Below are 57,671 nucleotides of genomic sequence, written 5' to 3'. Positions count from 1 at the left end.
GGGTAGGAAAAACTTCTTTAGCTCGTTCGATTGCACGTTCGCTAGACCGTAACTTCGTCCGGATGTCGCTTGGTGGTGTACGCGATGAAGCAGAAATCCGCGGTCACCGCCGGACATACGTCGGTGCCATGCCGGGGCGGGTCGTCCAGGGGATGCAAAAAGCAGGTTCGAAAAATCCAGTCTTTTTGTTAGATGAGATTGATAAAATGGCAAGTGATTTTCGTGGCGATCCGTCTTCAGCGATGCTTGAAGTGCTGGATCCAGAACAAAACCATCAGTTTAGTGATCATTTCTTAGAAGAACCGTACGATTTATCAAAAGTCATGTTTGTAACGACAGCAAATAACATCAGTACAATCCCTGAGCCCCTGCTCGATCGGATGGAGATCATTTCGATTGCGGGCTACACGGAAGTCGAAAAAAAAGAAATTGCAAAGACGTACTTGCTAAACCGGCAGATGAAAGATCACGGTTTAAACGGCCGGCAGCTGCAAGTCCAGGACGATGCGCTTTTAAAAATCATTCGTCATTATACAAAAGAAGCAGGGGTACGTAACTTAGAACGCCAGCTCGCAACCGTCTGCCGTAAAGCTGCAAGAATGATTGTTTCTAGTGAAAAAAAACGTGTGGTCGTAACGGTCAACACACTTGAGGATATGCTGGGGAGACCGAAGCACCGTTATGGACAAATCGAGGCTGAAGACCAAATTGGCGCTGCTACAGGCTTAGCTTATACAGCAGGCGGTGGTGATACACTCTCAATTGAAGTTTCACTTGCTAAAGGAGAGGGGAACTTAACCCTTACCGGTAAGCTTGGTGATGTAATGAAAGAATCAGCCAAGGCTGCTTTCAGCTACATTCGTTCGCGTTCAAGTGAGCTGAATATTGATCCACAGTTTCATGAAAACAATGATATTCATATCCATGTGCCAGAAGGAGCAACACCAAAAGATGGTCCGTCTGCAGGGATTACGATGGCTACAGCATTGATTTCTGCTTTAACTGAGCGGAAAGTTTATAGAGAAGTGGGCATGACCGGTGAAATCACCCTTCGTGGCCGGGTGCTTCCGGTCGGTGGAATTAAAGAAAAATCAATGAGTGCGCACCGGGCTGGATTATCTACAATCATCCTGCCAAAAGATAATGAAAAAGATTTAGAAGACGTACCAGAAAGTGTGCGTGAAGGATTAACCTTTCACTTTGTCAGTCATCTTGATGAAGTTTTAGAGTTAGCGCTGGGGGAATAAATCATGAAAGTAAAAAAGTCGGAGCTCTACATTAGTGCAGCAGGTCAAGATCAATATCCTGATGAAGGGAAGCCGGAAATTGCTTTAGCCGGACGTTCTAATGTTGGTAAATCATCGTTTATCAATAAACTTCTCGGGCGTAAAAATTTAGCGTACACTTCTGGCAAGCCAGGAAAAACACGCTTGTTAAACTTTTTTAACATTAACGATGCTTTTTATTTTGTCGACGTGCCGGGATATGGCTATGCGAAAGTTTCAAAAAGTGAGCGGGCAGCCTGGGGCAGGTTAATTGAAAACTACTTGCAAAACCGTGAAGAGCTGTGTGGTGTCGTATTAATTATTGATGTACGTCATGCACCGACCAAAGATGATATTGCGATGTATGATTGGTTAAAACACTTCGAAATTCCGGTTATTATCGCCGCCACAAAAGCGGATAAAGTGCCGAAAACGAAACGGCCTCGTCATCTAAAGCAAGTACGTGAAACCCTTGAACCGGAAGAGGAGGATGAATTAATTTTATTCTCATCAGAAACTGGAGAGGGTATGACTGAAGCGTGGCAGGCGATTGAACGTAAAATGCGCCGTGAGTAGAACGATAACCGGCAGAATGAAAATGAAAGAGCCGGAGAAGCTGCTTGCTCTCCGGCTGTTTCACGTTATTTGCGTCTAGAGAAAAAGATGAAGGCAAAGCCGCCGGCAATGAAAAGTAAAGGCCAGAAGCTTTCAACAGGCTCACGGTATGTACCGAGCCATTCTAGGATCTGATTTGAAAAGAAGACGCCGGCAGCTGCAAGAAAAAAGAAAATGCCGGCATTTCGTCCATCGCGTCGTGTAACTGCATAAACCATAAAAAAGGCGGCACCAATAACAAGTAAAAAGATCGCAGTGTGATGCGGCCATAGACCAAATTCGACAGCATGAAAGTGAATGCCTATAGCGGTAAATAAAGTTCCAGCAAAGATGCTTTCAGGTACTTTACCGGCAGTTGTACCTTGAATAAACAAAGCAATGCCGATCAGTAAGTAAAATGTGGGCCAGGTTAACAGCAGGTGAGCATCAAGAGTACCCCAGTCTGTAAGCAGGATCAACAAGCCACCCCCGATTAAAAGTAAACCGGGTAGTAGTCCGCGGGGATTCAAAGCATAAACACTCCTTTCGTAATAAAGCGCACAATCATTCAACATGAAGTAATAAATGTTATTGCTGATGGAAGGTGTACATAAAGAATCATCTTCTCTATTATAACGTGTCAGATTCTGTTCACAATTGGATTTTGGTCACGATGCACTGGACATGTTATAATAACTATTGTAAATAAGCGTAGAGATAAGTATAAAGTGACAAGCGTACAGCATTCAGTATTTTAATTCGTAGAACACGAAGTTTTCAACCTTGTTGGGGGTGGCAGGTTTGCATATTATTGTAGCAGGTTTAGATTATAAAAAAGCCCCCGTGGCACTCCGTGAAAATTTTGCATTTGATGAAGGAGATCAATCCCGGGCTTTACACACACTGCGGCAGATGAAAAGCGTACTTGAATGTACGATTATTTCAACATGTAACAGAACAGAAATATATGCTGTTGTGGACCAGCTGCACACCGGCCGCCATTTCACGAAGAAATTTCTTTCGGAATGGTTCGATGAGCCGGTGTCTTATTTTGAGTCTTCGCTTGCGATTCGAGAAAATGATGAAGCGGTACGCCATCTTTTGCGTGTGGCATCCGGTCTGGATTCAATGGTGCTTGGGGAGACACAGATTCTCGGACAGGTAAAAGAGGCTTTTCAGCGCGCTCAGGAAGAAGGAGCGACAGGAACGATTTTCAACGAACTGTTTAAGCAGGCTATAACCTTCGCGAAACGCGCGCATTCTGAGACGGCAATTAACGATAATGCTGTTTCTGTGAGCTACGCCGCAGTTGAGCTTGGCAAAACGATTCTCGGTTCGTTTCAAGACAAGCATGTTGCTGTACTCGGAGCAGGAAAGATGAGCGAGTTAACAGCTAAGCACCTGCAGTCAAGCGGTGCTGCAAAAATTAGTGTTCTTAACCGGACGTATGACCGGGCTGCAGAACTTGCAGAACGCTTTCTTGGTGAAGCAAAAAGCATGGACAAACTGTCTGACACATTACAGCAGGCTGATATTTTGATTTCATCAACAGGAGCCGATGCTTATGTGATTGATGAAACTACGATGGCACAAGCGAAAAAGAAACGTAAAGGCCGGCCGTTATTTATGGTCGATATCGCTGTGCCTCGTGATTTAGACCCTGCACTTGGGCAGTTGGATGATGTTTATTTGTACGATATTGATGATCTGCAAGGGATCGTTGAACAAAACTTGGAGGAGCGCAAAAAAGAAGCAGTAAAAATTGAAGAGATGATTGAAGTCGAGCTTAATGTCTTCAAAGATTGGGTGCAGACGCTCGGGGTCGTACCGGTCATCTCTGCTTTACGCTCTAAGGCGCTTAGTATTCAAGCAGAAACGATGGAAAGTATTGAACGAAAACTTCCGGATCTAAGTGATCGTGAAAAGAAAGTGCTGCAAAAGCATACGAAAAGTATTGTGAACCAAATGCTTCGCGAGCCGATTACCCGTGCGAAAGAGATCGCGGCTACAGAAGACGCCGCTGAATCGCTTGCGTTTTTCACGGAAGTCTTCGGGCTTGAAGAGGAAGTTGAAACCGCAAAGATGGCGGAAGCTGCCAAACTAAAAGCGGATGCAATTGAACAGGAAGAAAAATTGAATGAGTTAAAAGAAGCGAAGCAGCCTAATCAGAAAGGCGCCGTCTGGCTGCCGTATGCGTACGCAAAAGACGTCGCCATCCGTTCCTGAGGAAAGGAGCGGAGCTATGATGACAACTGCAGCGAACGTGATATATATATTAACGATCCTGCTTTACAGCATAAGTGTCCTTGGATACTTTATCGATTTTATTCAAAACAACCGGAAGGTGAACCGAATCGCCTTCTGGTTGCTTTCTATTGTATGGGTCTTGCAGACGTTGTTTTTTGTCATCCGCGCCATCGCGTTCGATAGAGTGCCGGTGATTACACCGTTTGAAGGATTGTTTTTATTTGCCTGGCTCGTTGTCACTTTGTCGCTTGTGCTGAACTTTTTCTTTCGGATTGATTTCTTAATTTTATTTACGAATATTATCGGTTTTATTATGCTCGCTTTCAGCTTGTTCGTACCAAGTGGCGATGTGCCTGAAGAACTGACAAACCTGCTCGTTTCAGAGCTGCTCATCATTCATATTACTTTTGTATTGTTGTCTTATGCAGGTTTCACTTTAGCATTTGCATTTTCAAGTATGTATGCGATTCAAAACCGGATGCTCAAACAAAAAGCCTGGAGCAGTCGTTTAACTCGGTTCGGAAGTTTGCCGCGGCTGGAAAAACTCGCATTCGCTTCGACAGTGCTCGCTTATCCATTTTTACTGCTTGGAGTGATTCTCGGGTTTGTTTGGGCATACATTCAATTGCCGGTGCTGCCATGGTTTGATGCGAAGGTGCTCGGTTCACTTTTGATTTTGATTGTTTACGGCATTTACATGTATGAGCGGGCTGTGCGAAACCGGCGGGGTTACAGTTTAGCGTTGTTGAATCTCGCTGGTTTTCTGCTTGTTCTGATTAATTATTTTTTATCGGATGAATTAACAGAGTTTCATTTTTGGTATTAACGCAAGGAGGCTGTGCCATGGATAAGATTGTTGTAGGAACACGAAAAAGTAATCTGGCGCTTAAGCAGGCGGAATGGGTGATTGAACGTTTGCAGGCGGCTGAACTTCCATATACGTTTGAGATGGAAAAAATCGTTACAAAAGGGGATCAAATTCTCGATGTGACGTTAAACAAAGTCGGCGGTAAAGGTTTGTTTGTTAAAGAAATTGAAAAAGCTTTAGAGGATGGCGTCATTGATATGGCGGTGCACAGTATGAAGGATGTGCCGTCTGCTCTTGAAGAGCCGTTTGAAATCGGAGCGATCACTGAGCGCGAAGATCCGCGGGATGTATTAATCTCAAACGGCCATGTGCCGTTTCACGAACTACCTGCAGGTGCCGTCGTTGGCACGAGCTCATTACGTCGTTCCGCTCAAATTCTTGCTGAACGTCCGGATGTAACAGTGCACTGGGTGCGTGGGAATATTGAAACACGTCTACGTAAGCTTCGCGAAGAAGGATTCGATGCGATTGTACTTGCAGCGGCCGGTTTGCAGCGTATGGGCTGGACAAATGATATCGTAACAGAGTTTCTCGATCCAGAGATGTGTATTCCTGCTGTCGGGCAGGGAGCCCTTGGTATTGAAATTCGTAAAGGTGATGAACGGATGCAGGACGTACTCAAGCATCTCCACCATGAAGAAGTAGCTAAACGTGTAACGGCTGAACGTGCTTTCCTTCATGCCGTAGAAGGTGGCTGCCAGGTACCGATTGGCGGCTTTGCTAATTTGGAGGCAGACGGTCAAGTAACATTAAATGCCGTTGTCGGTGAACCGGATGGTACAAAGCTGCTGAAAGAAACTGAAACCGGCTATGATGCTGAAGCTGTCGGTAAAGCAGTAGCTGAGCGGATTGCTGAAGCAGGAGGCACAGCCATCATTGAGCGAGTGAAAGCGGAGCTGAATGAAGGATGACGTTACCTCGAGTGCTCGTGACTCGAGCAGCGCATCAAAATGCTTCTCTTTCGGCACTGCTGCGTCAATGCGGGTATATACCGGCAGCAGTGCCGCTTATTCGTATGGAAGGGGTGCTAGATCGTTCGTCAAAAGCCCAGCTTTGGAAAAACATTCAAGCGAGCACTTGGGTTGTATTTACGAGCGTAAACACCGTCACTTTTTTTATGAAAGCAGGCGGAAGTGCAGCCAAGCTGATACATACGAGTGTCGCCGCTGTCGGAGAAAAAACAAAAAATGCTCTTGAGGCTGAAGGCATTCAAGTGGACCTTGTTCCTAAGCGTTACAATGCAGAGACGTTAGCTGACGCGTTAATTGCAGAAACAGCACCTGGTACAGAAATATTTCTGCCCAAAAGCCGTCAAGCACGGCCTGTGCTTTTTAATCGGCTCCATGCTGCCGGGCGGAGCGTACGCGAGCTCGCACTTTATGATACGGTGGTAAATGAGACATCTGCTCGGACACTGCAGCAGGAGTTAAGGCATCCTCATTTGTTTGCTGTTACATTTGCCAGCCCGTCAAGCGTTTCTGCTTTTACACAACTAGCAGAGGAAAAACCTGAAGAGCTGAAGTTACCAGTCGTATGCATTGGTCCGACAACGAGTGAGAAGGCAGTGCAAGCCGGTTTTCAGCATGTAAATACGGCTGAGCCGTATACTGCTGAAGGCCTTCTGCACCAGCTTGAACATATACGTAAGGGTGAGACATAATGACAGAAGGATTTGACCGCCATCGCAGGCTCCGTCGTACACGTGGTTTGCGCAATATGGTGCAGGAAACACAACTATCAGCGGACGATTTTATTGCACCGCTGTTTGTGGTTGAAGGAGAAAATATTAAAAACGAAGTTCCATCGATGCCGAATGTTTTTCAATATTCGTTAGATCGGGTAAATGAAGAATTGGACGCCATTGCAGCCCTAGGGATTCCATCTGTAATGGTATTTGGCGTCCCGGGATATAAAGATGCTTGTGGCAGCTCTGCTTATGCAGAGGATGGGATTGTGCAGCAGGCTGTACGGCATATTAAAGAGCGTCATCCAGAACTTGTCGTCTGTGCAGATACATGCCTCTGTCAGTTTAGTGATCATGGTCATTGTGGTGTTTTAGAAGATGGCTACGTTCAAAATGATGCATCACTTGAATTACTTGCGAAAACTGCAGTTTCTCAAGCAACAGCCGGGGCGGATGTGATCGCACCATCAAACATGATGGACGGTTTCGTTGTTTCAATCCGCGAAGCCCTTGATGATGCTGGTTTTGCGCATATTCCGATCATGTCTTATGCTGTGAAGTTTTCTTCCGCTTTTTACGGACCGTTTCGTGATGCAGCACATAGTTCTCCGTCGTTTGGTGACCGGAAAACGTATCAAATGAACCCGGCCAACCGGCTTGAAGCGCTGCGCGAAGCAGATTCTGATGAGCGTGAAGGTGCAGACTTCTTAATGGTTAAGCCGGCACTCTCTTATTTGGATATTATTCGTGATCTGCGCAACACCTCAAATCTGCCGGTGGTTGCTTACAACGTTTCCGGGGAATATGCCATGATGAAAGCAGCTGCCTTGCAAGGATGGATCAACGAACAGGAAACAGTTCTGGAGAAATTATTGAGTATGAAGCGGGCAGGGGCGGATTTAATTTTAACGTATCACGCCAAAGACGCTGCGCGCTGGTTGGCAGAAAGCTGATCTTGACCCACAAAATGAAAAGTTTTCATTAGGAGGAATCAAAATGGAAGGTTTTGAAAGATCCCGAGAAGCTTATCAAAAAGCAAAGCCATTAATGCCCGGCGGGGTGAGCAGTCCAGTACGGGGTTACAGTTCGGTTGGCCTCGATCACGGCCTCTACATGGAAAAAGGAAAGGGCGCCTACCTTTACGATCTTGACGGCAATGAATACATTGATTACGTCATGTCTTGGGGACCTCTTTTGCTTGGTCATTCCCACCCGCATGTTGTAGAGCGGTTAAAGCATATGACAGAGCTTGGGACAAGTTTTGGCACCTCGCATGAGATGGAGACGAAGCTTGCGGAGCTTGTCATCTCCCGGGTACCATCCATTGATGTTGTACGCATGGTAAACTCAGGTACCGAAGCGACAATGAGTGCGCTCCGCCTTGCCCGCGGTTTTACCGGTCGGAGCAAAATCTTGAAAATGGAAGGCTGCTATCATGGTCATGGTGATAGCCTGCTTATTAAAGCAGGTTCAGGTGTTGCAACACTTGGCTTACCTGACAGCCCCGGCGTACCGGAGTCGATAGCTTCAAACACGTTGACTGTACCTTACAACGACCTTGACAGCTTGCAGCTTGCTTTTGAAAAATACGGTGATGATATCGCAGCTGTTATCCTTGAGCCGGTTGCAGGTAACATGGGCGTTGTTCCGCCGCAGGAAGGTTTCCTTGAAGGCGTGCAGGACATTACAAAAACGCACGGCAGCCTGCTCATTTTTGATGAAGTGATGACAGGATTTCGTGTCGGTTTTGAATGTGCCCAAGGTGCATTAGGTGTTACACCTGATTTAACCTGCCTCGGGAAAGTTATCGGCGGCGGCCTGCCGGTCGGTGCATATGGCGGTCGTAAAGATATTATGGAGTATATTGCCCCGGACGGTCCGATTTATCAAGCAGGAACGCTTTCTGGCAATCCGCTCGCAATGACAGCTGGTTTCGAAACATTGAACCAGGTCACACCAAAAGATTACCGGGAGTTTGATCGTCTAGGTAAACGTTTGGCAGATAATTTAAGTGAAGCAGCAGAGCGTAACGGTATTCCGCACCATATTAACCGGGCGTGCTCCATGGTTGGTTTCTTCTTTACTGATCAAGAAGTTACCAACTTTGATACGGCTCGTTCTTCAGATCTTGATATGTTTGCGAAGTATTACCGCCACATGCTGCAGCAAGGTGTACATTTAGCACCGTCACAGTTTGAAGGAATGTTCTTGTCTACCGTGCATACGGATGATGAAATTGATCAAACGGTAGAAGCCGCTGACCGCGCATTTCAGCAAATCAAATCTTAAACGAATAAAAACAAGCCTGCTTCCGTCTTTGGAGGCAGGCTTTCATATATGTTATTGTTCTTGTTTCAACGGTGGTTTTGCAGCATATGCCAATATCATCGCTGTTGCTGTGAGTAAAATCATTAATAGAAGAATTTCATTGTAACTATTAAATACATCAAATGCATAACCAAACGGAAGTGGACCGAGTGCTGACCCGATGACAATGGCAGTTGTTGCAAGGCTCCGGAGCCGGCCTAAATGAGCTAAACCAAAATAATTCGGCCAAATAATATTGTTGCATATTTTTGTTGTTCCTTCGAATACACCCCATAAAATGACATATAATCCAACTGCCCAAAGTGCATCAGCAAAGACGAGCCATACAAGCAGCAGGCTTTTTAAAAGAAAAGCTGCCGCAAATAGTTTACGCGGTGCAACCCGCTCAACAATAAAGCCTGATACGAGTGTAAATGTAAATGCAGCAATTGGCATAAGGCTTAATAAAAATGCCGTGGCCGTGCGAGGGATCTCTCGTTCAGCCATAATTGAAAATAAATGAAACGTAATTCCAGTGTTTACAAGGGACGGAACAGCAGCACAAAATAAAATAAACCAGAAGGCTTTTGTATGCAGCGCATCTTGTAATGTAAAGGAAGCATCAAACTGTGCCTGCGCATGATTTTCAGCATCAGCGAGTTCTTTGCCTTCTTTACCGGCACCAGCATCATCCGGAAGTAGACCGACGTTCTGTGGTCGATTGCGGATGAAAAACCATGCTGCAGGGACGAACAACAATAGTAACATAATGCCCCAAAACATCCACGCACTCCGCCAGCCAAAACTATTAATCAAAAACAAATTCATCGGCGGCAATGCTGCTGCACTAACTAAGCCGCCCAAGGTCATAAAGCTGATGGCCCGACCGCGTAATTGATCAAACCATTGCGGAATTAACGTATTCGGGATCAACGTCATTGAGCCTTGACCAAACAAACGCAGCATAAAAAATCCGATAAACATCATGACTGGGCCAATAAGTATGGCATTCCAAAAACAGGCGAGTGCAAGCAACGTTCCTATTACAGCCGTCATCATTCTCTGGCCTTTTTTATCGACAAGTCGGCCAATTAAAAATAATGTAAACCCTGCGCCTAACGTTGCCACAGAGTACAGACTAGAAATTGTTGTACGCGACCAGCCGAGGTCATCGACATAGGCATCAATAAAGACAGAAATACTGTACGTTTGCCCCGGCCCAGAAAAGAAAACGGTTAAAGCAGCAACAGCTACAATGATCCAGCCATAAAAAAACGGTGGGTTTACCGGCAGCTTATCTGCTTCTGAGCGGTTTTGTGCCATACATATAGACTCCTAATTTGTAAGATTCATTTCAGTGTAAAGGCCGGTTATTGCTATGTTCGGTTGAAAATATTTAGTTGCTGCATAAGTCGTCTAATGTGTTCCTTTCTAAACTTATGCTAGCAGTCTTTGGAAACAAGCACAATTCTCTCGTTTCGTGAACATACAAGCTGAAGCCTCCGCATAGATTGAGAGTGAGATTAACTGCTTTCAATAAGCAGATGGTGAAAAGGAGGCCAATTATATGGCAAATGAAGAGCAATCCGGGTCTGCGCTTTCGTTTACTCTGCGGGAATCGGTGTGGCTTGAAGACGAAGCAGCGGTCCGGGCGTTACTTTCTTTAGAGCTGCAGCCGGATATTGCTGTAGAGGAGCATGAAAGTGATATCATCATTAGCGGGGGATTGCGGCTGACAGGCACATATGAAAAAGAAGAAGATTACACATCTGATGAAGAAGCTGTTTTTCCGCAAATGATAGAGCACTCGTACCGTAATGATGACGATACGTACAGTTTACAGCATTTCTTCCCTGTCGATATTACCATTCCTTTGCAGCGGATTGAGCGCCTTGAAGACGTTTATATTCAAATCGACAGTTTTGATTATGAACTTCCGGCCAACAATTGCATTCAAATGACTGCTGATGTAACAATTTCTGGTCTGCGAACTGAAGATCGCGGTACCGAAACTTTACAAGAGCCCCCTGCAATGACACCTGCAGAAGCTGAAGTAGTGCATAAAGAAACAGATGAAGAGTGGGTGCAAGCTGAAACTGAGCCAGAGCCAAAGCCAAAGCGTGAAGAAACGATAAGCAACGATAACGATTCAGCATCTGCAGAAAAAAATAAGGAAGCGATAGCAGCAGTTGATGAAACGGAACAAAATGAAGCAGGCCATGCAAATGAAGAAGTGCAGCCAACGGAAACATTTGAAGAGGGAGAAAGAGATAAAGATGAACTAGCTGATGAACCATCCAACAATCTTGAAGTGATCGATCTTGAACCAGCTGATGATGAAAAAAAAGCTGTACAATCGTCTGAACGCCAAGAAGACACAGCGGAAGAGGCAGAAGAAGATACCGTTGAAGCGGATCACTTAGAAGACGTTGACGATAACTCAGCAGCAGTCACAATTAGTAGTCAGCCGTTAAGTTTTCATGCATCTGAAACGCTCCCAGATCGCGCAGATCAATGGACAACAGAAGAAAATGAGCAGCTTGTGGCTGAATCAGAAGTGAGTGAATCTCCTGAGCCAAATAACGAAGAAGAGGAAGATGAGGATGAAGATCGCAGTGATTTAACAAAAATATTCGCAATGCAGGAAGAAGAAGAATCTTTTACGAGACTCTGCCTTTGTATTGTACAAGAAAATGAGACGCTCGAGCGGATTGCAGAGCGTTATAATATTAGTACAGCCCAGCTTCTTCGTTGGAATAAACTTAGTAGTGAACGTGTGACCGAAGGAGACCTGCTTTATATTCCACAAAAATCGCCACGTCTGACTGCTTCTTCGGTTTATGAAGAATGATTTAACAAGCCTGCTTGCTGGTGCTTATGGATGTCACGCAGCGTACGATGGAGCTTGCGGGCGAACTCATTTTTTTAAAGATGAAAACCGCCGTTATGCAGTGAAAAACACTTCATTTACACTTGTAGAGAAGCAGTCATTTCAGAAGCGGGTGCGTCAGTTGCAGCGTCATCGGATTCATGCTGCTGTGATACCGGAGTCCGGGAGAAATCATGAATGGCTGCATTTTGCGGCTGCGCCGGATCGCTACGTTTATGTCATGCCGGTAGTTGGTGACAGCCGGCAGGCGCAGCCTGATGCTGCTTTGGACATGCTAGGTCGTTTTCATAGGTATACGATGCGGCAAAACGCGCTAAGTGAAGGTGCAATTACGCGTTATGAAAGTGAACGTAAGGCGGCTGTAGCGGCATATAACCAGAAGCTTGAAAAGCTTTTATATGAAGAAGAGCGACAGCACTACATCCGCCCGTCCGGCTATGTCTTTTTAACGAATCATCCGTTGTTACAGGCTATGATGAAGCGGGGACGCGACGCTTTTCAAAGCTGGCTTTCTTACTTGCAGAGCAGAGGGTATCAACGTCGCGGCTGGATCCACGGCTATTATGAGCCTGATCATATATTAGTAGATCATAAAAATGTAGCGCGGCTGATTAATTGGGAGAAGTCGCGGTATGGGCATCCGTTGGAAGATTTAACGAGTTATTTACGTAGGATGGCAGAGTCTCCTGAGGCGGTTACAGCCGAAGGTGCCGGCTGGCTGGGTGCATACGAACAACGTTTTGAACTTCTGCGCGAAGAAAAAGAGTTGCTACGCGCGATGGTATTGAGCCCGACACCTGCTGTAGCGGAAGCGGAGAGGTTGTTAAGAAACCCTCGTATTGAAGAACATGAACGAACAAAGGCGCTGGAGCTGTTGTTTCTACGATGCCAACGAAGAATGCAGTGGATCGATCATGCACTGCCTGAGATGTATTAACCTGTAAAACAATATAAAAAGAACAAAATAAGCAGTCCGAGCAGAATGATATCAAACGTGGTTGGAAAGATTAATGTACGAAATAATTGGAAGCAGATCACTGGAATGAGCAGCTGGGCAAGCCATATTTTCCACCAGTAAAACCATGGCGGATAACGGTGTTTTTTTCGATGGCGTTTTTTACCTCCGTAATAGCCGCCGGGCCGTCCGAAACGTTTCATGTTGAAACCTCCGTTATAGAGCGTAGGGTATTATTCAAAATTTAATCCGGCATTATGCTTTGTCTTTGCTGGTTTTTAAATAAGTTGTGTTCTTATTGTATGAAAGATGATGTACAAAGTTGCCCGCCATTCGTCAAGATTTCCCGGGAAATCTTGACGTAATAAACGGTGCTGAGTAAAATAACTATAGAATGTTACATGTAATGCGTTGAAAAGGGAGGAGTACATTCCACCCGCTGGCAGAGAGGAAAGTCCGTGGCTGAAAGGCTTTTCGAGCAGGGAGAATGGAAGGTCGCCCTTGAGCTGTTTTTCTGAACGAATGTAGGAAAAACCGGCCCCCGCCGTTACCGGGTAAGTGTGTTTTACGCTTGGCGTATAGCAAACAAAGGTGGTACCGCGAACTCTCTTCGTCCTTTGATGGAGGGAGTTTTTTTATGTCTTTAACACCTTAACGACTTAAGGAGGAATGAATATGAATGAAGAGCACAACCTGCCGACAAAGTATGACCCGGCGGACACTGAAGCCAAATGGTATCCATTTTGGGTGAATGGGAAATTTTTTGAAGCAACAGATGATGAAACGAAAGACCCGTTTACCATTGTAATTCCGCCGCCGAATGTGACCGGACGGCTCCACCTTGGACATGCGTGGGATACAACCTTGCAGGATATTTTAATTCGTACGAAGCGGATGCAGGGTTATGATGCCCTCTGGCTCGCTGGTATGGATCACGCCGGCATTGCGACGCAGGCAAAAGTAGAAGGAAAGCTGAAAGAAAGCGGTTTGAGCCGCCATGACCTTGGTCGTGAGAAGTTTTTGGAGCAGTCTTGGGAATGGAAAGAAGAATATGCTGAGTTTATTCGCGAGCAGTGGGCCAAGCTCGGTTTGTCGCTGGACTATTCCCGTGAGCGGTTCACGCTTGATAACGGTTTAAGTGAAGCGGTACGTGAAGTGTTTGTCCGCTTGTACGAAAAAGGATATATTTACCGCGGAGAATATATTATTAACTGGGACCCGGAAACAAAAACAGCTCTTTCTGATATTGAAGTGGAGTATGAAGAAATTACCGGCGGTATGCACCATATGTCTTATCCGCTCATAAACGGTAAAGGTCAAATTGAAGTAGCCACCACCCGTCCGGAAACGATGCTTGGTGACACGTGTGTCGCAGTGCATCCGGATGATGAACGGTATCAGCATCTTATTGGGGAAAAGGTGAAACTGCCGATTGTAGGCCGTGAAATTCCGATTGTTGCAGATAGCTACGTTGATATGGAGTTTGGCTCCGGCGCGGTAAAAGTTACTCCGGCCCACGACCCAAATGACTTTGAAATTGGCAACCGGCACAATGTTGAGCGGATTTTAGTCATGGATGAAGGCGGCATCATGAATGAAAATGCCGGCAAGTATCAAGGGCTCGATCGGTTTGCGTGCCGAAAGCAGATCGTTGAAGATTTAAAAGCCGATGGTATGATGTTTAAAGTGGAAGAGCATGTGCACGCTGTTGGTCATTCAGAACGAAGTGGTGCGGTCGTTGAACCGTACTTGTCTACTCAGTGGTTTGTAAACATGGATCCACTTGCTGAAGCTGCCATTAAGCAGCAGCAGTCTGAAGATAAAGTACATTTTGTGCCGGATCGTTTTGAGAAAACGTATCTGCATTGGATGGAAAACATTAGAGACTGGTGCATCTCCAGGCAGCTTTGGTGGGGTCACCGCATTCCGGCCTGGTATCATAAAGAGACGGGCGAAATGTATGTTGGACGCGAAGCCCCGCAGGACGTTGAAAACTGGGAGCAGGATGAGGACGTGCTTGACACTTGGTTCAGCTCCGCGCTCTGGCCGTTTTCAACAATGGGCTGGCCGGATGAAGCAGCCTATGATTACAACCGGTATTATCCAACCGATGTGCTTGTGACCGGCTATGACATCATCTTTTTCTGGGTATCGCGCATGATTTTTCAAGGCATCGAATTCACCGAGCGCCGTCCATTTAAAGATGTACTAATCCACGGTTTGGTGCGTGATGCTGAAGGCCGTAAGATGAGTAAATCACTCGGCAACGGTGTAGATCCGATGGATGTCATCGACCGCTACGGGGCTGATGCGCTTCGTTTCTTCTTTGCTACAGGAACAACACCAGGAAATGATCTTCGCTTTCATTGGGAAAAAGTTGAGGCGAACTGGAATTTCGGTAATAAGATCTGGAACGCATCACGCTTTGCACTCATGAATATGAACGGTTTAACTTATGATGAGATAGACCTCTCCGGTGAGAAGACGATTGCCGATCGCTGGATATTAACGCGGCTGCAGGAGACGACAGCGCACGTTACCCAGTTAATGGAGCGTTATGAATTTGGTGAAGTCGGTCGTACCTTGTACAACTTCATTTGGGATGATGTATGTGACTGGTACATTGAAATGGCGAAGCTGCCGCTCTACGGCGAAGATGAAGCAGCCAAGCATACGACCCGTTCTGTACTCGCGCACGTCCTTGACGAAACGATGCGTCTGCTGCACCCGTTTATGCCGTTTATTACCGAGGAAATCTGGCAGCACCTGCCGACATCCGGTGAATCGATCAGCGTTGCCGCATGGCCGGTGGCTGATGAGGCGAAACAAGATGATGAAGCTGTCAAAGACATGGAGCTCTTAAAAGAAATTATCCGCTCTGTACGTAATACCCGCGCAGAAATGGATGTGCCGCCGAGCCGTCCGATTCAGTTAATGATTCAAGCAGCAGATGATGATGTGCTCGCTCGTTTACAGCGCGGCGAAGCTTACATTACAAAGTTTGGCAATCCGGAAAATCTCGTGCTCGGCACAACTGTGGATACACCAGAAAAAGCTGTGTCGCACGTCGTAACTGGTGCTGAACTATTTATGCCGCTTGAAGGCTTAATTGATATTGAAGAAGAAATTGCCCGGCTTGAAAAAGAAAAGCAGAATTTAGACAAAGAAGTAGAACGTGTACAAAAGAAGTTGAACAACGAAGGTTTCTTAAATAAAGCACCAGAAGCCGTTGTCGAAGAAGAAAAAGCAAAAGAACAAGATTATGTTGATAAACGGAACAAAGTCATTGCACGCATGAACGAACTGCGCTAAGTGCATTGTTACATTCCGGCGGCCACCGCACGGCTCTCTTTTTAGGAGACAGCGGTGGCTGTTTTTCAATTGACAAGAACGAAGCAGGAGGAATAACTTATGCAGACGTGTAAAGAGGCGATTGATTGGATCGAACAACAGGCACCTTACGGCATTAAACCAGGTCTGGAACGGATGGAGAAACTGCTTGAAAAACTCGGCAACAAACACCGGCGTTTAAAATCAATTCATGTTGCCGGGACAAACGGCAAAGGTTCCACAACCGAATTTTTACAAAAAGCGATGAGTGAAGCAGGTATTGAAGTTGGCACATTTACGTCTCCTTATGTCACTCATTTTCGCGAACGAATCGCAATGAATGGGCAGCCGGTAAGTGAAGAAGATTTTCTCGCCGCAGCAAACGAAGTTAAACCGTATGTAGACGAACTTGCTGAAGAAGCAGAAGGCCATCCAACATCATTTGAAATTGTGACCGCTGTAGCGGTGCAGTATTTTGCGACCCGGGCTTTTCCAGATGTCGTTGTTTTTGAAACCGGGCTCGGTGGACGGCTGGATGCAACCAATGTCGTGAAGCCGATGATTAGTTTAATTACAAATATCGGCGAGGATCATCAAGCCATCTTAGGCCATACAAAAGCAGAAATCGCTCGTGAAAAGGCAGGCATCGTAAAGTCAGGTGTTCCGCTTGCAACGACTGAAAAAGACCCGGAGATCCGCCGCTATTTTGATGAAGTTGCTACTTCTCTTCGAACCAAAACGTATCAGCTGGACCGTGACTTTTTTATTGAAGATTGGGAGGCGCTTTCGGCAGGACAGAAGTTTAAATTCCGCTCACCTTATCCATTTGGTACAAAAGAAGGAGTAGAGTTGAAAATGGAAGGGGCCCATCAAGCAGAAAATGCAGCGCTTGCGATGATGGCGCTTGATTACTTAAAAATGCTGTATGCGCTACCAATCGAAGAAGACAATATCCGCCGAGGTCTGCTTGAGGCGCATTGGCCAGGCCGGATTGAAAAAGTATCTGAAGCACCGGATGTTTATTTAGACGGAGCGCATAACCGGCAGGGTGTTGAGCAGCTTGCTGCCTTTGTTCAACAGCGTTATGCCGAAAAAAATGTTTATATTGTTGCTACGGTTACAGAAGAGAAAACACCTGAAGAACTATTTGCCCCGCTGATGGAACTGCAGCCGGCGAAAATGTACTTAGCTCCGTATACTGGCTATAAGGCGCTTCCGGAAGCTGAGCTCGTAAAGCATGCACACGCCATTGAGGCTGAACCGGCAAGTTCAATTTCTGCAGCGCTTGAAGCAGTTCAAGTAGACGCTGAGGCAGAAGATCTCGTCTTAATCACAGGTTCACTTTACTTTATTTCAGCTGTGCGCGAATTTCTTCATCAAACAAATTGGAAAATTTAATTTATAGGAAGGAAAAACCATCATTCATATACAATACTACTAAAGGCATGTTTCTTTGGTAGAATTCGTACGGCCATTAAGTAAATATGAGCGAAGGGAGGGTCTACTATTTCTACGAGGAAATACATTGTATTATGGATCAGTTCTATTATTGCAGTTAGTGTATATCTTACCGCTTTAATTATAGACCCGCGCCCTCTACTCAGCGTGGCCGGTTTGGATGTTTTTGTTTTCACCCTGCTTGCTGTAATGGCGGCTATGCTTCCAATTGTCATGAAAAGTGGACCGTCTATCGTGCTTTTTCAAGGTGTATCGCTTGCTGCTTTTGTACAATTTGGCCTCTTTGCAGAAATTTTGGTAAGCCAGGCGGCTGTCATTTTTTCTTTAATGTACTTACGGGTCGGCCGGCAGGACTTTTATCGTTATTTATTCAACAGTACAATGTTTTTTATCACGTCAGTTATCGCTGCCGCTGCGTATTGGGCTGCAGGCGGGCCCCTTACGCCGATGTATGGTCAGCAGGGAACCATCCCTTATATTCCAATTGTTGTGTATTTCATTGTCCATCTGCTTGTGAATCATATTTTAATTTACTTTTTCCGCAACTATTTTATCGGCCAGCGGGAACGTTTAATTACCCGCAGCTTAGTTTGGGAAGTTGCAGCTACCTCACTCAACGTACCGTTTGCTCTTATTTTAATCTTTTTGTATAACGAAATTGGGTTAGCTTCGGTGTTGTACGTGGGCATTCCATTTTTAAGTGTCGCTTTAGTTGTTCGCTTATATCATTCGGCTGAAGAAACGAAGTCTATGATGAAGAAAGTGAACAAAGCAGGGCATGAGTTGAATTCAACGTTGGATGAGGAAGCAATCATTCAAACCTTTTCGACGTGGATCCGTTCGATCGTACCGGTAGATTATATGTTTATTTACAGCTTGCATGATGGCAGGCTTGAACCTGAACATATTGACCGCTTTGACCGTCATTCAGCGGTGGCGCTTGATTATGGGGGTGGTGACCGGTGGAGTAAAAAGGTTGTACAAACCGGTGATCCGATACGGTTTATTAAGCAGAATGAATGGAAATCAAAAGATGATGATGCTTTCTTTCCTCATGCGGAATCTTTATTGTCTGTACCAATTTACCGCCAGGGAGCTATTGCCGGGGTATTAACGTTAGCAGTGAAAAAACAGCGCATGTATGGTAAAGAAGCCGTGAGCATCGTCGAATTTTTAAGCAGCTTTTTAATCGCAGCTATCGATAATGCGCGTTACTACAAACAGGCAAAGCAGAAGAGTGAACGGTGCGCGCTCACAAGACTTTATAACTACAGTTATTTTGAAATGATATTAGAAATGGAACATGAGCGTGCGGTTGAACAGCAGCTTCCGTTATCAGCCTTATTAATTGATCTGGACCATTTTAAACATGTGAATGATACATACGGTCACGAAGCAGGCAATCACGTATTAATTCAAGTGGCGGAGCTTTTGCAGGCACATGTACCGTATCCATCTGTTGTCGCCCGGTTCGGCGGAGAAGAGTTCGCAGTTCTTTTGATTGAGCGCTGCCAGGAGGAAGCAGCCTTGCTCGCTGAAGAACTGCGCCTTTTACTCGCCGACCATCCCTTTCAAATCCGCGAGTCGCTTCAACAAGATCAAGAACGCAGTGTAAATATTACCGCAAGCATTGGTGTCGCAGGGACTGTGCCTGAAGAAGAAGAAGAGTTTTTCTCGCTCGTACGAAAAGCAGACCGGGCGATGTATACCGGCGCCAAACAGGCAGGACGCAACAAAGTCGCAGCCTACGCATAAAAGAAGCACCCGGCTTTTAAAGCGCGGGTGCTTTTTTTATAAGGGGGTGAGTTGGTCAAAGTAAAAAGTGTTTTACTAACGAGGGTAGATCGCGTTTTGCAGTTGCTTGCCCCATTGATTGAGGTCGCCAAGCTGACGTTTTCATGAAGAGAAAAGAATTAACACCCACTAATCGCGGACGGTCGATAAAGTACAAAACCTAACATCAACTCACAACTTACTGCCCCAATCACCGCGGATCTATCGAGAGGAAAATACCGACTCGTGAACGTGACCAACACTACCGACGGACGCTTTCCCGAGGGCTTGACTTCAGCTAACTTGTTCGAATATAAACCATTCGAACAAGTGGATCTTCAGTCTGCGCTTGACCCTCTGGGAGTCGCCGTCGTTCGTTTCGGTCACTTTTATATTTGTTTTTAGTGGATGGTTCGCTTGATCGTTTATGAAAAATCATAACGAAACTGATTTATATAGATACTGCTTGATCAAAAGTACCTCTACCATTCATGACGATCAAATAATGCAAGGCTGATGAGTATCAAGAAAAGCGAGAGCCGGAAATCAAGCAGGCCGTGACTTTCTACCGAGGAAGCTTAGGCTGTGACGGGGGTTAAGAAGACACAGTGAGATCAATCGTCAGCGCAGATCAAACCAATGTCGCCCTTGTGCCCTCTTGGTGTAAGTGTCCGCTGAAAAGCGACATCAGCCTCGGTTTTTCTTGAAAGTTCGTCTACACGCTGGGATTAGCATCCACTAATTGTACCTTCAACAATGTCAGATAATTCCGTACCATCATCTATTTCAACGGTAGTTCCATTTTCACAAGTAGCGTCACCTTCAATGGTAAACAAATCCCCTAAATTATCTCTTGTACTTGAGGCTGTGAGGTCCGAGGTATCAAAGTTGATTACATTGGATTCATTTATAGCATTAAAAGTAACATCTCCAGTAATCAGGAATTCATTTGTATTTTTGTTTGCTTGCCCGGAAAAGTTGATGTCACTTCGAATTAAAGCTGAAGCTCCCTCAAGAATATGAATTTGCCCACCACGTGCGAAATTTATTTCATCGTGAAACTCTGAATCACCTAATATTTCCGCACAAACACCTTCAGGCTCGCTTGAACCGTTATTACAGTTCACCCCTCCGCTAGCACCAGGGTTATTTTCTAATGAAACGGAGTCTTCAAAAATCACCCCTTCTGGAAAGGTGTATTGGTCTTCATCTAAAAATTGGTCTTCTTCAAACGTACAGAACTCATCTATACCATCAAACTCATAGTCTTCAAGGTTACATGGGCCGGTTTCATCTTCGTCATCGTCCCCATTTTCAGGTTCTGATGGCGTGGTGCCACCGCTCATACTGCCGGCAATGCGCGGGGCAGCGGTAAAACGCCAATCGCCGTCTCCGGCAGCAGCCCGGTCCACATCCGCCCATTGCAGTTCGACAGTGTAGGCGCTGCCTCCGCTTTCAGTCAGTGCAAAGTGTTCTACACCTTGGAGCCAAGTGCTGCCGTTTCGTTCGACAGTTTGTTCTGCTTCATGAAACGAATACGTAATTTCATCGCCAGCTGACTTCTCTAGCGTATATATACCGTTGTCTGTTTCAATACTTCGGCTCCCTTGAATGTCTTCAGTAATTTCTTGAGACGCGATACGTGTATCTGTCCGTTCCTGTGTCGCTTCATCCTGGTCAGTGGAGACGAGCATCCCGGTGTTTAAAATGAGAAACGCCGTGCCGACGACGACAGAGAGCAAAGTGATCGTTGCTAAAACTTCGATTAAAGTAAAGCCTGACCGGTTATTTATCACCATAGTTAACGCTCCTTTTGTATTAACCACAGTCATCAGCTTCGTTATAGCCTTCAACATTACCACAAACAATGATTTGTGCTGTTTGATTGGCTAAAACTGATCCATGAAAGCTCGCATCTCCTTCAATGGTTAAAACGGTTTGCGGCCCAAGGTTAAGATCACCTGAAAATTCGGCATCTTTTTCAAGGGTGATGTTACTGTCCGCGCTAAAAGTAACATCATCATGAAAAACTGCTTCGCCCTGAATCGTTCCTTCGCTGTTGGAATTAACTGTAAGTTCGTCATGAAATACCGCGTCCTGATTGAATTGAATGTCTGCACCATGGCCTATTGAAACTAAATTATAAAATGAAGCTGTGGATTTTACCTCCATTTCAAGCCGGTCACCAGCGTCGAATTCGCCTATAAAATCAGCTGAACTTTCTAAGGTAAGGGAAGCATCATTTTGAATATTCACATCGTTTTCAAAGTTTGTCTGACCATCAACTGTAAGGTCAAAACGGTCTCCGGTTGTCAATTCACCTAAAAATATCGCATTGTCACCTGCATCAATTTTTGTGTCATTGTCTGCACTCAACTCATTTTCGAATGTTAGATCATCACCAATTGTAAGTTGCGATCGATCGCGCATTATCACAGTAGATTGAAACTCACTAAACCCTTCAACTTCAAAGTCTTCATCATGAGAAAGGGTAACCCAGTCTGTGAAAATGCAATTACCGGCAAAGTAGGATCCGCTTGTAGGATCGCATTCTTCAGCTGATGGAGGGGGAGGCTCATGGCCGCCATTTTCACCACCAGGGTCCACGCTATCTGAAACATTCTCACCAAACCCGCGATCTCGTTCCCAGCGGGTGAGTCCCCATTCGTCTAAATGGTACGTTGTTTGCTCATTAATTGTTCTAGATTCAATGTTCATAAACAATTCAACGCGTAAGTTGTACGTACTTTCGGCATCAGATGTGCCAGTGACAGCTGCGCTGCCTAAAAAATTCACCGCGAAAATTTCAGCGTCATTCTCGTTGTTCGTAAAGAAGAAATCTTCGGCACCTGCTAATTCCGCCTTGTCTTCAATCTCACTTATCACGTCATCTTCACTGTTTTCATTTTCAATGTTTTCTTGATCCAGCAGTGCGATCAACGTCTCTGCCTGCCCTTCAGCGTCGTACTGGGCTTCGATATCGGCGTACGTTTGCTGCTGCCCGGTTAAATCAGTGAGCAGTACAGCTGCTGTTGTTAAAAACACGAGGGAAAGGACAGCAAATACCATTAAAACTGTTGGGAGTGCCATGCCTTGCTGCTTCATTCGCTCTCGCCTCTTTCAGGTAGTTCATTGTACAGCTTTGTTTCTAAAGTGACGGAAACATCCGGGCGGTTGCTTTCAATTTTTTCAACGGTAACTTGGACATCATACAAGTTCGTAACTTCATTTGATGCATCAATCGCAAGTGTGAGTGAAGTGTTTTCATCAGTAGTAAAACAAAAGTCGGAGGCTATACTTGAGATTGATGTACCTTCTGCCCGTTCGCTTCGTATGTCTTCCATACAATCCTGGGCTGTGTATAAAGCATCAAGGCGTTCTTCGTTTTGTGCACCAGTTGTTGCACTAGAGGCCATCATCGTACCAAAGACAGCAAGGATGACGCCTAAAATGGTGAGAGCAGCAAGGACTTCAATGAGGGTAAGGCCGTGCTGACTGTTTGTATTTGAAAACACCGGGTTCCCTCCTGTTCAAGGTCATGAAAAAAGGTTGCAAGTGAGGTGCAGAAGGTGAAGCATCGCGCTTACAACCTTCCCAAGTTGTATGGAATGATATACAATTAAAAATAGATACATAGATTTGAAAAAGGTGGGCTGTTCGTGCCGGAAATTGTTTTTATCATTGCAGCGACGATCATTGCGTTTTTTGTGATCGTAATGCTTCCGTTAAATTTATCCAATCGTATGGTGCTAAAGCTTCTTGGCACAACAGCGCTTCTTACTATTTTAACGTATTTATTGTCAACACTATACCCTTTTTGGATAGCTGGCATAGCTTTGATTGTCGGGCTCGTCGTATTTTCTTACTTATTCGGAAGCCAATTTGCTTATGATGATGAGAGAAAAGCTTTGAATGAAGCGGAGACAGAGGCGCAGGAACCTCCTCCTTATGTACCAGCTGCTGCTGCGGCGGCGCAGGAGACGTCTAGTGAAAAAAGGCCGGCGGAAGAACCTCCGAAACCAGATGACACGTTTATTTTAGCTGAAACAAATGAAGCCTCTGTTAATGAAAAGAACAGTGAGGATCATGGTGAACCACTCCCGGCGGCAGGCGAGCCAAACCTAGAAGTGGAAACGCCAGACACTTCTTCTCAACCTAGCGAAGAAGACGCGATGGATATGGAGGAAATGATCGCCGGTACAGGTCGCCGCTTTGTTGTTGCTGAAGAAGAACCAGAGCCTTTAATTGATGCAGATGAGGAAGAAGGCTTGCCGCCTCGCTTGTCTGCATTAGAAGCGGAGCCTCAAGTTGAGGAAGAAACTGGGCCCGAACCCGTAAAGGATGAATTGACAGCGGAGGCGCGTTCAGTGCGGGCAAAAGATATCGAGGTTCCGGCTGCAGCTGAAACAGAGCCGAAAAGCCGGCAGGATGTTATGCGGGAGCTTGAAGATGATTTGTTTCACGACAGTCGTGACTCGAAAGGAGAAAAGTGATGAACCGTCGTTATTTTCTGCAGGCGCTTGCATTAAAAAGCGCAATCGTTTTGTTTATTTTAGGTTTTACATATGCAGGTACGGCGGCTTATGATCGGGTGCTTGTTCAAAGCAGCAATCTGCCTGAAAATGCCGAGATTGCTGGCATTGAATTAGGCGGTGCTTCTCTTGAAGAAGCAGAAGCAGAGCTTGAAGAGGCTGTTCATACGTGGCAGAGACAGGCGTTAGTTGATTTTGTTATGTATGATGAAGACGTTCAGCTTGAAACCGAGGTACTTGACTTTCAAATTGAAGAAGCATTTGAGGAAGCTTCAGCTACTGGCAGTGCTGAACTGCGTCCGCGAATCGCTGCGAACGCCTTGCAAAGCCATTTGGAAGAGTTGCCTTATCAAGAAGTGCCGGATCAAGTAGATATTGAGCGGCTGCAGGAGGCGGTTAGTGAACATGTCCGTTTGCGCGAACCGCATACCCGTTTTCGGGTGACAAATTATTTCAGCGAAGCTTATGCCTTAAGTGAGCAGGAACTGCGTAGTACAACGCTGCAATCGAATCAAGACACGCCTGCACTTGAAGAGTGGGCGGACGCGCTCGATGGCACCGAGATTGAGCCGCGCAGCTCATTTCACTTTAGCGACGCAATGGATGAAGCAGGGATTATGGCGTTTGAAAACATAGAGCTGCAAATGCTCGCTTCCGGCATTTTTCAAGTTTTAAGTGAAACAAATTTTGTTGTAACAGAGCGCCACATTCATAGAGAGCTCCCTGATTATGCTGCACTCGGAGAGGACGCCCGTGTCATCCCTGGTGAGAAAGAACTAATCATTTATAATCCGAATTATCAGCCGTATGAGCTGCAAGTTTCTTACACAGGTGGGGAGCTGTTTGTCGCTTTACGAGGCGAGCCTTTTTTATTTAATTATGAGCGCACAGTTCGTGACGAGGTGGAAGTTGAACCGCGAACTGTTGTGCATTATTCAGAAAGCCGGCTCCCTTATGAATCAGAGCTGATTGAAGAAGGAAGCAACGGAGCTTATGGCCGTGTTTATATTATTACGACCGATGATGCCGGAGCGACGCTTGAAGAAAACCAAATCGCTGAAGATTATTACCCGGCCGATCACCAAATTGAAGAGCGAGGGTTAAGTGCACCTGAAACAGAGGATGATCATGAAACAAATGATAACAATGATGCAGCACCGGAAAATAACGGAACAGATGACGGGCAAGGAAACGAGGTTTCTCAAGAAAATGGAACAGTTCCGGAAAACGGGGATGATGCTGCACCGTCTCAAGGTGACACACCAGATGCAGATGACGGCACAAGCGAAACGCCTGCCGAAGATGCTGGTCCGGATGGAGAAGGTGAGCTCGATAATGGTGAGTCAAATGGCAATAACGGCACAAGCACGACACCCGGCGGTGACTCTCTGACCCCGGGCATGCCTGCACCAGAAGAGCCGAACGCCTGGGAAGATAAGTAAGGAGGGAGCGCTACGTGGCAGAGCAGCGGAAGCGACTTGGTGACCTGCTCGTTGAGGCAGGGCTGTTAAGCGATGAACAGCTGCAGGAAGCGCTGCAGATTAAAGAAAGTGATCAAAAGCTTGGTGATGTGCTGTTGCAAAGAGGAGACATTACCGAGAAGCAGTTAATTGAAGTACTAGAGTATCAGCTCGGGATTCCACATATCAGCTTAAATCAGTACCCGGTTGAAGAAGAAGCTCTTGCGCTCGTTCCAAAAGAAACTGCCCGGCAGAAGCAGTTAATCCCACTCCGTCGCAATGGCAACGTGCTTCATGTGGCGATGGCGGACCCGCTTGATTACTTTGCACTTGATGATATCCGCCTTTCTACCGGGATGCGGATTGAATCAGCCATTGCAGCAAAAGATGACATTTCCCGGGCAATAAATCGGCACTACCGCGTGTTAGAAACCCGGCAGGAAGCTCCCTCTGACAGTGATATTGAGGCGCTTGCTGAAGGTGATGTAGAAGATGCGCCGGCTGTCCGCATCGTGAATGAGCTGATCGAAGAAGGGCTTGAGCAAGAAGCAAGTGATATTCATATTGACCCTCAAGAAACCCGGATACTTGTTCGTTACCGGGTGGATGGCATTTTAAAAACGGAACGGACGTACCCAAAAAGCGTGCAGAACGTTTTAACCGCCCGCGTTAAGATTATGGCCAACTTAAATATTACCGAATCCCGCCTGCCGCAGGACGGCCGGGTCAAAGTGAACTTAAGAAATGCCCCTGTCGATATGCGGATTGCCACACTTCCAACAGTGTTTGGTGAGAAGATTGTCATCCGTATTCTTGATTTAAGCAGTGCGCTCAATAAAATTAGTGAGCTCGGGTTTAATAAAATGAACTACCGGACGTTTATGAAAATGATTGAACAACCTTCGGGCATGGTGTTAATTACTGGTCCGACCGGAAGCGGTAAGTCATCAACGCTTTATGCCGCACTGAATCACTTAAATACAGATGAAGTAAACATTATGACAGTTGAAGACCCGGTGGAATACCAGCTTGATGGCATTAACCAAGTGCAGGTGAACACAAACGTCGGATTAACCTTTGCCACAGGGTTACGCTCAATGCTTAGACAGGACCCAAACATTGTGATGGTCGGAGAGATTCGTGATGCTGAAACGGCTGAGATTGCAATTCGTGCTTCACTAACCGGCCACCTCGTTTTCAGCACCCTGCACACAAACAGTGCAATTGCAACGATTCCCCGTTTAATCGATATGGGTGTAGAGCCGTATATGGTCGTATCTTCTTTAAGCGGTGTTGTTGCACAGCGACTCGTCCGCCGCATTTGCCCAAGCTGCCGGCAGGGCGCACCGCCGTCATCCATGGCTGCGGAAATGTTTAAGCGCCGCGGTATTAGTGCGCCTGATGTTGTGTATAGCGGCACCGGCTGCGATCGTTGCAGCGGCACCGGTTATAAAGGGCGAATGGCGATTCATGAAGTGCTTCAAGTCGATGATGATATTCGCAGTATGATGATGAATAACCAGTCCACCGGGGACATCCGGCAGTATGCAACAGAAAACGGTATGCTTTATTTAGTAGATGACGGCCTCTTAAAAGTAAGGCAGGGATTAACTACGCTAGAAGAAGTAATGCGGGTGGCACTTGATGAATAAATCGTGAAGGGGGGAGCTCACTTTGAAAGAACAGATTGAACAACTTATGCGCACAGCTTTTGAACAAAACGCCTCCGACCTTCATTTAACCGTCGGGGTGCCGCCGGTATTAAGAATTAACGGCGAACTATCCTATCACGGGGAAGAAGCTTTAAAACCTCGGGATACTGAAGGAATGGCCCGTGCGCTTGTGTCTGAACCTTTATGGAAGATGTTTGAAAAAAGAGGCGAGCTTGATTTTTCCCACGGCATTCGTGGCGTATCCCGTTTTCGGATTAACATGTATTTTCAACGGTCATGTGTGAGCCTTGCAATTCGTACCATTCCGACGGAAATCCCGAGTCTTGAATCGATCCATATGCCGAAAGTGCTTGAAGATATCGCTTCAAAACCACAAGGGCTCATTCTTGTAACCGGCCCGACCGGTAGCGGTAAATCAACAACCCTTGCTTCAATGATTGATTACATTAACCGCCATCATAACCGGCATATTATCACACTTGAAGACCCGATTGAATACTTACACACTCATAACAAATCAATCATTGATCAGCGTGAGATCGGCTTTGACACGCAAAACTTTGCCAATGGCCTCCGTTCCAGCCTCCGACAGGACCCGGATATTATTCTCGTCGGCGAGATGCGTGACTTAGAAACAATCTCGACTGCCATTACAGCTGCTGAAACTGGGCACCTTGTATTTGGCACATTGCATACGACAAATGCCCCGGCAACGATTGACCGGATCATTGATGTGTTTCCGGCGAGCCAGCAGCCGCAAGTGCGGATTCAACTTGCCGGCGTGTTAGGTGCTGTTGTGAGTCAACGGTTGTTTAAAACAGCAAGCGGCAGCGGGCGCCGGGCAGCGACAGAGATTTTAATTAACAATTCCGCTGTGAAAAATTTAATCCGTAATGAAAAAATCCATCAAGTGCCGACGGTTATGCAGACAAATAAAGCTGCAGGCATGCATACGCTTGAAATGGATGTTGAAGCGCTGTTAAATGAAGGGGTCATCTCGGAGGAAGCAGCCCAACCCTACATTCGGAATGAAGGTTCATAAGTGAAAAAAGGCAGGGATGAAGATGGCCCAGTACCGTTACCGCGGCCGCGACCGCCGCGGACGTAAAGTTTCCGGCCGTATGCAGGGAGAGGCCGAGCGCGACGTCCGTATGCAGTTGAAAGAGGACGGCATTCAAGTGACAGAACTACGTCCCTTAAACAGTATTTTGTATAAAGAAATTAACATTGGTAGCGGCGTGAAAAACAAAGAGTTTGTAATTTTTCTGCGGCAGTTCGCAACCATGCTTGGCGCCGGGATCTCTGTTGTCGATGCAACAAGCATTTTAGCAGGGCAGTCAAAAAATAAAGTGTTCCGCCGCGTTTTACAAGATGTAGAAGAAGATTTGCGCGCAGGACGGCCGTATTCGGAAGCTGCTGATCAACACCGGCGCGTCTTTCCGCCGTTGTTTGTGAATATGATGAAAGCAGGGGAAGCAGGCGGTAATCTTGATGAAATTTTGGAACGCCTGGCATCTTATTATGAGCGGCAGAATGAAACGCGGCAAAAAGTCGTTTCGGCTTTATCCTATCCGATTGTCATCGGCCTTGTGGCGTTTTTCGTTGTCTTGTTTTTGCTCTCGTTTGTTGTACCGACATTCATTGATATGTTTGAACAGTACGGCTCCGAGCTTCCGTGGATTACCCGCTTTGTTATGGCAGCCGGTGAAGCTGCCGGATCATTTTGGTGGCTTATCTTGCTTGGGCTGATCGGTGTAGTCGTGGCATATATACAGCTTCGGAAACGCTCAAGGCAGGCGCGTTATTACATTGACTATACATTGCTGCGCCTGCCGCTGTTTGGGCAGCTGCTTCGTAAAGCCGCCTTAGCTCGAATGACGCGGACGCTAAGTTCATTATTTGCAAGCTCTGTTCCTGTACTGCAGTCGGTTTCCATTGTTGAACGCGTCGTCGGTAATGAGGTAATCAGCCGCGTACTGCAGGCAGCGCGCACTTCACTTGAGCGCGGAGAGCGGATGAGTGCACCGATGGATCAACACTGGGCGTTTCCGCCGATGGTGGCGCAGATGGTCGCTGTGGGGGAGCAGACGGGTAACTTAGATGAAATGCTCGATAAAGTGGCTGACTTTTATGAAGCTGAAGTTGAAAGCGCAACTGATCAAATGAAATCGCTCATTGAACCGCTCATGATTTTAGTCTTAGCCGGCGTGGTCGGCGTGATTGTTGCAGCAATTGCCATTCCGATGTTTGAAGTATTTGGTGAAGTTCAATAACTCCCGTGTTTCATGAAACGAAAGTGCGGGTAAATAAGCACTAAGCTGGTTGCTTTGTACTTAATGAAATGTTGAACAAATCTTGTTTGATCACACTATTGACGCAGTTCATTTCTTCCGTATAATAGTCTTAGAGATGTAATGTTACACAATAGAACATAAATACGGAAGCGATGAACACCTTTCTCATGTGGGCACTTTGAAAGGCGGGAGCTAGTAGTGCAACCGGCCGTGATTGTTTAACAGTTTTTCTGTGGCAATGACGGTTTTTTTATGGATGGAACTTTCTACACGGCAGAAATGAATAATTTAATAGGAGTGGATTGAAAGATGAAAAGATTACTGAAAGACTCGCGCGGTTTAACACTTATTGAACTGCTTGCCGTTGTTGTGATTCTCGGTATTATTGCAGCCATTGCTGTCCCAGCCATCGCCAACATTATCGGTGACACGGAAGAAGACGCCCACGTTGCCAACGCAGAACAGATGATTAACGCAGCAAGAACGGCTTATGCGGCGGGAGAGGATTTTGACGCTGAAGATGACGGTTATACACTTGATGAGTTAGTGTCGGCCGGTTATATCGAGCAAACCCCATCAAATCCATTTGGTAGTGAAGAAGATTACAACGATGATAGCTTTGTGCGCGTAGACCCTGAAGCCGGTGAGGATGAAAACCGTTATGAAGTAACCTTGAATGACCCAGAAGATGATGGAAAACATATTGATGGTGCTAGTTTGGATGATTTACAAGGTGATCGTGACGAATTGTTTGAAGACGAGGACCCTTTCGGTGAGTAATAATTAAACCTCAATCCATTTGATTGAAATACCTCATTACAAATCAGCCTTCTCAGACAATGATTTATTTTCAGTGGAACCACAATAACCTATTTAACACGTCACCGTCCGGGATTAACCCCCGGGCGGTTTTTTCCGCACGAAAGGAGGGAAGTCCATGCCGCTTGGAACGTACCGCACCCGTTTTCCGCGTCCTGACCGGCCGAAAGCGCTCATTCTCTTAGTACTTCTAGGACTCATTGCTGCGTTCGGCTTGTATTACAGCAGTCAAGCTTTCGATGCTGCAGTACCGGCGGTGCATGCGTATCATGCGGCGGTTGTTGAAGATGCAGCACAAATTTATGCTGTACAAGAGCGTCCGGACGACGGGGCGGTTCGTACATTAACTGAGTTGAACGAGGCCGGCGTACTCGATGAAACGGACGGCTTATCGCTGTTTGTACACCCGGGGCTGCTGTTATACAGCCCTTCTTCATTTGTCACGTTTGAAAACGGTGCCCCGGCCTCGGTCGTTTTCTGCAATGAAGGAACAGCGTTGTGCACCATCGAGGAAGCTGTCTACATGGATGAAGTTGAATGACTGCGGCTTCTGTCACAACGCGCATAGTCATACGAAAGTTGCTGTGCTAGAATAGAAGAAAAGGTTGATCGATGGAATCGGAGAAAGGCGGCGGCAGCGGATGATGGAATGGATGGCACTGTATTGGCTCGTGGTCGGGCTGGTGATCGGTTCATTTTTAAATGTCGTCGGACTCCGGCTGCCGGCAGGGACGCCGTTTACGACGGACCGCTCCCGCTGTCCTGCCTGCGGCCGCACCATCCGCGCGTTGGAGTTAATTCCCGTTTTTTCATATATTGCTTTACGCGGCCGCTGTCGCGGGTGCGGTGAACAAATTTCAAAGTTATATCCGGTGATGGAGCTTGCAACGGGAAGCTTATTTGCGGTTACATATGTTGCGTTTGGTTACAGCCCTGAGTGGGCGGTCGCGCTTTTGTTTCTCATGATGCTGCACGTCATTGTCGTAAGTGATTTACGTTTTATGCTCATTCCTGACAAAGTGCTCCTTGCTTTTGGCTTACCGATATTACTGCTTCGTCTGACGGCCGCTCCACTTGATGTTTGGTGGTCACCACTTGCCGGAGCCCTGCTCGGTTTCAGTCTGCTGTTTGTTATTGCACTCGTAAGCCGAGGCGGCATGGGCGGTGGTGATGTAAAGCTGTTTGCGGTGCTCGGTGTGGTGCTCGGCTGGGAACTTGTGCTGCTTGCATTTTTCTTTTCAGTCTCGCTTGGGGCGGTGCTAGGCGGTATCGGTTTAATCACTGGACATGTCCGGCGAAAAGAACCGATGCCGTTCGGGCCATTTATAGCAGCTGGTGCACTTCTTGCTTACGGTTTTGGTGAAGCTGTGCTGCAATGGTATACAGGTTTTTGGCTGTAGCCGGAGAAATACATAGGAAAGGCGGACGTTGGATTGGCTTTGTTGCAAAAGAAGAAAAAGCACCGGGCGTGTTTCATCGTAAAAGACCATGTGATCCGGCTGGTCACTGCTGCAGAGGGTGAACTTTCGGCGGTGAACACGTGGGGAGAGCGTTACCTGCCGCCTGGTGTCATAGATGATGGACGCATCACAGATCATGAAACGTTTGCCCGTATTTTAGAAGAGTGTGTTGATACGTGGAACTTAAAGCGCAAACCCTTTGTATTTAATGTGCCTGATGCTTATGTTGCGGTACGGCAGGTAGAGGTACCTGCATCGCTTGAGCCGGACGAAATTGTCGGTCACATTTATCTTGAACTTGGGGAACGGATTCAACTTCCATTTGATGACCCGGTCATTGATTATCACCTGCTCGAAGAAGGAACAGAAACGAAGCAGGTACTTGTTGTTGCTTCCCCAAGAGATGTGATCAACGCATATGTAGAGCATTTCGAAGATGCAGGATTGAAGCCAAAAGCTGCCGATGCTGCACCGCTCAGCTTTTACCGGCTGCTCAGCAGCTTAGACCGTCTGCCCGGACGCGGTCATTTAATGCTCATTCATCACGACACCACGTCGGTACATATCAGCATTTTTCACCGGCATATTCCGGTGTTTATCCGTCAGTTTCAACCGTCAAATGAAGCCGGACACTGGCGTGTTGTGCATGATGAAGACGGTACCGAACGTTTGGAGCTTTTAGGAGATGAAACCGGCGCAGATGTGCAGGCACGTGAGACAGCAGAAGAAGCACTTCGGATTATGAACTTTTACCGCTACTCGTTTCAGCAGGGGGAAGCCGGGGTGGAGTACGTGTTCGTTGCAGGCGACCACCCGGGGCTTGCAGCATTTATTGCCCAGCTGAAACAAGCATCAAGTCTTCCGGTTGAAGAAATGACTGCAGGCGCCGGCGCTTTTACGGTCGACGAAGAACTGCCGTCGCGTTTTGTAGAGGCGGCCGGCTTAATTATTAAACAACGTCTACACAAGTAATGAAGGAGGCGGCGGCGTGTTTGTTGATGTAAATTTACTGCCTGAAAAAGTTAAGCGCGACTACAGCTTACTTGCCGTCGCCGGCATCGCACTTGCCGGGCTGCTTCTCGTGTTTGGCGGTTTCACCCTTTGGGAAAGCGGGCTGGAACAAGACCAGGCTGAAGTTCAAGAGGCACTTGAAGAGGAGCAGGTGCAGGCAGCTGCGCTTGAAGAAGACATTGAAGAAGCTGAAGAAGATGACACAGCACGTTACGAGGAGGCGGTCGCAGGTGTTGAAGGACGAACGCTCCCAGTTGCTGAGATGCTTGATGAACTTGTATCGCTCCTTCCTGAAAGCGGGTACTTTCTACAATTTGAGTTTGATTATGAGCTTGAAGAAGTGTTTTTAAGTGTGCAGTTTGATGACATCGAAGCTTCAGCATCATATCAGCATGAATTAAGTGAAGCTGATTTTATTGAAGAAGCCCATCTACATAGCCTAGATACAGTTGACCCGCTTCAGGAGGCAGAGGCAACCGGCGGGGCACGTCTGCCGCGTTACCATGTGTTCTACCGGCTTGATTGGAACCACGATGAGCTGCAGGCACTCGGTGAGGAGGAAAGCGAATGATTTCTTTCACCCGGTTTCATTACATACTGCTTGGTGCAGTCGGTGGACTGCTGCTCATTTTAAGCTTTGTCTACATGACCCAAGTCATTCAGCCGGAGCGGACAGCGTTATCACAACAGGAAGAAGCCCTCGAACATGCTGAGGAGCGTACAGAAGACCTGCAAGAGCAGCGTCAAGAAGCAGCAGTAGATGAAAGCGTACTTCCGGTGTCAGAGAAGCGCAAGCTGCCGGCTGACCCTGCCATTGACGACTTAATGATGGATATTGAACAGGCTCAGGGGATGTCGGGTGCTTACGTCTTATACGTTGATGTCGCCGAAGGGGCGCCGCTTGCCCCGGCAGATGGTGAAGTGCCGGAGGAAGAGAACGAAGCCCCTGTCGTTGACGAGGACGCTGTAGCACCACAAACGCCTGAAGAGGCTGATGAGGAAAACGATGAAGAACAGGGGTCCGAGCAAGGTGGGGTACCGGCAGGTGCAAGTGTCACAGAGGCTGAGTTGGTAGATGGTGTAGAAGCTTTAACGGTGGAGATGTCGGTGCGCTCTGCAGACTATTTCGGCTTATCGTCGTTTTTACATCAGCTCGATTCCTTGCAGCGGTTGTTAAACATTGAATATTTATATTTTGACGGGCAGGATGAACGAGTATCTATAGATGACGAAACAGATCCGCTGGAGTTTACGGTTGTTGCTTCCACCTATTATTTTCCTCAAGGTGCAGAAGTTGCAGAAGAAGCTCCTGTACATGACTTTCTGCCACCGGTAAATAAAGATAACCCTATCTTAGAAGAGGGCTCACGTTAAAGATAAAAATGATATTTAAGCTTTGAACAGGACGACAAATGTCTTGTTCTTTTTTGTATCAAGCGTGATAAAGTGAAAGTAGTGAAAGGAACCGATCAGGCGGAAGGAGGCCGTGCGGTGACGGGAAATGATACGAATCAAAAGGATGAGCCAAAGGGTCAAAGCAATGAGTCACCCCGTACAACCGAAAAGAATCGTGACGGTATCGTAGATTTTAATGCAAAAAAGCAACAACATGAAAAGCGCCGTGGCCCGTATTGGGATGATGGTAACAGGGAGCATAGTCCCGGCCTGCCATTTCACCGCAAAAAAAAGGCAGATCGTCCGGATGCAGCAGACGCCAAAAAGCGTGTATGGATCAAATTAAGCTTATTGATTGGTGCCGCGGTTGTGCTTGGTGTCGTGTTTGGGACACTGCTTTTGCAGCTACTAACCAGTCCAGAGCCTGCTGATCCAGCTTCGACAGCTTCGTTAAATAACGAGACACCTCCAGCGGCAGATACTGCCGCGACAGACTGGGAGGTCACACTTTTACAACTTGGCGCCTATGAGACAACAGCTAAAGCTGAAGAAGATCAAAGTCAAATTGCCGCGCGCGGCTGGCCGGCCTTAAAATACGACTCAGATGAAACGTACTTCATTGCAGCAGGCATCACGGATCAAAATGAAACGAAAACGATGTGGCAAGCGTGGGCTGAGGAAGAAGAACAGCCAATTTATATGAAAGAAGAGCGAATTGAGGTTGAAAGCAGTACAAAGGAAATTTTGCAGCCAGTGATCAATGCGACTGCTTCAGCTGTTACAGGAGAAAAGCTTGAGACAGAAACCATCAATGATTTACAAGCAGAGTTAAATGAACTTGCGGAACAAGGAGACGAAGCGGCTGCTGAATTGTGGCTTGAGCGTTTAGCGGACGAGCCATCAGCTGTTGAACTGCAGGAAGCAGCATTTGATGAACTTTTTCATTGACGAAAGGGTTTCGTTTGGTAAACTTATAGTACCCTTGTACAATGAAATCAATCATTGTTTTTGAAAGGGTGACCCTTCATGTCCCAACTTATTTTAGCCTCCGCTTCTCCGCGCCGAAAAGAACTGCTTGAGCAGGTCGGCTATGAATTCCGTATTGAACCAACAGATGCAGATGAAACGTTGCCGGTTAATATGACACTAGAAGACGGTGTTATTGAACTTGCAGCCCGAAAAGCAAAAACCTTAACCCCACAACCTGGCGAAGTGATTTTAGCGGCTGATACGCTCGTTACACAAGGCGGCTTAGCACTTGGAAAGCCGAAAAACAATGACGAAGCTTTTGAAATGCTTCGTCGTTTATCCGGAACGACACACGAAGTCATTACAGGTGTTGCGCTTTTTCACGCTGATGGCATGGAACGATTTTACGAAAAGACGATTGTAAGTTTTAATGAACTTGATGAAACGCTGATCGCGCGCTACATTGCTTCAAAAGAGCCGGTAGATAAAGCAGGCGCTTACGGCATTCAAGGTCTCGGCGCAGTGCTTGTGAAGCAGATTACCGGTGATTACAATAACGTGGTCGGTCTGCCTATCAGCCTGGTATATCACAAACTTAAAAGTTATGGCATCGATCCGTTAATTAAGGAGGATTAATTGAATTCATCAGAACCCTTTCTTATCCGCGATGTCCCGGCAAGTGAACGTCCTCGTGAACGCATGCTGAACGTTGGTGCTTCCAAGCTAACCAATGCAGAACTTGTCGCCCTTTTACTGCGCACCGGCAGCAAAAGCGAATCTGTGCTCCAGCTCGCTCAACGTGTGCTGCAAAAATTTAACGGGCTTGAATTGATCGGTGATGCAACGATTGAAGAACTACAGACAATTAGCGGTATCGGTCGGGCGAAAGCAGTGGAATTACAGGCTGCGATTGAGCTCGGCCGCCGCATTCAAAACTTTCAATCTCCTGCACCTTACTTTATTCGTACCCCGGATGACGCTGCCAGCCTCGTCATGGAGGATATGCGTTCCCTCCGACAAGAACATTTTGTTACCCTTTGCTTAAACACGAAAAACCAAGTGATTCATCGTGAAACGTTATTCGTTGGCGGGTTGAACACAAGCATCGTTCATCCTCGTGAAGTGTTTAAAGAAGCGCTCCGCCGCTCAGCAGCGTCGATCATCTGCCTGCATAACCATCCATCCGGTGATCCAGGCCCGAGCCGTGAGGATATCGAAGTTACCAATCGTCTCGTAAGCTGCGGACATCTTCTTGGCATAGAAGTCCTTGATCACTTAATTATTGGTAACCGCACATTTACAAGTTTGAAAGAAGAAGGTCATATGTAGCAGTGTCGGCACCGGCCATGTGCCTCGGTACCGGGGACATTTTGAGGAAATTTGTAAATCGGGCTGTACAGGCTATGTTTTTCGAACAATTTTACGTATAATGATGAACTGTCATAAACGTCTGTGCAGTTTCGTCTGCCGGAAGAGATAAAATGAGTAAGACCCCCGGCTGCTTTTAAGTAGCTTGAGGCTTTGGGACAATGAAGGGAGATTACATAGCATGTTTGGTGGATTCTCGAAAGATTTAGGTATTGATTTAGGAACAGCAAATACGCTCGTTTATGCGAAAGGGCGCGGTGTCATTGTACGTGAGCCGTCTGTTGTAGCAAAACGATCGGATAGCCATACAATTGAAGCCGTAGGAAATGACGCAAAAAATATGATCGGTCGTACACCAGGAAATATTACGGCGGTTCGTCCAATGAAAGATGGGGTCATTGCAGATTTTGATACAACGGCTACGATGTTAAAGTACTTTATTAAGCAGGCGCAACGTTCTAAATCGCTTTTTGGACGTAAGCCGAATGTCATGGTTTGTGTGCCTTCAGGGATTACATCTGTTGAAAAACGTGCTGTAGAGGATGCGACAAAACAGGCAGGTGCACGTGAAGCGTACACGATTGAAGAGCCGTTTGCGGCTGCAATTGGTGCAGATCTTCCGGTATGGGAACCAACAGGAAGTATGGTTGTAGATATCGGTGGAGGAACAACAGAAGTTGCCATTATTTCACTCGGCGGTATTGTCACGAGCGAGTCGATCCGCATTGCTGGTGATGAGATGGATCAAAACATTATTCAGTACATTAAGCGGACGTACAACTTAATGATCGGTGAAAGAACAGCAGAAGCATTAAAGATGGAAATTGGCTCAGCTGCTAAAGAAACAAAGCCGGATACAATGGAGATTCGCGGCCGTGATCTTGTAAGCGGACTGCCAAAAACAATTACAATCGAAGCTCAGGAAATAGCTTCTGCTTTGAGTGAAACTGTGCGCACGATTGTTGATACGGTGAAGTACACGTTAGAGCAGACACCGCCGGAGCTTGCAGCAGACATTATGGACCGCGGTATTGTGATTACTGGCGGTGGCGGCATGCTGCACGGCTTGGATCAAGTCCTCAGCGATGAAACACATATGCCCGTGTTAATTGCTGAAGAGCCGCTTGACTGCGTCGCACTTGGTACAGGGCGCGCGCTTGAAAACATTCATTTATTTCACTCTAAAGCTGGAATTACAGCGCGTTCTAACCGAAAAAGCTAAACTTTTTTTCAAGCGACCGGAAAGATATCGAATCTTTCCGGCTTCTGCTGTTTAAGTTTCACCCGGCGCGTTGTATCATTAAATGTAGGTGCCGCGTCTAGTGTGCATATTTTAACGAATACAGGTGTTCAATCATGCCTCATTTCTTTTCAAATAAACGTTTAATTATTTTAATGGTCAGCATTATTCTACTCGTTGCTGTGATCGGGTTTTCGACAAGAGAGCGCGAAGAGTTAACACTTCCGGAGCAGTTTGTACGCGATGCTGTCGGCGTTGGTCAAAACGTATTTCAACAGCCGGCAAACATGATTAACGGTGTTGTAGATACAATCCGTGATATCCGCTATGTTTACGAGGAAAACCAAGTGTTAAAAGACAGGCTTGATGAATACGCCATGGTCGCAAGTGAACGTGACACATTGAAACAAGAAAATGCGACACTTCAAGAGATGGCTGATGCTGAAGAAAGCCTAGGAGATTATGTAACCCGGCCTGCACTTGTCATTCACCGTTCGCCTGATCAATGGACGGAAACAATTGGTATTAATAAGGGAAGCCAGGATGGGATTGAAAGCGGTATGGCTGTGATAACACCGGAAGGGTTAATCGGACAAATTGACCGGACGTCGCAGTTCAGCTCGACTGTACAGCTGTTATCTGACGGTGATCCGTCAAACCGCGTCTCAGCTATGGTACATACCGAAGATGATCCAGTTTATGCGTTTGTTGAAGGCTGGGATGAAGAACGAGAAGGGCTGCTTCTACGTAAGATTGAGTCGGAAGCAGAAGTTGAAGAAGGTCAGCTTGTGAGTACTTCCGGACTTGGCGGTGTTTTCCCCCGCGGTTTAACCGTCGGAGAGATTCAAGAAGTCGGTCCGGATGAGTACGGTTTGACGCAAGATGCCTTGATCAAGCCGGTTGCAGACTTTTACAATATTGAGCATGTCCGCGTCATTGAACGTGAAGCACAAAACTTGGATGAACAGCTGCTGGATGAAGTAGAAATTGACGATGAGGAAGATGAAGAAGAGATTGAAGAAGTGCCGCTTGAAGAAGGGGCGGGCGATCCGTGATGCGTTACTTGCCATTTCTCATTGTGTTTACACTGTTTTTGATTGAGGGAACGTGGTATCAGATGGTTGTGCCCCATCCGTTGGAAAACGGATGGATGCTCATTCCTAGATTTACAATTGTCACTTTGATCATTTGTGCCATATTCCGAGGACCGGTGCTTGGCATGTTTTACGGATTAAGTATCGGTCTTTTATATGATTTTATTTATACGGATGTGCTCGGGATTTATATGTTTTCAGCCGCATTTACCGGTTATTTATTTGCTTTTAAGCTGCCGCAGGTACAGCGGAGCTTCGTTTGGATATTGATCGTTAGTATGCTCGGTTTTTCCGTGTTTGAATCTCTTGTATATGTCTTACACTTAAGCATTGGAACGATTCATTTAAGCGGAGAAGTGTTTTTTTATCATCGTCTTCTACCCTCTCTTGGATTAAATGCTTTATTAGCAATGCTATTAATTTATCCCATGCGTAAGTTGATGCGGTATTTAAAATTGCGTGAACAATCAAGAGACGAAGCTGTATAAAACCTTCATTTTGAGAGGCAGGATTTTATAAAGGCTTTGGCGAATAAGAACAGTATCGTCTGCTGTAGCTGCGAAAAAACAGCGGTCTAAAAGGGTAGGTGAATGGTGTGCTGCAAAGCCAGAGTAAGCAGAAAGTAACGATTAAAGGAAATAAAGACGGCTTAACGGTCCATTTAGATGACCGTTGTGCATTTGAAGAACTGATTGAAGAACTGCAGGAAAAAATGACTGAAGAAGGGCTTCCAACCGGAGAAGGACCTGAAATTCACGTTAATGTTGATGTAGGCTACCGCTACATTCCTCCGGAAGATGAGCACGCGGTGATTCAAACAATTGAACAGCATGGTCGCATCCATGTTGCGAATGTACATAGTCAGGTCATTTCAAAATATGAGGCTGAAGAGCAAAAGAAAGAAACTGAAATAGCGAAAGTTGCCCGGATTGTCCGCTCTGGTCAGGTCGTTCACACAAAAGGAGATCTTCTTCTTTTAGGAGATGTGAATCCTGGCGGCACTGTTGAAGCAACTGGGAGTATTTATGTCATGGGTACGCTGCAAGGTATGGCACGAGCAGGAATTGAAGGGCGCGGCGATGCCTATGTAGCAGCAGGGGTTATGAATCCAGCACAAATTATGATAAACGAATCCGTTTATATCGCAGCGGATGAAAATGTTGAAGAAAACGGACAAAGTACGAACGATGTGCAGGAGAGCCCGTGTTACGCGTATATTAATGGCAAGGATATTCAATTTGATAAAATGCGTGGATTCAGCACGAGGTAATGCCGTTTTTCAAGAGAAGGAGGAATCATGGTGGGAGAGGCAATAGTGATTACGTCTGGGAAAGGCGGCGTAGGAAAAACAACAACGACGGCGAATATAGGCACGGCGCTCGCTTTGCAGGGCAAGCACGTTTGCCTGCTCGATACAGATATTGGGCTTCGTAATCTTGACGTCATTATGGGGCTTGAAAACCGGATTATTTATGATTTAGTCGACGCAGCTGAAGGCCGGTGTAAGCCGCAGCAGGCGATTGTAAAGGATAAACGATTCGACTGCCTCCATTTGCTGCCGGCAGCACAGACGACAGATAAGTCCGCTGTGACGCCGGAACAGATGAAAAGTTTAGTTCAAGAGCTCCGGCCGCACTATGATTATTTATTAATTGACTGCCCGGCCGGCATTGAGCAAGGTTATAAAAATGCAGTGGCAGGTGCAGATCAAGCGATTGTTGTAACAACTCCGGACAACTCTGCAGTACGCGATGCAGACCGGATTATTGGTTTGTTAGAACAGGAAGACTTAGCAGCACCGAAACTTATTGTAAACCGTGTACCCATCGTGCGCTCTGATTATGAAGATGCGTTAGATGTAGATGATGTCGTTTCCACCCTTGCTATTGATCTTTTAGGTATGGTGGTTAACGATGAAAACGTACTGAAAGCTGCCCAGCAAGGGGAGCCTATTGCTATGAATCCATCGACAAAGCCCGGTCTTGCTTACCGTAACATTGCCCGGCGTATTCTCGGTGAGTCTGTACCGCTTATGTCTCTTGAGGAAAAAGAAGGTTTCATGAATAAGCTGAAGCGGATGTTTGGCGTCGGAAAAACATCTTAAATAAAAAGGCCGGAACCGTAATTACGGTTCCGGCTTTTTTCAATGATTATATCGGTTTATGAGCCACTGCAATGCCGAGCGGGTAGTGTTTTTTTCGTTTCGTTGATTCGATGAGTGGACCGCTTTGGTAGAACAGTTCAGCATGAAATGCCTTAAATAAGTTCAAAAACTCAGCTTCGGTCAATTGATGATAATGAAATGGTGAATTGGTCGGCTCCCCGCGGCCGTTTCCAAACGGTGTAGAAACGATGAGTGTGCCACCCGGTTTTAAGCATTGAGTTACTGCGGCGATAAAGGTTTCGTCGGATGGGACGTGTTCAATCGTTTCAAAGCTAACGATAGTATCAAACATCCCAAGGGATTCGAGCGCATTCGGTGCGTTCACATCAGCGTAAGAAAAGGTAGTGTTTGGATGGTGGTAATTCGCTCTTGCGTAAGTAAGAGAAGCTTCATCGATATCTGCACCGACAAGCGTAGTTCCTTGTTTTTTCGTTTTTTTCGCAAGCAGCTTCGTCCCATAGCCGGCACCGCAAGCAATATCAAGTGTTCGTCCGTGTACATAAGGTACAGCAAAATGATAGCGTGCTAAGTGTTCAATTAACATGCCGTTATCCCAAGACATATTTTCGGGTATAATTCGTTCTCCGGTATCTTTTAGCATAACATTCACCGCTTTATTCGTGTTTTCGCCATTGTAACATAGAGCTCTTACGCGTATTACGAAGTGCGAAAACGTTTCGGTACAATCAACCTTAAATCAGTTCTGTAAGAAAACTTAAATACTGTACGAACGCGGACAACTTGTGCTATCATACAAATAGATTGAATATTTTATGAACTTTAAACGTCCTGCTTGCTTAAGTGTCCTGATAACCTGCCACGGATCATGCCGTTCATGGATAGGAGGAATCAGAGATGATGAAAGAACGTTATTTAACGTCTGAAGAAGAAGCGAAGCAGAGGGAGCTGGAGACAAAAATCCGCAGCGCTGAGACAGAACAAGATTTTCGTCGCTATACAACAGAACTACGTCTCCTCCAAGAGAAAGCAAAAGTAAGAGCTGAGACAGAAACGATCCCTCAGTAAATCTGAGGGTTTTAGTATGTGAATGAATGTCATCATGCGTCATAAGAGGATAAAACCGAAGCCATCTTCACGCTAGACGGATGTTTTTTAATGGGGCTTTCTTCAGCCAGAAGGTGTCGCATATTTTGTTTTGATCCTGTTTACATCTAAGGTAAGTGAGCAGTAACCTGCGCGTGAATTAAAGGTCTATAGACCCGTGCCCTCCGGGTGCAAGCGTCCGCCGAAAAGCGACACCAGCCTTCATTTTTCTTAAAAGCTTGCCTACACGCTGGATCCCCTAGTAAATCTGGGGGTTTTTCTTTTGCTATGACCTTTTGCGATAAATAAAAAAGAGGCGGGATGATTTATGAAAATCAATGTGGATCACACACCGGTTTACGGATTGGATCTTGATGAAAAAAGTCGATGCCAGCATTATCATACAGCAGTTGATATTATTAGCAATGCCTGCGCTTGTTGTGACAGCTTTTATGCGTGTGCACGCTGCCATCAAGCTGTAATGAATCGGCCGTTTCAACCCTTTCCTGCTTCCAGGCGGAAGGAAGGCTGTGTCATGTGTGGAAACTGTGGTTATAAAATGACAAAAGAAGTTTATCAAACAGCAAACGACCAATGCCCGGAATGCGATCACCCATTTAACCCAAACTGTAAACAACATGCCAAATGGTATTTCTCTTGAATCATAACTTGTTGTACAACCTCATAGCATGAACTACATTCACTATTGTGGGTGAAAGCTCCATGCGGAGGGATGATTATGGATCGCCGAAGAGCACAAATTGCCCGAAAAATAAGGGCTCGCCAGCGGGATGTTGACGAAAAGAAGCGCGAGCCGCTGCCTTATACGTACCATCCGGGGCCCGAAGAGATGCAGCAGCATGAGCCGGAGTTTTACGCGTGGCAGCAAGCTTACAAAGATGAACCAAAACGTAAAAAGCAGCTGCAGCACCGCTTTCTCGTGCAATGGTTAAGTGCTTTGTTTTTGTTTTTAATCATCGGTATGTTGTTTCAAGCTGATAATCCAAGACTTGTGCCGGTACAGCAGGCCGTTGAGTCCTCTTTTCAGGACCATTTTCAATTTGCCGCTGCTGCTTCCTGGTATGAAGAAAACTTTGGTTCTCCACTGCCTTATATGCCGGAGATCGCTGGTAGTGATGAAACAGTGGAGGACCCTGCTGCTGAAGTTTCCTATGCGGCACCAGCTGTAGGTGTTATTGCTGAGCCTTTTTCTGAACATGGACGCGGCATTAGATTGGAAACCATTGAAAGTGGAACGGTGGAAGCAGCCCAAGGTGGTGTTGTGATTCATGCAGGCGCAAGTGAAACTTGGGGTGAAGCGGTGGCTGTACAGCATGAAAACGGGGATGAATCATGGTACGGCATGCTTGAAAACGTAGATGTCGGACTATATGAACACGTGAGCGCCGGTGATGTTATCGGACAAGCTGCAGTGCAGGAAGGGACAGACAAGCGTCAATTCAGTTTCGGTGTGAAAGAAGACGGAGAGTTTATTGACCCGTTGGATGTGATGACTTTTGAATAGACGGCTGCCCCCTGTGCGGATCCATCCGGTCTGCTGGTTGATTATCGGAACGGCTGTGCTGACTGGGCACTTTCGTGAGCTTCTCTTATTTTCGCTCATCATCTTCTTGCATGAATGCGGGCATACGGCGGCAGCGTTCTCCTTTGGTTGGACGATTCGCCGCATTGTTTTATTTCCGTTTGGCGGGGCTGCTGAGTTTGATCAAGGCCCGAACCGTCCGTTTCAAGAAGAAGTTACAGTAATATTGGCCGGCCCTGCTATGCACTTGCTGCTGGCGGCGGCTGCTTTTTTATTGGTTCAAACTCCGGTATTATCGATAGATACTTACAATACGTTGTTTCAAATGAATACTGCTTTGCTTTTACTCAATATTGTTCCTGTTCTCCCTTTGGATGGTGGTCGTTTGTTACAAGTATTGTCAGCGCAAGTTTTTTCGTTTCAAACGGCACAGCAGGCGGCTGCAGCTGTTTCCTGGGTGGTGTTTAGTGGTATACTTGCTGTACTGATTGCAGGCGAGGCTGGTCACTTGCAGTGGTGGGTGCTTGCAGCGTTTTTATTCATGCATCATTATCAATTTTATAAATCCCGTCCGTATGTGTATATGCGTTTTCTTCTTGAGAGACAGCAGTCGTTCAAGCATTTAGAAAAGCGAACACCACGCATCTGCAAGCTCCCGCCGGAAACACCGGTGAAAACTGCTCTTTCACAGTTACGTCTGCACCAAAGAACCGTATTTATTGTTCAGCCTGACGGAGAAGTTCTACATGAGAAAAAGTTGCTTGAAGAAAGTTTTCGCTCAAGCCGGTGGCAGGATCGGCTTGAAGATGTCATTGGTAATGAAAGCGAGGTGAAAAATGGTTGGAATTAATCATTGACCGTACTGAAGAAGCCGTTTGGTCGGCGGTTAGAGAAGAAAAGCAAATTGTAGAAGTAGATATGCGGCGTGCCGGTGCGCTTGCAGCTGGAACAATTGTTGATGGGGTTGTGACGGAATTAATGCCGAGCATGAATGCAGCGTTTGTGCATGTCGGACGCTCGAAGGCAGGGCTTTTGCACCTTGAAGATTTAGCAGCGTTTCGCGCTGATGCGTCAATAAAAGAAGGAGCAAAGATTCAAGACTGGCTGCGGCCAGGAGAGTGTGTTCGCGTTCAAGTTCGACGCGAAGAAGTAGAGTCAAAAGGTCCGAAGTTATCAACCATATTAAAATTTAACGGCAGAGGCATTGTATACATCGCAAATAGTGAAGAAATAGGCGTCTCGAAACGCTTAGCATCTGAATCCGGTCGGGCTGCCTGGCGCGAAACTTTAAAAACGTGGGCTGCGCCAGGCGAAGGTTTTATTTTGCGTACAGAAGCAGCTGCAATGACCGAAACTGAAGTGAAAAAAGAAGCGGACAGGCTTCGAAAAACAGCAGCTTATGTTCACGAGGATGCAAGAGCGGATGCGCCTGCCGTCGTTTCTCCTTCCGCTTCTTTCCTTGAACAAAAACTAACCGATACAGCTGTGAGTTTACTTAACCGTGTAATTGTGAATCACCCAGCCGATGCAGCTGCCGCTGAAGATTTTTTAAGCCGATTTGGTGCCAGGAACGTAACGGTTGAAATGATAAATCAAGGCTCAACATTTGCAGCTGAAAATGTATGCGCTGAACTTAAGCACGTTTTTACACCAAAGGTACCGCTTGCCGGTGGCGGTTCGATTATGATTGAATGTACGGAAGCTTTGACAGCCATTGATGTAAATATGGGTGGATTTAAAAAAGAAAACAGTCGCAAACAAGCAATACAAAAGGCAAATGAAACAGCCATTCTTGAAATTGCTCGTCAGCTGAGACTGCGAGATATCGGTGGTTTAATTGTCATCGATTTAATTGATATGGCAGATGAAGTTGATAAAGAAAATGTTTTACAATTGCTCAAAAAGAAACTTCAAGATGACCGTAAAAAAACGAATGTGGGAGGGATCACTCAATTTGGGCTAGTTGAGCTTACCCGCAAACGAACCGGCAGCAGCTGGCTAGAGGAAGCAAAGCAATTATGTTCATTGTGCAATGGAGAGGGAAACATCATTAAAGAGTCGATCATTCCAGGCTTTAAGTTCACCGATTGACACGTATGCGAGGCAATGGTAAAATTCTTTTGTTCGTTGTTTGGAGCACCCAAACTTCAACCGCTCACGAACAGGTTATAAAGTCCGCTTTGCGGCACCTGACATTGTGGCGAGTCTAAGTCCATAGGAGGTGCAGAGAATGTACGCAATTGTTGAAACCGGCGGTAAGCAGGTTAAAGTTGAAGAAGGTCAGGAAATTTACGTTGAGCGTCTTGACGCTGAAGCTGGCGACGAAGTAACGTTTGATAACGTTTTGTTTGTCGGCGGTGATGATGTAAAAGTCGGCGCACCATACATTGAAGGTGCAACGGTAAAAGGCAAAGTCGAGAAAAACGGCAAAGGCCGTAAAGTCCTTGTCTTCAAGTTTAAGCGTCGTAAACGCTATCAGAAGAAGCAGGGCCATCGTCAGCCGTACACAAAAGTCGTGATTGAAAAGATCGACGCGTAAACGGAGGATGGCATGATTAATGTTCACGTGGCACGCGAGCAGTCAGGCTGGATTACATCCTTTACAATGGATGGTCATGCCAACGCCGGGCCGCATGGGGAAGATCTTGTTTGTGCCGGTGCTTCAGCTGTAGCATTTGGTGCTGTTAATGCAGTTTACGAACTTGCAGATACAGCTCTGAATGTTGAACAGGGCGAAGACGGCGGTTATCTTTCCTGCACGGTACCGGAGCAGTTGGCTCGTTCAAATAGGGAGCAGGTTCAACTTCTAATTGAAGGTATGCTTGTTTCCCTGCAGACGATCGCTGCCTCATACAATGAATTTATAACAATTCACGATGTTAAAGGAGGTGAAGAACCATGATGCTGAATCTTGATCTTCAATTCTTCGCCCAGAAGAAAGGGGTCGGGAGCACGAAGAACGGTCGTGATTCGATCTCGAAACGTCTTGGTGCGAAGCGCGCAGATGGCCAGAACGTAACAAGCGGCTCCATCCTTGTACGTCAACGCGGCACGCGCGTCTACCCTGGCGAAAACGTAGGAATTGGTGGTGACGACACGCTGTTTGCAAAAAGCGACGGCGTGGTACGCTTTGAGCGCCGCGGTAAGCGCGGTAAAAAGGTAAGCGTATATCCACAGGAAGCGTAACTACCTGTAAAGAGCCCGGTTTCCATTTAGGAAGCCGGGTTTTTTCAAAAAGGAGTGGTCTAATGAATTTCACAGTTGTTGGGTATTGGCATGGTTATCCAGAAGCTGGCGAAGCAACTTCCGGCTATTTGCTCGAAGCGAACGGATATCGTGTGCTTATCGATTGCGGCAGCGGGGTCATTTCAAACCTTGCCCGCTACATATCGGTAAACGATGTAGATGCTGTTGTTTTGTCCCATCACCACCACGATCACGCAGCTGACGCTCAAGTACTGCACTATCATCGGATTTTGCGGCACTATAACGAAGGTGGTGAGCGGCCGCTTACGATTTACACACATGATGAAGATGAAGCGTTTGCCAACCAGTTGAGTGCACCGCCTTTTGTGGAGCGGGGCACTTATACGAGCGAGGCACCGCTTCAGCTTGGACCTTTTCAATTTACATTTACAAAAAGCGATCATCCTGTACCGACTTATGCAATGCGGGTTGAACATACTGATGGCACCTTGTTTTATACAGCCGACACTGGATACATGGCAGAGTTGGCTGAAGCCGGCAAAGATGCAGACTTATTTGTAGCAGAATGCAGTTTATATGCAGGGCAGGATGGGAGTCACATCGGCCATATCAACAGTGAAGAAGCCGCTAAGCTTGCCGAGCAAGCTAATGCAAAGCAGTTATTGTTAACACATTTACCTCATTTTGGTAATCATGAAGACTTGCAAACAGAGGCTTCTAAAGTTTTTTCCGGAACTGTCGATGTTGCTGTGAGCGGCTGGACGTTTTCGTTTACAAAATCGTAAGGAAAACAACCGGGCTTCAGGGTTTTACTTTCATACGTCCCGCGTTATAATGTAATCAGTTAATATGAAAAGGATGATTCGATGAACCCAATGAATATCGGTGTGCCTGGTTTAATTTTAATCCTCGTCCTTGCGCTTTTAATTTTTGGTCCAAGCAAACTGCCTCAAATCGGCCGGGCTTTTGGTGAAACATTAAAAGAGTTCAAATCATCCACAAAAGGTATGATGGATGACGATAAGAAAAGTGATGACACTGAAAAAAAATAATAAAAATAAGAGCGTACAAGCAGCATACCAGTAACTGTTAAGCGGATGCTGGAGCGTTTTGCAGCGGCGCTCTTTTTTTATTGATATCTTAACATGCCGCAGATCGTAACGATGTGTGACAAAAGCGTGTGAGGATATTCATGTGTGATTGTTTGTATTATAATGAAGTTACATTAAAAAAGAGAAAGGGGGAGGCTAACATGTATACTGTAATGGATATGATCCACCGAGCTGGATGGTTGATTCTCGTCATTTTATTTTTGGTTGCTTACATAAACTTGGCGAAGGGTAATCAAAAACCATACTTCATATTACATCAAATTGCCCGTCTGTTTTATATTGTTATGATTGTTACCGGCGTTTATATGTTGTTCGGTTTAGGTTTTCCTGTAGCTTACATCATTAAAGCAGTACTTGCGCTTTGGCTCATTTATATTATGGAAGCAATGCTTGGACGCACGAAACGTGGCGTCATGACAGACAGCATGAAAAAATATTACTGGCTTCAATTTGTCATTGCACTCATTGTTGTCGTTCTCATCGGTTTTGGTGTCATTTTATAACTTACAACTTTGCAAAAGACCTCAAAAGAGCTGTTCTGATACGTTTCAGAATAGCTCTTTTTCTACACAAACAGATGACTTAGAAAGCAGGTGCCAATTTTGTATATGTATGATTTGAACCACGACCAAGGCATGTTTTTACTTACCCCAGACAGTAAAATCTTAGATGCTTTTATACGACCTTCATCAATGCCTCAAGTGGTTGAGGGAGAACAAATAGGAAGTTATTTGACCCCGGCTGCAGCAGCTGCTTTACAAGAAGCAGTCCAAAAAGGTGAACAGACCATGCTAGACCTGCAGTTTCGAGAGATGAGCGGAACTTATACATATCAATTTATGAAATTTTCAAGCGGTCGAATAATATTAAGAGAAACTGAGCAAGCCGGCAGCACAAGTGTAAAATCTATGGCCCATTATTTTCAGCAATCGCCTCAACCGTTGCTGCTTACAAGTCGCGCTGGTGTGATCAAAGATATGAATGAAGCGTTTGAAGCCTTTGTTGGGGAACCGGCTCGTAAATATATTGGTGAACACCTTAACGCATTTTTTCCGGAGTTTACGTCAGATTGGGTTTATGACCGGCTTGAAGATCCTGAACATGAAGATGCCTTTCATCGTGCAGCTAACGTCAACCAAATTGGTGGCGAGATCGAACGGGTGCACTGCACCTTTGTGCCGGAGGAGGGCGGAGCGTATTACGTTATCGAAATGGTCACAGACAACACTTCACCGCTTGCTGGCTTTTCACGTTGGCATGAAGATGCCCTAACAGGTTTACCTAATCGGCTTGTCATGTCGCAAAAACTCCAGGATGCGCTGCTACAAGCTGAGCAGGATCGTACACAGTGTGCGGTATTGTTTATTGACATTGACCGCTTCCGGCTCATTAATGAAACGCTAGGTCATGTCGTTGGTGATCAAGTATTACAATTATTAGCTGCACGACTGCAAAGCAATGTTCGAAAAACCGACCTGCTTGTCCGCCTTGGTGGTGACGAATTTATGCTTTTAATCTCTCATGTGAAAGAAGCAGATGAAGTTGAATATGTAGCTGAACGTCTTTTAGCTTCGTTACACCCCCCTTTAGAGATCGATGGATTTGAATTTCATTTACGGGCAAGTATTGGTGCAGCTACGTATCCTGCACATGGGACAACGCCTGACATGTTAATTAAAGCTGCAGATGCTGCTATGTTCAAAGCAAAAAATGATCCTGTTGAAAATATTCGTGTATACAAATCACAAATGAGTCAGGATTTTGCAGAGTGGTTTTACGTAGAAAATGATTTACAAAAAGCATTGATGCAAAATGAATTTGAACTGCTTTATCAGCCTCAGTTTCATATTGATGGTGAAAAAGTGTGCGGAGTAGAAGTCTTGGTGCGCTGGAATCACCCACAACGTGGGATGCTCGCTCCTGGACAGTTTCTACCAGTTGCAGAGGATACAGGTTTGATCGTCGATTTAGGCCATCAAGTTTTGAAACAAGCGTGTCGACAGATGAAGGCGTGGCAACAAACGTATGACACAAAGATCCCGATATCAGTGAATGTGAGTATGAAACAATTCATGCAGAAAGACTTTGTGACCAAAGTGGAAAACATCATTTTAGAAACTGGTCTTGCGCCGACATGTTTGGAGCTAGAAGTCACTGAAACTGTAACGATGGATATTGAACGAACCTACAAAGTATTACAGCAGTTGAAAAAACTTGGTGTGAAAATTTCATTAGATGATTTCGGTACAGGGTACAGTTCTTTACAGCATTTAAATGAACTACCGTTTGATGTGTTCAAAGTGGATCAGTCGTTTGTGAAAAAGATGGTCCATCACGAGCGTGGACGGGCGATGGTTCATACGATGTTAAAGCTTGGCGAAATTTTTAATGTGAAGGTTGTTGTAGAAGGTGTAGAGACGGAATTTGAGTGGGAGACGATAAAAACTTATGGGAACCCTCTCTTGCAGGGATACAAATTCAGTCACCCCTTGACAGAAGATCAGTTTTCAAACTTACTACGTCAAACGCCGGCAGAAGATTAAGCCGGCGTTTTTATATGATTTATCATTGAATTCCATTTGGTAAAAGGTTACAATCTATACAGTTAAACTTGACTGAAGATTCATTCATTTCAACGGAAGGGGCTGTAGTTGGTGGCGATTAATGAAATTGCTAAGCGAAACAAGCTGGTTGTAAAACTCCTTTGGGCAGCATTTATCTTTGGTTTGTTCAGTAATGTTATTGCGGATGTTAGTTTGCAGGGGATCATTGCCTATACTTTAACAGGTGCAGCGGCTGTAAGTGCTGTAACATGGCTTGTTTGGCGCGGCGTAATGATACAACTAATTCCCTACGTCCTTGTGATTAGCTACACTGTGGTGGCTGTCGTCATGGCAGCAACTTCCCCCAAGTTGTCAAATTATTTAATGGTTTATGTGCTGCTTGTGTTTATGACGCTTTATCATATGTACCGCCCGATTATTGGAGGGGGTATTGCCGGTCTTTTTATGACGAACTGGTTTTTTCTTCAGTATCAGGAAACGATGTTTTTAGGGGCAGGCATGGATGTGTTAATCTCTTTAAATGTGTTTATGATCATTATTTGTGCTGTTTTAATTACGCAAGCAAAAATCGGTCAGGATATGCAGCACACTGTTGAAGAAAAACAAAAAGAAGCAACCTTAAAGCAGGAAGAGCTACAGCATGTGTTTGGCGAAGTGTCTGTAAATGCTTCTGAAGTACAACAGTTTTCTGAAGAGATGAATTCGTTTTTAAATGCGATGCATGAAGCTTCCGATGATGTATCGTCATCTTTTCAAACGGTAGCTGATGGCGCTGAAGAACAAAGTGAAACGATCTCTTCAATGAACAATGATGTAGATCTTTTAGGAGAGCGGATTCAAGAGGCTTCAAATCGTGCAGATGCACTCGAACAAACTGCGGGTCAAAATCGATCATCACTAGATGCCGGACAGCGTGAGATCGAGGAACTTAACGAATCCGTATTAAGCCTTGAAGATATGTTTAAACAAATTGAGAACAAAATGAACGCTTTACGTGACTCAGCTGCTTTAATTGAAGGTGTTGTAAATTCAATTGAAAATGTGAGTGAACAAACAAATCTACTTGCATTAAATGCATCAGTAGAAGCGGCCCGGGCAGGTGAGCACGGTAAAGGCTTTTCTGTTGTAGCAGACGAAGTGCGCAAACTTGCTAGTGACACACAAGCGTCGGTGCTTCAAGTTCAAAGTATTCTTGAAGGAATTGAAAATGAAACACAAGCTGCCGAGCATCGTGTTCATGTCGGAGGTGACATCCTTCAAAAAAGTATGAGTGCTTATCAACAGGTAACGCTGCGGCTGACAGAAATTATGACGAACACCAAGGAGATGCAGCAGTATGCAGGATGTGTAACTGAAGCAATGAAACAGGCGGAAAAAGGGAAAGAACAAGTGCGCCGTGGAATGACAGAGACAGTTGATGTGACGGAAACAACAAGTGCTGCGGCAGAAGAAGCGTTTGCTAGAGTAGAGCAGCAGAACAATTACTTGAATCAATTAAATCAGCAGTTTTCAGATTTAAATGCTAAGAACGAACATTTGGCCCTGCTTGTCGGAGTTAATCATAAACATGAAGAAGAGACGCCAGCAAAACAGAAGGAAATCAATGCTTCGAATGAAGAAAGTGAAATTCGTAAACCTGCATAAAAGAGATGGTTTATAAATATCAGCAATCCGAAGTGACTTGGCTAAAGTTTCTTTTCGAGCAAGTAATCACAGGAACGTGAAGTAAGTCATAGTTCTTATGTATGAAAAAAGGGGCCTCCTTTGTGGAAGAGCCCCTTTCTACTTAAGGTTCAATAGTTCGCATCCGATATGAATCGTAAATGTGAGTTAAATAATAATTTTCCTGTTCACTGTTGGATTGCAGACTGACGTGTTCGAGCTCTGGTACATCATAATGAATGTACGTTTTTCCGTTTTTCATTTTGACATACAAAGTGCGCGTACGCTTGTCATACTTCACTTCTTGAATTTGACTGCTCCCCATAGGCTCGTAATTTTGGTTCATGACACAGCCTCCTTTATACTTAAAATAAAAAGCGAGAACGGTATTAATGGTATATACCCAACATGCTTTTATGAAAAACTATGGTGCCAGCAGAGAAAATATAAGTGAGGGGTTGAAAGATTTCCCTTTATTGATTGTGTCTTAAGTTGTACAATGAAGGTACTAGAAAACAAGTGCAGTCAATTAACTTTCGTTTTAAAACTTCAAGCATATGTGCGCATATGTTTTCAAGAATACATAAGTGATATTGCGCTTATTGATTAGTAGGGGTGATTGTACGTTGAGTAACAGCGAATATTTGGACGTGTTTATTGAAGAGAGTCAAGAACATTTACAAACGGTAAACGACAGTCTTCTTCAGTTAGAGAAAGAACCTGATGATTTATCGCTTGTAAACGAAGTCTTTCGTTCGGCGCATACATTAAAAGGTATGGCTGCAACCATGGGATTTGAGGATTTAGCACATTTAACGCATACAATGGAAAATGTACTTGACCTTATTCGAAATGAAGAGCTTGAAGCATCATCTGAAATCCTTGATGTTGTGTTTGATTCTGTCGATGACCTAGAAGAAATGATTAACGACATTGCAGAGGGCGGAAGTGGTAAGCGCGATATTCAACAAATAGCCGATCAGCTTGAAGCGATTCAGCGCGGCGAGGCACCATCAGCCGCCGGAAGTGCCGAGGTAGCTGCAGCAAATGCACAAACCGAAGTAGGTGGAGGGGCGCAAAATTTAGGTGAGAGCTATGATGAATTTGAATTAACCGTGATCACCCAGTCAAAAGAGCAGGGCTTTAGTCCTTATCAAATTAGAATCACATTAGATGAGAATACGATGTTAAAAGCAGCCCGGGTTTACATGGTGTTTGAGATTCTTGAAGAAGCTGGTGAGGTAATTAAATCAACGCCGCCGGTTGATGAGCTTGAAGAAGAAAATTTTGATCATGAATTTATTGTGACCCTTGTAACAAAAGAATCTAAAGAAGATTTAAATGAGCGTATCAATCGCATTTCTGAGATTCAAAACATAGAAATTATCTTGATCGATCCAGAAGAATTAGGAGAAAACAGCGAGGCAGAATCAGAGCCAAAAACTGAAGCACAGGGACAAAGTAGTAAAGATTCTGCTAAAGCAGAATCTCCTGAAAGCTCACAGCCTGTACAACAGCTCGAACCTCAGCAACAGAAGAAAGATGACAAAGACGAGACGACTAAAAAGCCTAGTGAAGCCAATAAGACGATTCGAGTCAGTATCGAACGTTTAGATGTGCTTATGAACTTGTTTGAAGAGCTTGTTATTGATCGTGGACGTCTTGAGCAGATTTCAAGCGAACTTGACAATAATGAATTAAGTGAGACTGTTGAACGAATGTCAAGAATTTCAGGGGATTTGCAAGAAATCATTTTAAATATGCGCATGATGCCTGTGGATCAAGTATTTAATCGCTTTCCACGCATGGTAAGAAGTCTCTCAAAAGATTTAGGTAAAAAGGTAAATCTTGATATTTACGGCGCTGAAACCGAACTGGACCGTACAATTATTGATGAAATTGGCGATCCGCTCGTTCACTTAATCCGTAATTCAATCGACCATGGTATAGAAACGCCTGCCGAACGTTTGGACAAAGGAAAAAGTGAAGAAGGCACCCTTGTGCTGCGAGCTTACCATAGCGGTAATAACGTCTTTATTGAGATTGAAGATGACGGAGCCGGCATCAATCAACAAAAAGTAATTAATAAAGCATTGAGTAATGGGGTAGTAACGCAAGAAGAAATAGAGAAGATGAGTGATGAGCAAATTTTCGGCCTCTTATTTGAATCAGGTTTAAGCACGGCTGACCAAGTAACGGATGTCTCCGGCCGTGGGGTTGGTTTAGATGTAGTGAAAAATACGTTTGAATCGCTTGGCGGGGTCGTTACCGTTAATTCTGAACAAAATGTCGGCTCCATCTTCTCTATTCAGCTTCCGTTAACGTTGTCGATCATTGATGTAATGCTGGTAGAGCTGCAAAAAGAAAAATATGCGATTCCGCTTTCTTCAATTGTGGAAACAGCAATTGTAAATAAAGAAGATGTGTACAGCGCTCACAATCAAAAAGTCATTGATTTCAGGGGCAACGTTGTTCCGCTCGTTTTCTTGAAAAATGTATTTGAAGTACCGGAAGCTGGTATTGAAGACGAGTATTACTCTGTTGTTCTTGTAAGTAAGGGTGAAAAAATGGCCGGGCTTGTTGTTGACTCATTAGTCGGTCAACATGACGTTGTTTTAAAATCTCTCGGAAGCTACTTAACGAATGTGTTTGCAATTTCAGGAGCTACCATTCTTGGTGATGGGCAAGTTGCTTTAATCGTAGATACGAATGCATTAATTAAATAAACCGGGGAGGAGGAGGAAAATTGGCAGAAGAAGAGGGAAATAATAAAGACTTAAAAGTCATTGTCTTTCAGTTAAAAGATGAAGAATATGCAATAGAAGTTGACCATGTGCAGTCTATTGAACGGATGCAGACTGTAACACGTATCCCACGGGTTAGCGCACATATTATCGGGGTTATGAACCTTCGCGGTGTCATCACACCAGTTGTTGATTTAAGGCGCCGCTTTGGTTTAGAAGAAAAAGCATATGATGAGGCAACCCGTATTTTGGTACTTTCTAAAGATAATATTGAGCTAGGCTTGATTGTAGATGGGGCAAATGATGTGATTGATATTACCACAGGAGACATTGAGCCGACACCAGAAGTCGTCGGTGGCGTGGAAGAGGAATACCTTCGTGGTGTCGTGAAGCTTGAGGACAGGCTCTTCACACTGCTTAATCTTGATAAGGTACTGCATGACCGTTCAACAATTGGTGTATAAAATTCTAAAAAATTCCAGGTGTAAGTAAAAGAGGTGTCTAGATTGGCTTCAGTTTTAATTGTAGATGATGCTGCATTTATGCGGATGATGATTAAAGATATTCTTCAAAAAAACGATTTTGAAATTGCAGGCGAAGCAGCTAACGGAGAAGAGGCTGTTGAGATTTTTAAAGATCAACAACCGGACTTAGTGACAATGGATATTACGATGCCGGAAAAAGATGGTTTAGAAGCTTTAAAAGAGATTAAGGCGCTTGATTCAAACGCAACTGTAATTATGTGTTCGGCGATGGGGCAGCAATCGATGGTGATTGATGCAATCCAGGCAGGAGCTAAAGATTTCATTGTCAAGCCGTTTCAAGCTGACCGTGTAATGGAAGCCATTAATAAAGCCATGTAAATTTCCATCCGCCGCCTTCCTTTTTTTATGGTAAAGAGAGGGCGGTTGGTTTGGTCGCGAGAAAGGGCGTGAATGCCGTGGAGGCCACCCACGTAAATGCAATTACAAGAGCAGCAACGACGATCATGGACTCTCATCTTGGGGTGGGTGTAAATGTTGACCAACCATTTTTAGCAGATAAAACAATCCCATCAAGCCAGGTTTCTGTTATCTTAGGAGTGAACGGGGAACTCGAAGGACAGATCATTTGTTCAATGGATGAACCTACGGCTTGCTCCGTTGTCGGGTCAATGATGGGCGGGATGGAGATTTCCCAGATTGATGATATGGGCTGGAGTGCAATCCAGGAGTTTGGAAACTGGATTGCTGGTACAACAGCTACTGAGCTATCCAGAGAAGAAGTGAATATTGATGTGACACCACCAGTTATTAACGAAGGTGGCTCAACATTTCGCTCTCCAGAATCATTTATTACTTTACCGCTTAACAGCAGCATCGGTGAGTTGCTTGTGCACGTTTCAGTAAAAAGGCGGTAAAATTTGATCGATGACACGCTCGTTCTATAACGACAGGTGAATCCAGACTGTCGACAAAGTAGAAAACTTAACATTCACGCGCAGCTTACTGCTCCAATCTCCGTGAACCTCCTTATTAAGAGGTAAAAACCGAATCATGAACGTAACCTTCACTTTCAGACGGACGCTTTCCCGAGGGCTTGGCTTCAGCTAACTTGTTCGAATCCAAACCATTCGAACAAGTGGATCTTCAGCCTGCGCTTGACCCTCTGGGAGTCGCCGTCTTTCGTTTCGATCACTTTTCAATTTACAGATGATCGTCATTTCCAATGAATATGGTTCGTTTTGATCGCTCATGAAGCGTCACTATGAAATTGGTTCATGTAGCTGTTGCTTGATCGAAAAGATCTCTACCACTCATGACCATCAAATGACGCAAGGCTGACAAGCACCGGCGGCGGCGCCACCAGGAACAGCGCGAGCCGAAAATCCCGCAGGCAGAGAGTTTCTGCCGAGGAAGTTGGGTCGGTGACGGGGGCTAAGAAGACACGGTGACTTCAAGCGGCAGCGTAGATCAAACCGATGTCGCACTTGTGCCCTCCGGGTGCAAGCGTCCGCCGAAAAGCGACGTCAGCCTTCGCTTTTCTTGAAAGTTTGTCTACACGCTGAGGTGAATCGTCGTTTTAGGCAGTGAATGATTATAAGGTTTAATCAGCGATACATTTTATGAAGATCATAAGGATGTGATTGCAGGGTCTCCTTTTTGAGGTATGATCCTGCTTTTTCTGTAGCCTGGTGATTAACAACGTTTATAAGCAGTCATTAAGAGCAGTAAAGCTTTCGGCGGACATCATCAACATTATAAAAAGTTGTTGACGACAGAGATTGTGTCTAATATTGTGGTTTATCCGCTGAAGAGATCAGCTAAGTTCTTAGCGGAAAGCAACAACGTTGAAAAAAGTTGTTGACGACAAAACAAAGATCTACTATATTAGTCAATCCGCACCGAAAAAGGCGCGGCACACATCGAACTCAAAAAAACTTATAAAAGTTATTGACGACATGTTATTAAAGTGATAATATAGTAAATCCGCGCTGATGACAGCGCAAAAAAACAGCGAGCCGCTTCAAGCGAAGCAGCGCTGAGAAAATAGATTTCTTTAAGAAGTTGTTGACTTTTAAGTTGATAACTATTAAAATAGAAATCCGCGCCAATAAAGTGCGAACATGATTTGCCCTTTGAAAACTGAATGAAAGCAAGTGCGCCCGTCAATATAATTGACGTTAAACGAAACACATCAAATCCCTTCGATTTGATTGGATGGAAGGCCGGTTAAGTTCGCAATGTCCTGTTGCAACACCGGCACTCGAACATCCTGTTCATCGGAGAGTTTGATCCTGGCTCAGGACGAACGCTGGCGGTGTGCCTAATACATGCAAGTCGAGCGCGTGAAACCAGTTGATTCTCTTATGGGATGACGCTGGTGGATCGAGCGGCGGACGGGTGAGTAACACGTGGGCAACCTGCCCTGCAGATCGGGATAACCCCGGGAAACCGGGGCTAATA

The 57,671-nt window shown here is 45.5% G+C and carries 57 protein-coding genes, 1 rRNA gene, 1 riboswitch and 2 other annotated features (1 of these 61 running past the window's edge); of the genes, 50 read left to right on the top strand and 8 right to left on the bottom strand.

What is annotated here, in order from left to right:
- Positions 1–1,247: the 3' portion of an endopeptidase La gene (lon, locus tag B0H94_RS09915; RefSeq protein WP_106589107.1), read on the top strand. 1,072 nt of this gene lie to the left of the window's left edge; the window shows 1,247 of its 2,319 coding nt (coding positions 1,073–2,319); the start codon falls outside the window, past its left edge; the stop codon is at positions 1,245–1,247.
- A 3-nt stretch (positions 1,248–1,250) separates the two neighbouring features.
- Positions 1,251–1,841 (top strand): ribosome biogenesis GTP-binding protein YihA/YsxC, encoded by a 591-nt coding sequence (gene yihA, locus B0H94_RS09910; protein WP_106589106.1) that lies wholly within the window; start codon positions 1,251–1,253, stop codon positions 1,839–1,841.
- Between the two features lie 65 nt (positions 1,842–1,906).
- Here the strand turns inward: yihA and B0H94_RS09905 are convergent, their stop codons facing one another.
- The gene (locus tag B0H94_RS09905) at positions 1,907–2,389 is read right to left on the bottom strand and encodes a LiaF transmembrane domain-containing protein (protein WP_106589105.1); all 483 of its coding nucleotides are present in this window, start codon (positions 2,387–2,389) and stop codon (positions 1,907–1,909) included.
- A gap of 271 nt (positions 2,390–2,660) precedes the next feature.
- Between B0H94_RS09905 and hemA the strand changes: the two genes are divergently transcribed.
- From hemA to hemL, 6 genes are read left to right on the top strand one after another with little or no spacing between them, the layout of a single operon-like run.
- The gene (gene hemA, locus B0H94_RS09900; RefSeq protein WP_106589104.1) at positions 2,661–4,085 is read left to right on the top strand and encodes a glutamyl-tRNA reductase; all 1,425 of its coding nucleotides are present in this window, start codon (positions 2,661–2,663) and stop codon (positions 4,083–4,085) included.
- Between the two features lie 16 nt (positions 4,086–4,101).
- The gene (locus B0H94_RS09895; protein ID WP_345789042.1) at positions 4,102–4,932 is read left to right on the top strand and encodes a cytochrome C assembly family protein; all 831 of its coding nucleotides are present in this window, start codon (positions 4,102–4,104) and stop codon (positions 4,930–4,932) included.
- A 17-nt stretch (positions 4,933–4,949) separates the two neighbouring features.
- Positions 4,950–5,885 (top strand): hydroxymethylbilane synthase, encoded by a 936-nt coding sequence (gene hemC / locus B0H94_RS09890; RefSeq protein WP_106589103.1) that lies wholly within the window; start codon positions 4,950–4,952, stop codon positions 5,883–5,885.
- Positions 5,882–6,634 (top strand): uroporphyrinogen-III synthase, encoded by a 753-nt coding sequence (locus tag B0H94_RS09885; RefSeq protein ID WP_106589102.1) that lies wholly within the window; start codon positions 5,882–5,884, stop codon positions 6,632–6,634. Before hemC ends, B0H94_RS09885 begins: the two co-directional genes overlap by 4 nt.
- A complete protein-coding gene (gene hemB / locus B0H94_RS09880) occupies positions 6,634–7,611 on the top strand; it encodes a porphobilinogen synthase (protein ID WP_427909946.1) in 978 nt (325 codons plus the stop codon). Before B0H94_RS09885 ends, hemB begins: the two co-directional genes overlap by 1 nt.
- 43 nt (positions 7,612–7,654) lie before the next feature.
- Positions 7,655–8,947, top strand: coding sequence for a glutamate-1-semialdehyde 2,1-aminomutase (gene hemL / locus B0H94_RS09875; RefSeq protein ID WP_106589100.1), 1,293 nt, complete (start codon positions 7,655–7,657; stop codon positions 8,945–8,947).
- 51 nt (positions 8,948–8,998) lie between these two features.
- Here the strand turns inward: hemL and B0H94_RS09870 are convergent, their stop codons facing one another.
- On the bottom strand, positions 8,999–10,288 hold the full coding sequence (locus B0H94_RS09870) for an MFS transporter (RefSeq protein WP_106589099.1): 1,290 nt from the start codon (positions 10,286–10,288) through the stop codon (positions 8,999–9,001).
- Positions 10,289–10,532: 244 nt separating this feature from the next.
- Between B0H94_RS09870 and B0H94_RS09865 the strand changes: the two genes are divergently transcribed.
- Entirely contained in the window at positions 10,533–11,816 is a 1,284-nt protein-coding gene (locus B0H94_RS09865; protein WP_106589098.1) for a LysM peptidoglycan-binding domain-containing protein, read from the top strand.
- A complete protein-coding gene (locus tag B0H94_RS09860) occupies positions 11,806–12,792 on the top strand; it encodes a phosphotransferase (RefSeq protein ID WP_106589097.1) in 987 nt (328 codons plus the stop codon). The genes B0H94_RS09865 and B0H94_RS09860 overlap by 11 nt, the downstream gene beginning before the upstream one ends.
- Here the strand turns inward: B0H94_RS09860 and B0H94_RS09855 are convergent.
- Positions 12,789–13,013, bottom strand: a complete 225-nt coding sequence (locus B0H94_RS09855; RefSeq protein WP_106589096.1) for a hypothetical protein — start codon at positions 13,011–13,013, stop codon at positions 12,789–12,791. The two genes, B0H94_RS09860 and B0H94_RS09855, sit on opposite strands and share 4 nt — an antisense overlap.
- Positions 13,014–13,212: 199 nt before the next feature.
- Positions 13,213–13,431 (top strand) — a binding site (T-box leader).
- 54 nt (positions 13,432–13,485) lie between these two features.
- On the opposite strand from B0H94_RS09855, the gene B0H94_RS09850 reads away from it, so the two are divergent.
- The 3 genes from B0H94_RS09850 (at position 13,486) to B0H94_RS09840 (ending at position 19,353) form a co-directional block, all read left to right on the top strand.
- On the top strand, positions 13,486–16,122 hold the full coding sequence (locus B0H94_RS09850) for a valine--tRNA ligase (protein WP_106589095.1): 2,637 nt from the start codon (positions 13,486–13,488) through the stop codon (positions 16,120–16,122).
- A gap of 99 nt (positions 16,123–16,221) precedes the next feature.
- Positions 16,222–17,538, top strand: coding sequence for a bifunctional folylpolyglutamate synthase/dihydrofolate synthase (locus B0H94_RS09845; protein WP_106589094.1), 1,317 nt, complete (start codon positions 16,222–16,224; stop codon positions 17,536–17,538).
- Between the two features lie 216 nt (positions 17,539–17,754).
- Complete coding sequence (locus tag B0H94_RS09840) at positions 17,755–19,353, top strand: sensor domain-containing diguanylate cyclase (protein ID WP_106589093.1); 1,599 nt, start codon at positions 17,755–17,757, stop codon at positions 19,351–19,353.
- Positions 19,354–20,099: 746 nt separating this feature from the next.
- Here the strand turns inward: B0H94_RS09840 and B0H94_RS09835 are convergent.
- Genes B0H94_RS09835 through B0H94_RS09825 form a run of 3 tightly spaced genes read right to left on the bottom strand, consistent with a single transcriptional unit; the run spans position 20,100 to position 22,886 of the window.
- Positions 20,100–21,170: a type II secretion system protein gene (locus tag B0H94_RS09835; RefSeq protein WP_181315348.1), complete on the bottom strand. Its 1,071-nt coding sequence runs from the start codon at positions 21,168–21,170 to the stop codon at positions 20,100–20,102.
- 19 nt (positions 21,171–21,189) lie between these two features.
- Positions 21,190–22,476, bottom strand: coding sequence for a type IV pilus modification PilV family protein (locus B0H94_RS09830; RefSeq protein WP_106589091.1), 1,287 nt, complete (start codon positions 22,474–22,476; stop codon positions 21,190–21,192).
- A complete protein-coding gene (locus B0H94_RS09825; protein WP_106589090.1) occupies positions 22,473–22,886 on the bottom strand; it encodes a type IV pilus modification PilV family protein in 414 nt (137 codons plus the stop codon). Before B0H94_RS09825 ends, B0H94_RS09830 begins: the two co-directional genes overlap by 4 nt.
- Before the next feature lie 144 nt (positions 22,887–23,030).
- On the opposite strand from B0H94_RS09825, the gene B0H94_RS09820 reads away from it, so the two are divergent.
- The 19 genes from B0H94_RS09820 (at position 23,031) to minD (ending at position 40,790) form a co-directional block, all read left to right on the top strand.
- The gene (locus B0H94_RS09820) at positions 23,031–23,864 is read left to right on the top strand and encodes a hypothetical protein (protein WP_106589089.1); all 834 of its coding nucleotides are present in this window, start codon (positions 23,031–23,033) and stop codon (positions 23,862–23,864) included.
- Positions 23,864–25,345 (top strand): VanW family protein, encoded by a 1,482-nt coding sequence (locus B0H94_RS09815; protein WP_106589088.1) that lies wholly within the window; start codon positions 23,864–23,866, stop codon positions 25,343–25,345. Before B0H94_RS09820 ends, B0H94_RS09815 begins: the two co-directional genes overlap by 1 nt.
- 14 nt (positions 25,346–25,359) lie before the next feature.
- The gene (locus tag B0H94_RS09810) at positions 25,360–27,015 is read left to right on the top strand and encodes a GspE/PulE family protein (protein WP_106589087.1); all 1,656 of its coding nucleotides are present in this window, start codon (positions 25,360–25,362) and stop codon (positions 27,013–27,015) included.
- Positions 27,016–27,037: 22 nt separating this feature from the next.
- Entirely contained in the window at positions 27,038–28,078 is a 1,041-nt protein-coding gene (locus B0H94_RS09805; RefSeq protein WP_106589086.1) for a type IV pilus twitching motility protein PilT, read from the top strand.
- A gap of 22 nt (positions 28,079–28,100) precedes the next feature.
- Complete coding sequence (locus B0H94_RS09800; RefSeq protein WP_106589085.1) at positions 28,101–29,309, top strand: type II secretion system F family protein; 1,209 nt, start codon at positions 28,101–28,103, stop codon at positions 29,307–29,309.
- Positions 29,310–29,466: 157 nt separating this feature from the next.
- A riboswitch (cyclic di-GMP riboswitch) is annotated at positions 29,467–29,549 on the top strand.
- A 90-nt stretch (positions 29,550–29,639) separates the two neighbouring features.
- On the top strand, positions 29,640–30,110 hold the full coding sequence (locus tag B0H94_RS09795; RefSeq protein WP_106589084.1) for a prepilin-type N-terminal cleavage/methylation domain-containing protein: 471 nt from the start codon (positions 29,640–29,642) through the stop codon (positions 30,108–30,110).
- A gap of 157 nt (positions 30,111–30,267) precedes the next feature.
- Complete coding sequence (locus tag B0H94_RS09790) at positions 30,268–30,690, top strand: hypothetical protein (RefSeq protein ID WP_106589083.1); 423 nt, start codon at positions 30,268–30,270, stop codon at positions 30,688–30,690.
- Positions 30,691–30,790: 100 nt separating this feature from the next.
- Positions 30,791–31,549: a prepilin peptidase gene (locus tag B0H94_RS09785; protein WP_245893956.1), complete on the top strand. Its 759-nt coding sequence runs from the start codon at positions 30,791–30,793 to the stop codon at positions 31,547–31,549.
- Positions 31,550–31,582: 33 nt separating this feature from the next.
- Positions 31,583–32,581, top strand: coding sequence for a type IV pilus biogenesis protein PilM (gene pilM / locus B0H94_RS09780; RefSeq protein ID WP_181315347.1), 999 nt, complete (start codon positions 31,583–31,585; stop codon positions 32,579–32,581).
- A 16-nt stretch (positions 32,582–32,597) separates the two neighbouring features.
- Positions 32,598–33,191, top strand: coding sequence for a hypothetical protein (locus tag B0H94_RS09775; RefSeq protein ID WP_106589081.1), 594 nt, complete (start codon positions 32,598–32,600; stop codon positions 33,189–33,191).
- Positions 33,188–33,994, top strand: coding sequence for a hypothetical protein (locus tag B0H94_RS09770; RefSeq protein ID WP_106589080.1), 807 nt, complete (start codon positions 33,188–33,190; stop codon positions 33,992–33,994). Before B0H94_RS09775 ends, B0H94_RS09770 begins: the two co-directional genes overlap by 4 nt.
- 117 nt (positions 33,995–34,111) lie before the next feature.
- Positions 34,112–34,963: a hypothetical protein gene (locus B0H94_RS09765; RefSeq protein ID WP_106589079.1), complete on the top strand. Its 852-nt coding sequence runs from the start codon at positions 34,112–34,114 to the stop codon at positions 34,961–34,963.
- Positions 34,964–35,041: 78 nt separating this feature from the next.
- The gene (locus B0H94_RS09760) at positions 35,042–35,620 is read left to right on the top strand and encodes a Maf family protein (protein ID WP_106589078.1); all 579 of its coding nucleotides are present in this window, start codon (positions 35,042–35,044) and stop codon (positions 35,618–35,620) included.
- Positions 35,621–36,313, top strand: coding sequence for a RadC family protein (gene radC / locus B0H94_RS09755; RefSeq protein ID WP_282432542.1), 693 nt, complete (start codon positions 35,621–35,623; stop codon positions 36,311–36,313).
- A gap of 220 nt (positions 36,314–36,533) precedes the next feature.
- On the top strand, positions 36,534–37,574 hold the full coding sequence (locus B0H94_RS09750) for a rod shape-determining protein (RefSeq protein WP_106589077.1): 1,041 nt from the start codon (positions 36,534–36,536) through the stop codon (positions 37,572–37,574).
- A 134-nt stretch (positions 37,575–37,708) separates the two neighbouring features.
- A complete protein-coding gene (gene mreC / locus B0H94_RS09745; RefSeq protein WP_106589076.1) occupies positions 37,709–38,647 on the top strand; it encodes a rod shape-determining protein MreC in 939 nt (312 codons plus the stop codon).
- Positions 38,647–39,174, top strand: coding sequence for a rod shape-determining protein MreD (mreD, locus tag B0H94_RS09740; RefSeq protein ID WP_245893964.1), 528 nt, complete (start codon positions 38,647–38,649; stop codon positions 39,172–39,174). The genes mreC and mreD overlap by 1 nt, the downstream gene beginning before the upstream one ends.
- Positions 39,175–39,281: 107 nt before the next feature.
- The gene (gene minC / locus B0H94_RS09735) at positions 39,282–39,956 is read left to right on the top strand and encodes a septum site-determining protein MinC (RefSeq protein ID WP_181315346.1); all 675 of its coding nucleotides are present in this window, start codon (positions 39,282–39,284) and stop codon (positions 39,954–39,956) included.
- Between the two features lie 30 nt (positions 39,957–39,986).
- On the top strand, positions 39,987–40,790 hold the full coding sequence (gene minD, locus B0H94_RS09730) for a septum site-determining protein MinD (RefSeq protein WP_106589073.1): 804 nt from the start codon (positions 39,987–39,989) through the stop codon (positions 40,788–40,790).
- A gap of 46 nt (positions 40,791–40,836) precedes the next feature.
- Here the strand turns inward: minD and B0H94_RS09725 are convergent, their stop codons facing one another.
- Entirely contained in the window at positions 40,837–41,451 is a 615-nt protein-coding gene (locus tag B0H94_RS09725) for a class I SAM-dependent methyltransferase (protein ID WP_106589072.1), read from the bottom strand.
- Between the two features lie 254 nt (positions 41,452–41,705).
- On the opposite strand from B0H94_RS09725, the gene B0H94_RS15195 reads away from it, so the two are divergent.
- From B0H94_RS15195 to B0H94_RS09665, 13 genes are all read left to right on the top strand, one after another.
- Positions 41,706–41,876, top strand: a complete 171-nt coding sequence (locus tag B0H94_RS15195; RefSeq protein WP_181315345.1) for a hypothetical protein — start codon at positions 41,706–41,708, stop codon at positions 41,874–41,876.
- A gap of 346 nt (positions 41,877–42,222) precedes the next feature.
- On the top strand, positions 42,223–42,555 hold the full coding sequence (locus tag B0H94_RS09720; RefSeq protein ID WP_106589071.1) for a CHY zinc finger protein: 333 nt from the start codon (positions 42,223–42,225) through the stop codon (positions 42,553–42,555).
- A gap of 78 nt (positions 42,556–42,633) precedes the next feature.
- A complete protein-coding gene (locus B0H94_RS09715) occupies positions 42,634–43,419 on the top strand; it encodes a M23 family metallopeptidase (protein ID WP_181315344.1) in 786 nt (261 codons plus the stop codon).
- Entirely contained in the window at positions 43,412–44,287 is an 876-nt protein-coding gene (locus tag B0H94_RS09710; protein WP_146139942.1) for a site-2 protease family protein, read from the top strand. Before B0H94_RS09715 ends, B0H94_RS09710 begins: the two co-directional genes overlap by 8 nt.
- Positions 44,278–45,528: a ribonuclease E/G gene (locus B0H94_RS09705; protein WP_106589068.1), complete on the top strand. Its 1,251-nt coding sequence runs from the start codon at positions 44,278–44,280 to the stop codon at positions 45,526–45,528. The genes B0H94_RS09710 and B0H94_RS09705 overlap by 10 nt, the downstream gene beginning before the upstream one ends.
- A gap of 48 nt (positions 45,529–45,576) precedes the next feature.
- Positions 45,577–45,655, top strand: a sequence feature (ribosomal protein L21 leader region).
- Between the two features lie 12 nt (positions 45,656–45,667).
- On the top strand, positions 45,668–45,976 hold the full coding sequence (gene rplU / locus B0H94_RS09700; RefSeq protein WP_106589067.1) for a 50S ribosomal protein L21: 309 nt from the start codon (positions 45,668–45,670) through the stop codon (positions 45,974–45,976).
- Positions 45,977–45,988: 12 nt separating this feature from the next.
- The gene (locus tag B0H94_RS09695; protein WP_106589066.1) at positions 45,989–46,339 is read left to right on the top strand and encodes a ribosomal-processing cysteine protease Prp; all 351 of its coding nucleotides are present in this window, start codon (positions 45,989–45,991) and stop codon (positions 46,337–46,339) included.
- Positions 46,339–46,623 carry a 50S ribosomal protein L27 gene (gene rpmA / locus B0H94_RS09690; RefSeq protein WP_106589193.1) on the top strand — a complete coding sequence of 95 codons (285 nt, stop codon included), beginning with the start codon at positions 46,339–46,341 and terminating at the stop codon, positions 46,621–46,623. The genes B0H94_RS09695 and rpmA overlap by 1 nt, the downstream gene beginning before the upstream one ends.
- A 62-nt stretch (positions 46,624–46,685) precedes the next feature.
- Entirely contained in the window at positions 46,686–47,429 is a 744-nt protein-coding gene (locus B0H94_RS09685; RefSeq protein ID WP_106589065.1) for an MBL fold metallo-hydrolase, read from the top strand.
- Positions 47,430–47,510: 81 nt separating this feature from the next.
- Positions 47,511–47,696: a twin-arginine translocase TatA/TatE family subunit gene (gene tatA, locus B0H94_RS09680; RefSeq protein WP_282432541.1), complete on the top strand. Its 186-nt coding sequence runs from the start codon at positions 47,511–47,513 to the stop codon at positions 47,694–47,696.
- Positions 47,697–47,896: 200 nt separating this feature from the next.
- Positions 47,897–48,259: a DUF1516 family protein gene (locus B0H94_RS09675; RefSeq protein WP_181315343.1), complete on the top strand. Its 363-nt coding sequence runs from the start codon at positions 47,897–47,899 to the stop codon at positions 48,257–48,259.
- Positions 48,260–48,364: 105 nt separating this feature from the next.
- Positions 48,365–50,299, top strand: a complete 1,935-nt coding sequence (locus B0H94_RS09670) for a sensor domain-containing protein (RefSeq protein WP_245893963.1) — start codon at positions 48,365–48,367, stop codon at positions 50,297–50,299.
- A 111-nt stretch (positions 50,300–50,410) separates the two neighbouring features.
- Entirely contained in the window at positions 50,411–51,964 is a 1,554-nt protein-coding gene (locus B0H94_RS09665) for a methyl-accepting chemotaxis protein (protein WP_106589062.1), read from the top strand.
- Between the two features lie 142 nt (positions 51,965–52,106).
- Here B0H94_RS09665 and B0H94_RS09660 read toward each other — a convergent pair whose 3' ends face one another.
- Positions 52,107–52,328 carry a KTSC domain-containing protein gene (locus tag B0H94_RS09660; RefSeq protein WP_106589061.1) on the bottom strand — a complete coding sequence of 74 codons (222 nt, stop codon included), beginning with the start codon at positions 52,326–52,328 and terminating at the stop codon, positions 52,107–52,109.
- A gap of 280 nt (positions 52,329–52,608) precedes the next feature.
- Here B0H94_RS09660 and B0H94_RS09655 point away from each other — a divergent pair, with 280 nt between their 5' ends.
- The 5 genes from B0H94_RS09655 to B0H94_RS09635 all read left to right on the top strand — a co-directional run.
- Positions 52,609–54,708: a chemotaxis protein CheA gene (locus B0H94_RS09655; RefSeq protein WP_106589060.1), complete on the top strand. Its 2,100-nt coding sequence runs from the start codon at positions 52,609–52,611 to the stop codon at positions 54,706–54,708.
- A gap of 20 nt (positions 54,709–54,728) precedes the next feature.
- Complete coding sequence (locus B0H94_RS09650) at positions 54,729–55,190, top strand: chemotaxis protein CheW (protein WP_106589059.1); 462 nt, start codon at positions 54,729–54,731, stop codon at positions 55,188–55,190.
- Between the two features lie 42 nt (positions 55,191–55,232).
- The gene (locus tag B0H94_RS09645; protein ID WP_106589058.1) at positions 55,233–55,589 is read left to right on the top strand and encodes a response regulator; all 357 of its coding nucleotides are present in this window, start codon (positions 55,233–55,235) and stop codon (positions 55,587–55,589) included.
- Positions 55,590–55,639: 50 nt separating this feature from the next.
- The gene (locus tag B0H94_RS09640; RefSeq protein ID WP_345789041.1) at positions 55,640–56,125 is read left to right on the top strand and encodes a chemotaxis protein CheX; all 486 of its coding nucleotides are present in this window, start codon (positions 55,640–55,642) and stop codon (positions 56,123–56,125) included.
- Positions 56,126–57,484: 1,359 nt separating this feature from the next.
- Positions 57,485–57,671, top strand: a 16S ribosomal RNA gene (locus tag B0H94_RS09635); the annotation flags it as partial.

This window comes from Salsuginibacillus halophilus, assembly GCF_003014715.1.
Taxonomy (GTDB): domain Bacteria; phylum Bacillota; class Bacilli; order Bacillales; family Marinococcaceae; genus Salsuginibacillus; species Salsuginibacillus halophilus.
The sequence above is the reverse complement of the archived record's forward strand: the minus strand, read 5'-3'. Positions and strand labels throughout refer to the sequence as shown.

Bases quoted from the DNA above. Each gene is read 5' to 3' on its own strand.
- rpmA (WP_106589193.1), top strand. From the start codon at position 46,339: ATGCTGAATCTTGATCTTCAATTCTTCGCCCAGAAGAAAGGGGTCGGG.
- B0H94_RS09715 (WP_181315344.1), top strand. From the start codon at position 42,634: ATGGATCGCCGAAGAGCACAAATTGCCCGAAAAATAAGGGCTCGCCAG.
- B0H94_RS09800 (WP_106589085.1), top strand. From the start codon at position 28,101: ATGGCCCAGTACCGTTACCGCGGCCGCGACCGCCGCGGACGTAAAGTT.
- mreD (WP_245893964.1), top strand. From the start codon at position 38,647: ATGCGTTACTTGCCATTTCTCATTGTGTTTACACTGTTTTTGATTGAG.
- B0H94_RS09860 (WP_106589097.1), top strand. From the start codon at position 11,806: ATGAAGAATGATTTAACAAGCCTGCTTGCTGGTGCTTATGGATGTCAC.
- mreC (WP_106589076.1), top strand. From the start codon at position 37,709: ATGCCTCATTTCTTTTCAAATAAACGTTTAATTATTTTAATGGTCAGC.
- hemC (WP_106589103.1), top strand. From the start codon at position 4,950: ATGGATAAGATTGTTGTAGGAACACGAAAAAGTAATCTGGCGCTTAAG.
- hemL (WP_106589100.1), top strand. From the start codon at position 7,655: ATGGAAGGTTTTGAAAGATCCCGAGAAGCTTATCAAAAAGCAAAGCCA.
- B0H94_RS09660 (WP_106589061.1), bottom strand. From the start codon at position 52,328: ATGAACCAAAATTACGAGCCTATGGGGAGCAGTCAAATTCAAGAAGTG.
- B0H94_RS09785 (WP_245893956.1), top strand. From the start codon at position 30,791: ATGATGGAATGGATGGCACTGTATTGGCTCGTGGTCGGGCTGGTGATC.
- B0H94_RS09760 (WP_106589078.1), top strand. From the start codon at position 35,042: ATGTCCCAACTTATTTTAGCCTCCGCTTCTCCGCGCCGAAAAGAACTG.
- B0H94_RS09865 (WP_106589098.1), top strand. From the start codon at position 10,533: ATGGCAAATGAAGAGCAATCCGGGTCTGCGCTTTCGTTTACTCTGCGG.
- B0H94_RS09845 (WP_106589094.1), top strand. From the start codon at position 16,222: ATGCAGACGTGTAAAGAGGCGATTGATTGGATCGAACAACAGGCACCT.
- rplU (WP_106589067.1), top strand. From the start codon at position 45,668: ATGTACGCAATTGTTGAAACCGGCGGTAAGCAGGTTAAAGTTGAAGAA.
- B0H94_RS09720 (WP_106589071.1), top strand. From the start codon at position 42,223: ATGAAAATCAATGTGGATCACACACCGGTTTACGGATTGGATCTTGAT.
- B0H94_RS09795 (WP_106589084.1), top strand. From the start codon at position 29,640: ATGAAAAGATTACTGAAAGACTCGCGCGGTTTAACACTTATTGAACTG.
- yihA (WP_106589106.1), top strand. From the start codon at position 1,251: ATGAAAGTAAAAAAGTCGGAGCTCTACATTAGTGCAGCAGGTCAAGAT.
- B0H94_RS09850 (WP_106589095.1), top strand. From the start codon at position 13,486: ATGAATGAAGAGCACAACCTGCCGACAAAGTATGACCCGGCGGACACT.
- B0H94_RS09685 (WP_106589065.1), top strand. From the start codon at position 46,686: ATGAATTTCACAGTTGTTGGGTATTGGCATGGTTATCCAGAAGCTGGC.
- B0H94_RS15195 (WP_181315345.1), top strand. From the start codon at position 41,706: ATGATGAAAGAACGTTATTTAACGTCTGAAGAAGAAGCGAAGCAGAGG.
- hemB (WP_427909946.1), top strand. From the start codon at position 6,634: ATGACAGAAGGATTTGACCGCCATCGCAGGCTCCGTCGTACACGTGGT.
- B0H94_RS09750 (WP_106589077.1), top strand. From the start codon at position 36,534: ATGTTTGGTGGATTCTCGAAAGATTTAGGTATTGATTTAGGAACAGCA.
- B0H94_RS09885 (WP_106589102.1), top strand. From the start codon at position 5,882: ATGACGTTACCTCGAGTGCTCGTGACTCGAGCAGCGCATCAAAATGCT.
- B0H94_RS09695 (WP_106589066.1), top strand. From the start codon at position 45,989: ATGATTAATGTTCACGTGGCACGCGAGCAGTCAGGCTGGATTACATCC.
- B0H94_RS09675 (WP_181315343.1), top strand. From the start codon at position 47,897: ATGTATACTGTAATGGATATGATCCACCGAGCTGGATGGTTGATTCTC.
- B0H94_RS09815 (WP_106589088.1), top strand. From the start codon at position 23,864: ATGAACCGTCGTTATTTTCTGCAGGCGCTTGCATTAAAAAGCGCAATC.
- B0H94_RS09770 (WP_106589080.1), top strand. From the start codon at position 33,188: ATGATTTCTTTCACCCGGTTTCATTACATACTGCTTGGTGCAGTCGGT.
- B0H94_RS09855 (WP_106589096.1), bottom strand. From the start codon at position 13,013: ATGAAACGTTTCGGACGGCCCGGCGGCTATTACGGAGGTAAAAAACGC.
- tatA (WP_282432541.1), top strand. From the start codon at position 47,511: ATGAACCCAATGAATATCGGTGTGCCTGGTTTAATTTTAATCCTCGTC.
- B0H94_RS09830 (WP_106589091.1), bottom strand. From the start codon at position 22,476: ATGAAGCAGCAAGGCATGGCACTCCCAACAGTTTTAATGGTATTTGCT.
- B0H94_RS09835 (WP_181315348.1), bottom strand. From the start codon at position 21,170: ATGGTGATAAATAACCGGTCAGGCTTTACTTTAATCGAAGTTTTAGCA.
- B0H94_RS09670 (WP_245893963.1), top strand. From the start codon at position 48,365: ATGTATGATTTGAACCACGACCAAGGCATGTTTTTACTTACCCCAGAC.
- B0H94_RS09895 (WP_345789042.1), top strand. From the start codon at position 4,102: ATGATGACAACTGCAGCGAACGTGATATATATATTAACGATCCTGCTT.
- B0H94_RS09790 (WP_106589083.1), top strand. From the start codon at position 30,268: ATGCCGCTTGGAACGTACCGCACCCGTTTTCCGCGTCCTGACCGGCCG.
- B0H94_RS09870 (WP_106589099.1), bottom strand. From the start codon at position 10,288: ATGGCACAAAACCGCTCAGAAGCAGATAAGCTGCCGGTAAACCCACCG.
- B0H94_RS09725 (WP_106589072.1), bottom strand. From the start codon at position 41,451: ATGCTAAAAGATACCGGAGAACGAATTATACCCGAAAATATGTCTTGG.